The sequence below is a fragment of the Aminobacter sp. LjRoot7 genome (assembly GCF_964252895.1).
Lineage (GTDB): Bacteria > Pseudomonadota > Alphaproteobacteria > Rhizobiales > Rhizobiaceae > Aminobacter > Aminobacter aminovorans_B.
Window position 1 is genome coordinate 776,567 of record NZ_CAXUPX020000001.1, and the last position, 54,361, is coordinate 830,927.

55 protein-coding genes and 1 tRNA gene (1 of these 56 only partly in view) are annotated in these 54,361 nt (G+C 63.4%); 29 read left to right on the plus strand and 27 right to left on the minus strand.

What is annotated here, in order from left to right:
- The first annotated feature begins 75 nt into the window (after nucleotides 1–75).
- From ACSQ3E_RS03790 to ACSQ3E_RS03800, 3 genes are all read left to right on the plus strand, one after another.
- Nucleotides 76–2,265, plus strand: coding sequence for an anthranilate synthase (locus tag ACSQ3E_RS03790; protein WP_436121667.1), 2,190 nt, complete (start codon nucleotides 76–78; stop codon nucleotides 2,263–2,265).
- A 68-nt stretch (nucleotides 2,266–2,333) separates the two neighbouring features.
- Entirely contained in the window at nucleotides 2,334–3,290 is a 957-nt protein-coding gene (locus ACSQ3E_RS03795) for a cation diffusion facilitator family transporter (protein WP_436121668.1), read from the plus strand.
- Between the two features lie 123 nt (nucleotides 3,291–3,413).
- Nucleotides 3,414–3,719 carry a putative quinol monooxygenase gene (locus ACSQ3E_RS03800; protein ID WP_436121669.1) on the plus strand — a complete coding sequence of 102 codons (306 nt, stop codon included), beginning with the start codon at nucleotides 3,414–3,416 and terminating at the stop codon, nucleotides 3,717–3,719.
- 12 nt (nucleotides 3,720–3,731) lie between these two features.
- Here ACSQ3E_RS03800 and ACSQ3E_RS03805 read toward each other — a convergent pair whose 3' ends face one another.
- From ACSQ3E_RS03805 to ACSQ3E_RS03815, 3 genes are all read right to left on the minus strand, one after another.
- Nucleotides 3,732–4,937: a ZIP family metal transporter gene (locus ACSQ3E_RS03805; RefSeq protein ID WP_436121670.1), complete on the minus strand. Its 1,206-nt coding sequence runs from the start codon at nucleotides 4,935–4,937 to the stop codon at nucleotides 3,732–3,734.
- Nucleotides 4,934–6,085 (minus strand): multicopper oxidase domain-containing protein, encoded by a 1,152-nt coding sequence (locus ACSQ3E_RS03810; RefSeq protein ID WP_436121671.1) that lies wholly within the window; start codon nucleotides 6,083–6,085, stop codon nucleotides 4,934–4,936. The genes ACSQ3E_RS03805 and ACSQ3E_RS03810 overlap by 4 nt, the downstream gene beginning before the upstream one ends.
- A 591-nt stretch (nucleotides 6,086–6,676) precedes the next feature.
- On the minus strand, nucleotides 6,677–7,663 hold the full coding sequence (locus tag ACSQ3E_RS03815; protein WP_436121672.1) for a Bug family tripartite tricarboxylate transporter substrate binding protein: 987 nt from the start codon (nucleotides 7,661–7,663) through the stop codon (nucleotides 6,677–6,679).
- A 192-nt stretch (nucleotides 7,664–7,855) separates the two neighbouring features.
- Between ACSQ3E_RS03815 and ACSQ3E_RS03820 the strand changes: the two genes are divergently transcribed.
- The 6 genes from ACSQ3E_RS03820 to ACSQ3E_RS03845 all read left to right on the plus strand — a co-directional run bounded on the left by ACSQ3E_RS03820 (nucleotide 7,856) and on the right by ACSQ3E_RS03845 (nucleotide 14,979).
- The gene (locus ACSQ3E_RS03820) at nucleotides 7,856–8,938 is read left to right on the plus strand and encodes an AbrB family transcriptional regulator (protein ID WP_436121673.1); all 1,083 of its coding nucleotides are present in this window, start codon (nucleotides 7,856–7,858) and stop codon (nucleotides 8,936–8,938) included.
- A gap of 84 nt (nucleotides 8,939–9,022) precedes the next feature.
- Nucleotides 9,023–9,325, plus strand: a complete 303-nt coding sequence (locus ACSQ3E_RS03825; protein WP_310321816.1) for a DUF6958 family protein — start codon at nucleotides 9,023–9,025, stop codon at nucleotides 9,323–9,325.
- A 390-nt stretch (nucleotides 9,326–9,715) separates the two neighbouring features.
- Entirely contained in the window at nucleotides 9,716–11,383 is a 1,668-nt protein-coding gene (gene leuA / locus ACSQ3E_RS03830; RefSeq protein WP_436121970.1) for a 2-isopropylmalate synthase, read from the plus strand.
- A gap of 136 nt (nucleotides 11,384–11,519) precedes the next feature.
- A complete protein-coding gene (locus ACSQ3E_RS03835; RefSeq protein WP_436121674.1) occupies nucleotides 11,520–13,289 on the plus strand; it encodes a tetratricopeptide repeat protein in 1,770 nt (589 codons plus the stop codon).
- Between the two features lie 131 nt (nucleotides 13,290–13,420).
- Entirely contained in the window at nucleotides 13,421–14,221 is an 801-nt protein-coding gene (locus tag ACSQ3E_RS03840) for an alpha/beta fold hydrolase (protein ID WP_436121675.1), read from the plus strand.
- A gap of 155 nt (nucleotides 14,222–14,376) precedes the next feature.
- On the plus strand, nucleotides 14,377–14,979 hold the full coding sequence (locus ACSQ3E_RS03845; RefSeq protein ID WP_436121676.1) for a hypothetical protein: 603 nt from the start codon (nucleotides 14,377–14,379) through the stop codon (nucleotides 14,977–14,979).
- Here the strand turns inward: ACSQ3E_RS03845 and ACSQ3E_RS03850 are convergent.
- Entirely contained in the window at nucleotides 14,969–15,904 is a 936-nt protein-coding gene (locus ACSQ3E_RS03850) for a metallophosphoesterase family protein (protein WP_436121677.1), read from the minus strand. The genes ACSQ3E_RS03845 and ACSQ3E_RS03850 overlap by 11 nt on opposite strands.
- 53 nt (nucleotides 15,905–15,957) lie before the next feature.
- On the opposite strand from ACSQ3E_RS03850, the gene ACSQ3E_RS03855 reads away from it, so the two are divergent.
- On the plus strand, nucleotides 15,958–16,452 hold the full coding sequence (locus ACSQ3E_RS03855; protein ID WP_436121678.1) for an NUDIX domain-containing protein: 495 nt from the start codon (nucleotides 15,958–15,960) through the stop codon (nucleotides 16,450–16,452).
- A 222-nt stretch (nucleotides 16,453–16,674) separates the two neighbouring features.
- Here ACSQ3E_RS03855 and ACSQ3E_RS03860 read toward each other — a convergent pair whose 3' ends face one another.
- A complete protein-coding gene (locus ACSQ3E_RS03860) occupies nucleotides 16,675–17,664 on the minus strand; it encodes a glutathione S-transferase family protein (protein WP_436121679.1) in 990 nt (329 codons plus the stop codon).
- A 273-nt stretch (nucleotides 17,665–17,937) separates the two neighbouring features.
- Between ACSQ3E_RS03860 and ACSQ3E_RS03865 the strand changes: the two genes are divergently transcribed.
- From ACSQ3E_RS03865 to ACSQ3E_RS03885, 5 genes are all read left to right on the plus strand, one after another.
- A complete protein-coding gene (locus ACSQ3E_RS03865) occupies nucleotides 17,938–18,474 on the plus strand; it encodes a GNAT family N-acetyltransferase (RefSeq protein ID WP_436121680.1) in 537 nt (178 codons plus the stop codon).
- A 66-nt stretch (nucleotides 18,475–18,540) separates the two neighbouring features.
- A complete protein-coding gene (locus ACSQ3E_RS03870) occupies nucleotides 18,541–19,302 on the plus strand; it encodes a 3-hydroxyacyl-CoA dehydrogenase (RefSeq protein WP_310321833.1) in 762 nt (253 codons plus the stop codon).
- 146 nt (nucleotides 19,303–19,448) lie between these two features.
- Nucleotides 19,449–20,213, plus strand: a complete 765-nt coding sequence (locus tag ACSQ3E_RS03875) for a HugZ family protein (RefSeq protein WP_436121681.1) — start codon at nucleotides 19,449–19,451, stop codon at nucleotides 20,211–20,213.
- Between the two features lie 129 nt (nucleotides 20,214–20,342).
- Nucleotides 20,343–20,639, plus strand: coding sequence for an ArsR/SmtB family transcription factor (locus tag ACSQ3E_RS03880; RefSeq protein WP_115731069.1), 297 nt, complete (start codon nucleotides 20,343–20,345; stop codon nucleotides 20,637–20,639).
- Nucleotides 20,640–20,701: 62 nt separating this feature from the next.
- Nucleotides 20,702–21,505 (plus strand): TrmH family RNA methyltransferase, encoded by an 804-nt coding sequence (locus ACSQ3E_RS03885; protein WP_436121682.1) that lies wholly within the window; start codon nucleotides 20,702–20,704, stop codon nucleotides 21,503–21,505.
- 2 nt (nucleotides 21,506–21,507) lie between these two features.
- On the opposite strand, the gene ACSQ3E_RS03890 is transcribed toward ACSQ3E_RS03885, so the two are convergent.
- On the minus strand, nucleotides 21,508–22,656 hold the full coding sequence (locus ACSQ3E_RS03890) for a hypothetical protein (protein ID WP_310321840.1): 1,149 nt from the start codon (nucleotides 22,654–22,656) through the stop codon (nucleotides 21,508–21,510).
- Between the two features lie 105 nt (nucleotides 22,657–22,761).
- Nucleotides 22,762–23,343 (minus strand): DUF1134 domain-containing protein, encoded by a 582-nt coding sequence (locus tag ACSQ3E_RS03895; protein ID WP_067959164.1) that lies wholly within the window; start codon nucleotides 23,341–23,343, stop codon nucleotides 22,762–22,764.
- A 343-nt stretch (nucleotides 23,344–23,686) separates the two neighbouring features.
- Between ACSQ3E_RS03895 and chpT the strand changes: the two genes are divergently transcribed.
- Together chpT and ACSQ3E_RS03905 are read left to right on the plus strand one after the other, a co-directional pair.
- Complete coding sequence (gene chpT / locus ACSQ3E_RS03900) at nucleotides 23,687–24,316, plus strand: histidine phosphotransferase ChpT (protein ID WP_067966240.1); 630 nt, start codon at nucleotides 23,687–23,689, stop codon at nucleotides 24,314–24,316.
- Nucleotides 24,317–24,530: 214 nt separating this feature from the next.
- Complete coding sequence (locus tag ACSQ3E_RS03905) at nucleotides 24,531–24,899, plus strand: response regulator (RefSeq protein ID WP_310321845.1); 369 nt, start codon at nucleotides 24,531–24,533, stop codon at nucleotides 24,897–24,899.
- Nucleotides 24,900–25,020: 121 nt separating this feature from the next.
- Here the strand turns inward: ACSQ3E_RS03905 and ctrA are convergent, their stop codons facing one another.
- Both ctrA and ACSQ3E_RS03915 read right to left on the minus strand, forming a co-directional pair.
- A complete protein-coding gene (gene ctrA / locus ACSQ3E_RS03910) occupies nucleotides 25,021–25,716 on the minus strand; it encodes a response regulator transcription factor CtrA (RefSeq protein WP_067959158.1) in 696 nt (231 codons plus the stop codon).
- Entirely contained in the window at nucleotides 25,717–25,881 is a 165-nt protein-coding gene (locus tag ACSQ3E_RS03915) for a hypothetical protein (protein WP_210289177.1), read from the minus strand.
- 286 nt (nucleotides 25,882–26,167) lie between these two features.
- On the opposite strand from ACSQ3E_RS03915, the gene ACSQ3E_RS03920 reads away from it, so the two are divergent.
- Nucleotides 26,168–26,545 (plus strand): flagellar export protein FliJ, encoded by a 378-nt coding sequence (locus ACSQ3E_RS03920; RefSeq protein ID WP_263006355.1) that lies wholly within the window; start codon nucleotides 26,168–26,170, stop codon nucleotides 26,543–26,545.
- 87 nt (nucleotides 26,546–26,632) lie between these two features.
- Here ACSQ3E_RS03920 and ACSQ3E_RS03925 read toward each other — a convergent pair whose 3' ends face one another.
- Complete coding sequence (locus ACSQ3E_RS03925; protein WP_436121683.1) at nucleotides 26,633–27,043, minus strand: winged helix-turn-helix transcriptional regulator; 411 nt, start codon at nucleotides 27,041–27,043, stop codon at nucleotides 26,633–26,635.
- Between the two features lie 96 nt (nucleotides 27,044–27,139).
- Between ACSQ3E_RS03925 and ACSQ3E_RS03930 the strand changes: the two genes are divergently transcribed.
- Nucleotides 27,140–28,066, plus strand: coding sequence for an NADP-dependent oxidoreductase (locus tag ACSQ3E_RS03930; protein WP_436121684.1), 927 nt, complete (start codon nucleotides 27,140–27,142; stop codon nucleotides 28,064–28,066).
- Nucleotides 28,067–28,157: 91 nt separating this feature from the next.
- Complete coding sequence (locus ACSQ3E_RS03935; RefSeq protein WP_436121685.1) at nucleotides 28,158–28,625, plus strand: paraquat-inducible protein A; 468 nt, start codon at nucleotides 28,158–28,160, stop codon at nucleotides 28,623–28,625.
- Nucleotides 28,626–28,737: 112 nt separating this feature from the next.
- On the opposite strand, the gene sciP is transcribed toward ACSQ3E_RS03935, so the two are convergent.
- Nucleotides 28,738–29,013, minus strand: coding sequence for a CtrA inhibitor SciP (sciP, locus tag ACSQ3E_RS03940; RefSeq protein ID WP_013529904.1), 276 nt, complete (start codon nucleotides 29,011–29,013; stop codon nucleotides 28,738–28,740).
- Nucleotides 29,014–29,281: 268 nt separating this feature from the next.
- Between sciP and mnmA the strand changes: the two genes are divergently transcribed.
- The 3 genes from mnmA (at nucleotide 29,282) to ACSQ3E_RS03955 (ending at nucleotide 31,253) form a co-directional block, all read left to right on the plus strand.
- Nucleotides 29,282–30,472: a tRNA 2-thiouridine(34) synthase MnmA gene (gene mnmA / locus ACSQ3E_RS03945; protein WP_436121686.1), complete on the plus strand. Its 1,191-nt coding sequence runs from the start codon at nucleotides 29,282–29,284 to the stop codon at nucleotides 30,470–30,472.
- A 158-nt stretch (nucleotides 30,473–30,630) separates the two neighbouring features.
- Entirely contained in the window at nucleotides 30,631–30,849 is a 219-nt protein-coding gene (locus ACSQ3E_RS03950; RefSeq protein WP_436121687.1) for a hypothetical protein, read from the plus strand.
- A 29-nt stretch (nucleotides 30,850–30,878) separates the two neighbouring features.
- Complete coding sequence (locus ACSQ3E_RS03955) at nucleotides 30,879–31,253, plus strand: YkvA family protein (RefSeq protein ID WP_436121971.1); 375 nt, start codon at nucleotides 30,879–30,881, stop codon at nucleotides 31,251–31,253.
- A 98-nt stretch (nucleotides 31,254–31,351) separates the two neighbouring features.
- Here ACSQ3E_RS03955 and ACSQ3E_RS03960 read toward each other — a convergent pair whose 3' ends face one another.
- Nucleotides 31,352–32,305, minus strand: a complete 954-nt coding sequence (locus tag ACSQ3E_RS03960; RefSeq protein WP_436121688.1) for a Gfo/Idh/MocA family protein — start codon at nucleotides 32,303–32,305, stop codon at nucleotides 31,352–31,354.
- Nucleotides 32,306–32,590: 285 nt separating this feature from the next.
- Between ACSQ3E_RS03960 and ACSQ3E_RS03965 the strand changes: the two genes are divergently transcribed.
- Nucleotides 32,591–32,667: transfer RNA gene (locus tag ACSQ3E_RS03965), tRNA-Met, on the plus strand.
- Between the two features lie 44 nt (nucleotides 32,668–32,711).
- Here the strand turns inward: ACSQ3E_RS03965 and ACSQ3E_RS03970 are convergent.
- The 4 genes from ACSQ3E_RS03970 to ACSQ3E_RS03985 all read right to left on the minus strand — a co-directional run bounded on the left by ACSQ3E_RS03970 (nucleotide 32,712) and on the right by ACSQ3E_RS03985 (nucleotide 39,750).
- Entirely contained in the window at nucleotides 32,712–33,638 is a 927-nt protein-coding gene (locus ACSQ3E_RS03970) for a LysR family transcriptional regulator (RefSeq protein WP_436121689.1), read from the minus strand.
- Between the two features lie 283 nt (nucleotides 33,639–33,921).
- Nucleotides 33,922–35,541 (minus strand): pilus assembly protein, encoded by a 1,620-nt coding sequence (locus ACSQ3E_RS03975; RefSeq protein ID WP_436121690.1) that lies wholly within the window; start codon nucleotides 35,539–35,541, stop codon nucleotides 33,922–33,924.
- A 100-nt stretch (nucleotides 35,542–35,641) separates the two neighbouring features.
- Nucleotides 35,642–37,312 carry a peptidoglycan D,D-transpeptidase FtsI family protein gene (locus tag ACSQ3E_RS03980; RefSeq protein ID WP_436121691.1) on the minus strand — a complete coding sequence of 557 codons (1,671 nt, stop codon included), beginning with the start codon at nucleotides 37,310–37,312 and terminating at the stop codon, nucleotides 35,642–35,644.
- Nucleotides 37,312–39,750 carry a penicillin-binding protein 1A gene (locus ACSQ3E_RS03985; protein WP_436121692.1) on the minus strand — a complete coding sequence of 813 codons (2,439 nt, stop codon included), beginning with the start codon at nucleotides 39,748–39,750 and terminating at the stop codon, nucleotides 37,312–37,314. The genes ACSQ3E_RS03980 and ACSQ3E_RS03985 overlap by 1 nt, the downstream gene beginning before the upstream one ends.
- 210 nt (nucleotides 39,751–39,960) lie before the next feature.
- Here ACSQ3E_RS03985 and ACSQ3E_RS03990 point away from each other — a divergent pair, with 210 nt between their 5' ends.
- The gene (locus ACSQ3E_RS03990) at nucleotides 39,961–40,842 is read left to right on the plus strand and encodes a LysR family transcriptional regulator (RefSeq protein ID WP_436121693.1); all 882 of its coding nucleotides are present in this window, start codon (nucleotides 39,961–39,963) and stop codon (nucleotides 40,840–40,842) included.
- A 98-nt stretch (nucleotides 40,843–40,940) separates the two neighbouring features.
- On the opposite strand, the gene ACSQ3E_RS03995 is transcribed toward ACSQ3E_RS03990, so the two are convergent.
- From ACSQ3E_RS03995 to phnF, 10 genes are all read right to left on the minus strand, one after another.
- Nucleotides 40,941–42,020: an NAD/NADP octopine/nopaline dehydrogenase family protein gene (locus tag ACSQ3E_RS03995; protein ID WP_436121694.1), complete on the minus strand. Its 1,080-nt coding sequence runs from the start codon at nucleotides 42,018–42,020 to the stop codon at nucleotides 40,941–40,943.
- A gap of 68 nt (nucleotides 42,021–42,088) precedes the next feature.
- On the minus strand, nucleotides 42,089–42,703 hold the full coding sequence (locus ACSQ3E_RS04000; RefSeq protein WP_436121695.1) for a helix-turn-helix domain-containing protein: 615 nt from the start codon (nucleotides 42,701–42,703) through the stop codon (nucleotides 42,089–42,091).
- A 30-nt stretch (nucleotides 42,704–42,733) separates the two neighbouring features.
- Nucleotides 42,734–43,309 carry a peroxidase-related enzyme gene (locus tag ACSQ3E_RS04005; protein WP_436121696.1) on the minus strand — a complete coding sequence of 192 codons (576 nt, stop codon included), beginning with the start codon at nucleotides 43,307–43,309 and terminating at the stop codon, nucleotides 42,734–42,736.
- Nucleotides 43,306–43,806, minus strand: a complete 501-nt coding sequence (locus ACSQ3E_RS04010; RefSeq protein WP_436121697.1) for a CMD domain-containing protein — start codon at nucleotides 43,804–43,806, stop codon at nucleotides 43,306–43,308. Before ACSQ3E_RS04010 ends, ACSQ3E_RS04005 begins: the two co-directional genes overlap by 4 nt.
- A gap of 9 nt (nucleotides 43,807–43,815) precedes the next feature.
- Nucleotides 43,816–45,315: an NAD(P)-binding domain-containing protein gene (locus tag ACSQ3E_RS04015; protein ID WP_436121698.1), complete on the minus strand. Its 1,500-nt coding sequence runs from the start codon at nucleotides 45,313–45,315 to the stop codon at nucleotides 43,816–43,818.
- 97 nt (nucleotides 45,316–45,412) lie between these two features.
- Nucleotides 45,413–46,498 carry an ABC transporter ATP-binding protein gene (locus ACSQ3E_RS04020; protein ID WP_310322002.1) on the minus strand — a complete coding sequence of 362 codons (1,086 nt, stop codon included), beginning with the start codon at nucleotides 46,496–46,498 and terminating at the stop codon, nucleotides 45,413–45,415.
- The gene (locus ACSQ3E_RS04025) at nucleotides 46,498–47,292 is read right to left on the minus strand and encodes an ABC transporter permease (RefSeq protein ID WP_310322005.1); all 795 of its coding nucleotides are present in this window, start codon (nucleotides 47,290–47,292) and stop codon (nucleotides 46,498–46,500) included. Before ACSQ3E_RS04025 ends, ACSQ3E_RS04020 begins: the two co-directional genes overlap by 1 nt.
- Nucleotides 47,292–48,281 (minus strand): ABC transporter permease, encoded by a 990-nt coding sequence (locus ACSQ3E_RS04030; protein ID WP_436121699.1) that lies wholly within the window; start codon nucleotides 48,279–48,281, stop codon nucleotides 47,292–47,294. Before ACSQ3E_RS04030 ends, ACSQ3E_RS04025 begins: the two co-directional genes overlap by 1 nt.
- A 156-nt stretch (nucleotides 48,282–48,437) precedes the next feature.
- Nucleotides 48,438–49,547: an extracellular solute-binding protein gene (locus tag ACSQ3E_RS04035; protein ID WP_436121700.1), complete on the minus strand. Its 1,110-nt coding sequence runs from the start codon at nucleotides 49,545–49,547 to the stop codon at nucleotides 48,438–48,440.
- A gap of 419 nt (nucleotides 49,548–49,966) precedes the next feature.
- Nucleotides 49,967–50,749: a phosphonate metabolism transcriptional regulator PhnF gene (phnF, locus tag ACSQ3E_RS04040; protein WP_436121701.1), complete on the minus strand. Its 783-nt coding sequence runs from the start codon at nucleotides 50,747–50,749 to the stop codon at nucleotides 49,967–49,969.
- Nucleotides 50,750–50,839: 90 nt separating this feature from the next.
- On the opposite strand from phnF, the gene phnG reads away from it, so the two are divergent.
- Genes phnG through ACSQ3E_RS04055 form a run of 3 tightly spaced genes read left to right on the plus strand, consistent with a single transcriptional unit; the run spans nucleotide 50,840 to nucleotide 53,020 of the window.
- Nucleotides 50,840–51,304 carry a phosphonate C-P lyase system protein PhnG gene (gene phnG, locus ACSQ3E_RS04045; RefSeq protein ID WP_436121702.1) on the plus strand — a complete coding sequence of 155 codons (465 nt, stop codon included), beginning with the start codon at nucleotides 50,840–50,842 and terminating at the stop codon, nucleotides 51,302–51,304.
- Nucleotides 51,304–51,909 (plus strand): phosphonate C-P lyase system protein PhnH, encoded by a 606-nt coding sequence (phnH, locus tag ACSQ3E_RS04050; RefSeq protein ID WP_436121703.1) that lies wholly within the window; start codon nucleotides 51,304–51,306, stop codon nucleotides 51,907–51,909. The genes phnG and phnH overlap by 1 nt, the downstream gene beginning before the upstream one ends.
- A 1-nt stretch (nucleotide 51,910) precedes the next feature.
- A complete protein-coding gene (locus ACSQ3E_RS04055; RefSeq protein WP_436121704.1) occupies nucleotides 51,911–53,020 on the plus strand; it encodes a carbon-phosphorus lyase complex subunit PhnI in 1,110 nt (369 codons plus the stop codon).
- A gap of 23 nt (nucleotides 53,021–53,043) precedes the next feature.
- Here the strand turns inward: ACSQ3E_RS04055 and ACSQ3E_RS04060 are convergent, their stop codons facing one another.
- The gene (locus tag ACSQ3E_RS04060; protein WP_436121705.1) at nucleotides 53,044–53,475 is read right to left on the minus strand and encodes a type II toxin-antitoxin system HicB family antitoxin; all 432 of its coding nucleotides are present in this window, start codon (nucleotides 53,473–53,475) and stop codon (nucleotides 53,044–53,046) included.
- Nucleotides 53,476–53,782: 307 nt separating this feature from the next.
- On the opposite strand from ACSQ3E_RS04060, the gene ACSQ3E_RS04065 reads away from it, so the two are divergent.
- On the plus strand, nucleotides 53,783–54,361 hold the 5' portion of the coding sequence (locus ACSQ3E_RS04065; RefSeq protein WP_436121706.1) for an alpha-D-ribose 1-methylphosphonate 5-phosphate C-P-lyase PhnJ. It continues 303 nt past the right edge of the window; the window shows 579 of its 882 coding nt (coding positions 1–579); the start codon lies at nucleotides 53,783–53,785; the stop codon falls past the right edge of the window.

Here is a 54,361-nt window from a genome sequence, read left to right on the forward strand (position 1 = left end):
CGGGATTTCCGGGCGGCCATTTGCTTTTTTCGAACCAGGCTCCGGACGCTCCCACTGCAAGAGATGGAGACGGGAATGACGTTGGAATTGCTTGAAAACGGCGCCGAGCGCTACGTGACGTCAGGCGGGGTGTCGATCACCCGGCAGCGCCACGAAACCGCCTATCACGGCGCGATCGAGACCTATCTCGACGGGCTCAACAGCCGGCGCGGCGCGGTGTTTTCCTCCAACTACGAATATCCCGGCCGCTACACGCGATGGGACACCGCCATCATCGACCCGCCGGTCGTGATCTCGGCGCGCGGACGCTCGATGAAGATCGAAGCGCTGAACGGCCGCGGCGAGGTGCTGTTGCCGGTCATCCGCGCAGTGCTCGCGCCACTCGAAGAGCTGACGATCACAGAGACGACCAAGCGCCTGATCGCACTCGAAATCGCAAGACCCGGCCGCGTCTTCACCGAGGAGGAGCGTTCGCGCGTGCCTTCGGTGTTCACCGTGCTGCGAGCCGTCACCGCCTTGTTCAAGTCGGACGAAGACAGCAATCTCGGCCTCTACGGCGCCTTCGGCTACGACCTCGCCTTCCAGTTCGACCCGGTCGAGCACAAGCTCGAGCGCAAGCAGAGCCAGCGCGACCTGGTGCTGTTCCTGCCCGACGAGATCCTGGTCGTCGACCACTATTCGGCCAAGGCCTGGCACGACCGCTACGACTATTCCGGCGCAGGCTTTTCGACCGATGGCATCGCCCGCGACAGCGTCGAGGAGCCGTTCAGGCCTTCCGACCGCATTCCGCCGCGCGCCGACCACGAACCAGGCGAATATGCCCAATTGGTGCGCCGGGCGATGGACAGCTTCAAGCGCGGCGACCTGTTCGAGGTCGTGCCCGGCCAGATGTTCTACGAGCGCTGCGAGACGGCACCTTCGGAGATTTCGCGCCGGCTGAAGGCGATCAACCCCTCGCCCTATTCGTTCTTCATCAATCTCGGCGAAGGCGAGTACCTGATCGGCGCGTCGCCGGAGATGTTCGTGCGCGTCAACGGCCGCCGCGTCGAGACCTGCCCTATCTCCGGCACCATCAAGCGCGGCGACGACGCCATCTCGGACAGTGAGCAGATCCTGAAGCTGCTCAACTCGAAGAAGGACGAGTCCGAGCTCACCATGTGCTCCGACGTCGACCGCAACGACAAATCCCGCGTCTGCGAACCGGGCACTGTGCGCGTCATCGGCCGCCGCCAGATCGAGATGTATTCGCGGCTGATCCACACCGTCGACCACATCGAGGGCCGCCTGCGCGAGGGCATGGACGCCTTTGACGCCTTCCTCAGCCACGCCTGGGCGGTGACGGTCACCGGTGCGCCCAAGCTCTGGGCAATGCGTTTCATCGAGCAGAACGAGAAGAGCCCTCGCGCCTGGTATGGCGGGGCGATCGGCATGGTCCATTTCAACGGTGACCTGAACACCGGCATGACGTTGCGCACCATCCGCATCCAGGACGGCATCGGCGAGGTGCGCGCGGGCGCCACCCTGCTCTACGATTCCGTTCCCGAGGAAGAAGAAGCCGAAACCGAACTGAAGGCCTCAGCCATGCTTTCCGCCATCCGCGACGCCAAGACCGGCAACGCTCCCGGCACCGAGCGCGCCACCGCGCGCGTCGGCGAGGGGGTCAAGATCCTGCTCGTTGACCACGAGGACTCCTTCGTCCACACGCTGGCCAACTACTTCCGCCAGACCGGCGCCGACGTCTCCACCGTGCGTTCGCCGGTGCCGGAAGAGATCTTCGACCGGATCAAGCCCGATCTCGTGGTGCTGTCGCCCGGCCCCGGCACGCCGAAGGATTTCGACACGGCGGCGACGATCAAGAAATCCAGGGACCGCGACCTGCCGATCTTCGGCGTTTGCCTCGGCCTGCAGGCGCTGGCCGAGGCCTATGGCGGCGAATTGCGCCAGCTGGCGGTGCCGATGCACGGCAAGCCGTCGCGCATCCGCATCTCCAAGCCAGGCATCGTCTTTTCCGGCCTGCCAAAGGAAGTGACAGTCGGCCGCTACCACTCGATCTTCGCCGATCCGGTGCGCTTGCCGAGCGATTTCGTCGTCACGGCGGAGACCGAGGACGGTGTGATCATGGCGTTTGAGCACAAGAAAGAACCAATAGCGGCGGTGCAATTCCATCCCGAATCGATCATGACGCTCGGCCACGACGCCGGCATGCGCATGATCGAGAACGTGGTTGCCCACATGCCGCGCAAGGCCAAGGACAAGGCGGCCTAGCCAACATCGACAACCCTCCCTCTCGCGGCCGCCTGGCCGCGGGCGGCACCAGTCATCAAAGCGAGATCATGGTCCAGACCGAAACGCAGGGATCGTCAGCTAGCGGCAGCCAGCCGACATCGGCCAAGAAGCGCGTCGCGAGACTGGCCTTCTGGTCGATCATCATCGGCGCCGCCGTGATGGGACTGAAATTCGTCGCCTGGTGGCTGACGGGTTCGGTGGCACTTTATTCCGACGCGCTGGAATCGATCGTCAACGTCGTCGCCGCCATGGCCGCCTTCTGGGCGATCAAGGTCAGCCACAAGCCGGCCGACCTCGACCACCAGCACGGCCACCACAAGGCCGAGTATTTCTCGGCGGTGCTCGAAGGCGTGCTGATCATCGTCGCGGCACTGCTGATCCTGTTCGAGGTCTGGCGCAGCTGGGGCGTGCCGATGAATGCCGACGAGCCATGGCTCGGCCTCGGCATCAACGGCGTTGCCGCCGTCATCAACGCCTTCTGGGCCACCATGCTGATCCGCGTCGGCCGCGCCGAACGCTCGCCCGCCATGGTCGCCGACGGTCACCACATCATGACAGACGTGGTGACGTCGGCCGGCGTGCTGGTCGGCCTCGTCGGCGCCATCGCCACCGGCTGGACGATCCTCGACCCGGTGCTCGCCGTCATCGTTGCGCTCAACATCCTTTGGCAGGGCTGGCACGTCATGAGTTCGTCGATGAACGGCCTGATGGACCGTGCCGTCGAGCTCGAAGAGCACATGCGCATCCGCGACATCATCTCGGCCAACTCCAAGGGCGCGATCGAGGTGCACGACCTCAAGACCCGCATCGCAGGCCGCGCCACCTTCATCGAGTTCCATCTTGTCGTCGACGCCGACATGAGCGTCGGCGAAAGCCACGTCATCTGCGACCGCATCGAGGATGCGCTGAAGGAGGAAATTCCCTCCGTGCGGGTTATCATCCATGTCGAGCCCGATGACGAAGCCAAGCTGCCCAAGGGCACGGTGGCGGTTCCTTTCGCCTGAACCGGCGGTCAGCCTTCGCGTTTGTCAGGATAATGTCGGCATCGGTGCCGAAACAGAGGGCTGCCTCTGGACATCCGCCGTCGCCGCAAGCTCTATCCAGCCAGCGGACGAGGAGATGCGAACATGTTCGGTCTGATAGGCAAGATGCGCGCGCAAGCCGGCAAACGCGATGAACTGCTGGCCATTCTTCTCGGCAGCTCCAGCGCCATGCCGGGATGCCTGAGCTATGTCATCGCCAAGGATCCCGCCGACGTCGACGCGATCTGGATCACCGAAGTCTGGGACAACCGCGACAGCCACAAGGCTTCGTTGCAGCTGCCCGAGGTCCAGGCAGCGATCAAGCAGGCGATGCCGATCATCGCCGGCTTCGACACCAGCATCGAGACCGAGCCGGTCGGCGGCTTCGGTCTGGACGCAGCCGGACGCTAGACCCTTACCAGGCTAGATCTTCACCAGCATCGCGGTGAGGTACATGAAGCCAGCACCGGCAGCGAGACCGGACATGACGGCCGGGCTGAACAGGCGATTGCCGTCGGGACCTTCGCGGCGGCGCATCATGGCGGTGACCTCGACGATGACCTGAAGGATGGCACCGGCTCCGATGGCAAGCGCCAGCGCCGACCATTGCGGCGCGAACGCCAGGCTGCCGATCCACAGGCCCAGCACCGCCGGCCCGCCGGCCAGCAGCGTCAACCAGGCAAAGGTCCACAGTGCGATGCGTTCGCGCAGGATGGGGGCTGCAATGCCGATGCCCTCGGTGACGTTGTGCAAGGTGAAGCCGATCACCAGGAAGGTGCCCAGCCCTGCCGCGCCTGCCGCGAAGGCAGCGCCGATCGCCAGACCCTCGCCGAAATTGTGCAGGCCGATGCCGATAGCGATATAGGTGGCGAGCGCCAGGCCCTTTGGCGCGCCGTTGCGCCGGCCGATGCCCATCAGGATCAGGAAGCTCGCAGCGGCCGCCAGCACCACCATGGCGTTGCCCTGGAACACCGCCGCCGATTCCGCCGCAAGCTCGAAGGCGTCGCCGATGGCATCGACCATCAGGAAGGCGAGCAGGCCGACGGTCACGGCAAGCAGGAAGTTCATGCCGTTGCGGCCGACGCCGCGCAAGGCGGGGTAGAACATCAGGCCGATCGCCACCGGCACGATGCCTACGAAGATGCCGAGGATCGCCTGCGACAGCAGGCTGGAGCTGGTGGCGACCGGTGTCGCCACCGCGACCGGGATGTCGTGGGCGAAGGTGGCGCCGGTGTTGGTCACCAGGTTGATGGCGTGAGCCTCGCCGAGAACCCAAGGGAACGGCACCTGGATCCAGGCGGAAGCACCTCGCGCCAACGGTCCCGGCGGATCCTGGGTGAACTGCCAGTAGGCGTCGTCGACCTGGACTTGGGCGATGGTCATCGGCTCGGAGCCGCCGGCGCGCACCAGCACGCGAATGCCGTCGCTGCCGAGGATGACGCGCTCGAAGGCGATGTCCTCAACCGGCGGCGTGCCGTTGTTGAAGCGCGCCAGCGGATTTGTCGACACAAGGACCGCAATCGCCACAGCGAAGGCGAGCAACGGCAGGATGATCCACCACAGCGCGCGGCGTGGCGCTGTGGTTCCGGGCAGTTCGGCTTCGGTCTCGGAGATCGGAGCGTCCCTCATGCCACGTCCTCCACGACGTCGAACATGCCGACCCAGCCCAGCTCGGTGAACTCCGACTGGTGCGGGTGGAACATGTAGAGGCCGGACTCATGCTCGGCGAAGGTGAATTCGATGATGCCGCGCTGCGCCTGGCACTGGGTGATCAGGTCGACGGTCTTCAGCGTCGGTGTCAGTGTCGTGCCCTGGTCGAAATAGTCGAAGAAATTGGCATGCAGGTGAAACGAGTTGATCGGGTCGAACTCGACGACGTTGATCAGGTAGATCCGCACCGGCCTGTTCTTGGCGATCCGGATCGGCGTGTTCATGTAGGTGTGGGCTATGGTATTGACGGCATAGAACTCGTTTTCGCCGTCAAAATTGGTGTCGAAGGCATTCATCACCATGACGAATTCCTGCCACTCAGCGTTCTCGGGCGAACCGTAGAGCCGCGAGCGGGCGACGTCGGCCTGCTCGGGATGACGCGCCGGATCGGGATCGATAACGAAGGCGCCATACATGCCCTTGTGGATGTGCCGCTTCAGCGGCAGCGCGTGGCAATGATAGAGATGGCAGCCGAAGGGCTTGGCGTCGAACTCGTAGGTGAATTCCTCGCCGGGATTGATCAGGCCTGCGCCCGGCACGCCGTCCATGCGCGCGGCGTGGATGCCGTGGAAATGCATCGAATGCGGGTGCGAACCGTAGTTTTTGAACACGATGCGCAAGCGCTCGCCTTCGGTGGCGCGCAAGGCCGGGCCGGGCACGCGGCCATTGTAGGTCCAGGCCGGAAACATCACCCCCGGCGCGATCTCGATTTCCTTGTCCTCGGCAACGACCTCGAAGGTCCGGAGCGTGCGCCCGTCAGGAAGGACAGATGTTACGCCGACATCCCAGTCGGTCAGCATCTTGGCCGGGTCGAAGCCGTTGCGCGCACTGTCGACCTCGCCGACGGTGACCATCGCGCCATGCGCACCGCTGTGGCCTGCTGCCTGGGCCGGATAGGCATCGGTGCCCGCGGGCGGCTGGGTGGCCCCTGCCGCATGACCTTCATGTGAGGCCTGCCCTACCGCTGCCGTGACGCCTGCAGCAGTCGCCCCTGCGGTGCAGATACCGCCGGCCAAAACCAGCCTGCGGCTGAGCCGCTCCCCAAACAATGTCGGCACTTCAACCATCCTGAGTCATTTTGCAAATGCGAATGATTTGCATCATGCTCCCGCAATTGACACCGCACAAGCTGAATCTGATTGGCAGCCGAAAGGCCTAAGTGGGCGTGGCGACTCAACAATCCGGCAAAGACGTCGGCGTGACGTCAAGGATATAGCGAGCGATAGCCGAGGCCTTGAGGCGTTGCCTGGCCGGGAAGACTTGATGCGCAGGGGATTGCGGTCGCGCGGGTACGTTCGAGATGCCCGCTGTCACGCGGCAGCGCGGTGAATCAGGATCGCAGAAATTTCGCGCAAACCGCTGAGCGGTTTGTCTATTCGAGGGCAGCGCATCCACGTCGAAGCGATGGCCGCAGTCGGTCGCACCCAGTTCTCGTGCTGACGACGCTGATCCAAGATTGGTGCCATCTCTGGTGTTGGAAACTGCGCAAATTGGCAGGGCGCTGAATATGCAGCCGTGCACCCCATCACCGCCTGCCCTCACCGCAAGATAGAGGACGGGCTGGCCTCAAGCGATCCTCTCGATGGCGTGCCACGGAAGGCATTTGCAAGAACAGTCGGGCGGCGCATCGCGGAGCACGGCGCGCCGCCCGTGCAATGTCAGTCGATCTGGATCTTGGCGTCCTTGACGACAGGCCCCCATTTGGCCAGCTCGGCCTTGACGTGGGCGGCCAGTTCGTCCGGCGTCGAGCCGACGATCTTGGCACTGAAGCCGTTCATCTTCTCGATGACGGCAGGGTCGGTCATCGCCTTGTTGGCCGAGGCATTCAGGCGGTCGACGACCTCCTTTGGCGTGCCGGCGGGCGCAAACAGCGCATTCCAGGTGTAGGTCTCGTAACCCGGCACGCCCGACTCGGCGATCGTCGGCACGTCGGGGAAGGACGGCGCCCGTTCGGCTGTGGTGACGCCCAGCGCCCTCAGCGTACCGCCCTTGATGTGCGAAGACGAGGACGGCAAATTGTCGAACATGATCGGCACCTGGTTGCCGACGACGTCGTTCAGTGCCGGGCCGGCGCCCTTGTAGGGAATATGCTGGATGCTGACGCCGGCCATTGCCTTGAACAGCTCGCCCGACAGATGCAGCGGCGTACCGTTGCCCGACGAGGCATAGGCGTATTTGTCAGGCTCGGCCTTCAGCAGCGCGATCAGTTCCTGCACGTTCTTGACCGGCAACTGCGGGTTGACGACGAGCACGTTGGGCACGACGACAAGCAGCGAAACCGGGGTGAAATCCTTCTCTGGATCATAAGGCTTGGTCTTGAGGATGAGCGGGTTGAGCGCATGCGTGGCAACCGTGCCCATCAGGATGGTGTAGCCGTCCGGTTCGGCGCGCGCGACGCGGTCGGCGCCGATGTTGCCGCCGGCACCGGCAACGTTCTCGACGATGACCTGCTGGCCGAGATCGTCCGACATCTTCTGCGCGATGATGCGGGCAACGACATCAGTCGAGCCGCCGGCGGCAAAGGGCACCACCAACGTCACCGTCCGGTCGGGGAATTGCTGGGCGACTGCCTGCGGCGCCAGCGCCAAAAGCGAAGCAGCCGAAAGCCCAAGCGCCAATGTCATGCGGCGGGTGAATTTCATCATCAGTACGCACCTCCCGTTTGGCGGCGGCACCTCGTTGCCCACCGCGTGGAGCGGCGAGCGTATGAACTTTACCTACGCTGTCAATGCGACGTTGGAGGTATGGTGACGTTCTGGGGGCCGAAGTGCGTACTGGCTGCAACTAGCGGACAACACGGGCTGACACATCCGCCCGAATGGGTCTAAGACGGCGGCATGAAGCCTGACCCGCAGCCTGCCGCCCCCCTTACCGACAAGAAGCCTTTGGTGCAGTGGGCCCTGCTGCTGATCTGTTCGGTTCTGTTGGCCGGACTGTTCGAGCTGGTGCATCTGCCCGCGGCCCTGCTTGTCGGACCGATGCTGGTTGCCATCGTGCTTGGGAGCAACGGCGCCACGGTACGGGTGCCCAAGCCGCTGTTCGTTTCGGCGCAGGCGCTGATCGGTTGCCTCGTCGCCAGTTCGATTTCGACCGGCATCTTCACAACCTTCGCCGCCGAATGGCCGCTGTTTCTGAGTGCGGCCATCGCCACCGTCGCTGCGAGCAGTTTCCTCGGCTGGTTCATCTCGCGGCTCAAGGTGCTGCCCGGCACCACTGCCGTGTGGGGTTCGGCACCGGGGGCCGCGACCGCCATGGTGCTGATGGCGGACGCCTTCGGCGCCGACGCGCGGCTCGTCGCGTTCATGCAGTATCTGCGCGTCATCATGGTCTCGATCGCCGCAGCGGTCATCGCCCGGCTCTGGGTCGACACGTCGGGTGTCGAAGCGCCAGGGATCGAGTGGTTTCCATCGATCGTCTGGCCGGCCTTTGGCGCCATGATCGGCGTTGCCATTGTCGGCGGTACGATCGGCTATCTGCTGCGCATCCCCTCGCCCTATTTCGTCGGCGCGATGCTTGTCGGTGCCATCGTCCATCTCGGCTTCGGCGTCGAATTGCAACTGCCGGAATGGCTGCTGGCCGTCGGCTATACGCTGATCGGCTGGTCGATCGGGCTCAATTTCACCCGACCCATCCTGCGCCATGCGGCGCGTGCTTTGCCGCAGGTGGTGGGGTCCATCGCCGCCCTGATGGCCTTTTGCGGCGCGCTGGCCTTTGGCCTGCACCTCATCCTCGGCGTCGATCCGCTGACCGCCTATCTGGCGACCAGCCCCGGCGGCATGGATTCCATCGCCATCATCGCCGCCGCCTCCAAGGACGTCGATCTGTCCTTCGTGCTGACGCTGCAGATGCTGCGCTTCCTGATCGTGCTGCTGTTTGGCCCGGCACTGGCGCGGCTGGTGGCGCGCGCGATCAAGGACTGAGTGCCCAGGAAAAGACCGCGCCCATGTAGGATCGCGCCTTCTGCATTCGTCCTCTGATCGTCAGACGAGGAAAGGAGAGCAGACATGGCATCTCATACATCCACGAAGATCGACATCGAGAACGTCAACCATCCGGGCCTGGCCAAACCTGCCGATGCCGCCATGTACCAAGCGATGAAGCAGGCAATCCTTGAGATCCTGCCCGCGAAATCGCCGGGACTGACCGTCGCCGAGATGCAGGAAGGCGTGCGTAATCATCTGCCCGAGCAGCTCTATCCCGGCGGCGCCAAGGCAGGCTGGTGGACCAAGGCGGTGCAACTCGACCTCGAGGCGAAGGGCATCATCGCGCGCGAAAAGGTCAGCCCGCTGCGCCTTCACAAGACCTGACCCGGAAACTGCCGCGGCAGAAAGGCCCGGCACAACAGCGGCGCATCGTGCCGGGCGGGCTTGCGTGCCCCAGGCGCCTCCTGTATGAGAGCGCCATGTCGTCGCGCAAGATCAACGAAATCTCCCGTCCGGCCGCTTTTGCGGGCGAGACGCTGCGCGCCCTTTCCTCGGCTCTCCTTCTTCTCGGCCTTATCGGCGATCGCCGGGCTCGTTAAGGGAGCGTCCGGCGGTCGAATTTGCCGCCGAGGCATGTGCTCCTTTGCTCTTCACAACAGAACCGAATTTCTGATTTAAGACCGCTGAAGCATGCGCGCTTACTCGTGCATGGCGGCCAAGAGAACGAGACCGACAATGAGCAAGACCATCCCCGCTTCCGGCCGAAGCGCCGGCATGCCGAGCGCCGCAGTCAAGTACCAGGCCTACCACAAGATCGACCTGCCCGACCGGACCTGGCCGTCCAGGACCATCGACAAGGCGCCGATCTGGTGCTCGGTCGACCTGCGCGACGGCAACCAGTCGCTCGTCGATCCGATGGGCCACGACCGCAAGGCGCGCATGTTCCAGCTCTTGCTCGACATGGGTTTCAAGGAAATCGAGATCGGCTTTCCCTCGGCGTCGCAGACCGACTTCGATTTTGCCCGCTGGTGCATCGAGGAAGGCAATGTCGCCGACGACGTGTCGCTGCAGGTTCTCGTCCAGTGCCGGCCGGAGCTGATCACCCGCACCTTCGAGTCGCTCAACGGCGCGCACAAGCCGATCGTCCATTTCTACAACTCGACCAGTGAGTTGCAGCGCCGCGTGGTGTTCGCCAAGGATGTCCAGGGCATCAAGCAGATCGCCACCGACGCAGCCAAGATGATCACCGACATGGCGGCCAAGGCCGGCGGCGGCTATCGCTTCCAGTATTCGCCCGAGAGCTTCACCGGCACCGAACTCGAAGTCGCGCTCGAGATCTGCAACGCGGTTGCCGAGATCGTCAAACCGACGCCCGACAACAAGCTGATCATCAACCTGCCCTCGACCGTCGAGATGGCTACGCCCAACATCTATGCCGACCAGATCGAGTGGATGTGCCGCAACCTCGACAATCGCGAAAACCTGATCATCTCGCTGCACCCGCACAACGATCGCGGCACCGGCATCGCCGCAACCGAGCTCGGCCTGATGGCAGGTGCCGACCGTGTCGAAGGCACGCTGTTCGGCAATGGCGAGCGTACCGGCAACGTCGACGTGGTCACGCTGGCGCTCAACATGTTCACGCAAGGCGTCGACCCGATGCTCGACTGCTCGGATATCGAGCGGATCAAGCAGGTCTACGAATATTCGAACCAGATGGTCATTCCGGAGCGCCACCCTTATGTCGGCGAACTGGTCTACACAGCCTTCTCCGGCTCGCACCAGGATGCCATCAACAAGGGCATGAAGGCGATCAAAGTCGCCAACAAGCCGTTGTGGGAAGTGCCCTACCTGCCGATCGACCCGCAGGACGTCGGCCGCAGCTACGAGGCGATCATCCGCATCAACTCGCAGTCCGGCAAGGGCGGCATCGCCTATGTGCTGCAGGCCGACTACGGCCTCAACCTGCCGCGTTCGCTGCAGGTTGAGTTCAGCCAGGACATCCAGCAGATCACCGACAGCGAAGGTAAGGAAGTGTCGCCGAAGCGCATCCATGAGCGCTTCCTCGAACGCTACGTCGACCAGCCGGGCGCACGCATCAAGTTCGTCGATCACCAGACCTTTCCCGACACCGAGGTGAAGGGCCGCCGGGTTGTCGAGGCGACCATCCTCGACAATGGCAAGGAGATCGTCATCAAGGGTACCGGCAACGGCCCGATCGACGGCTTCGTCGACGCGCTTTCCCGCCATATCGGCATCGATCTGTCGGTGCTCGACTATTCCGAGCATTCGATCCAGCGCGGATCGAATGCCTCGGCCATCTGCTACATGGAAGTCGAGCATCCCTCCGGCCGCCTCTTCGGCGCTGGCATCAACACCAATATCGTCGCCGCTTCACTTGAGGCTGTGGTTTCCGCAGCCAACCGGATAGTGTCGAAGTAAGTTAAACTGCAGTCCGCAGATGCCTCGCCCGTGGATAACGGGTGGGGCATTTGTGCATCGTTGCTGAGCGCGCTTGTACACTGACGCCAGCCGACTATGATCAGACCGTTCGTACCGGTTGGAAAAGGGTCGACACTTGGTTGCCTCCACGCCTGCTGCCCCCGCAGTGCGCGAAGCGCTTGAGCGGCTTGTTGCCAGCGAGACCTTTGGCCGGTCCGACCGGGCACGCAAGCTGCTGCGCTATATTGTCGAACGCGAACTCGCCGGCGAGGCCGAGCGGCTGAAGGGTTTTGCGATCGCGGTCGACGTTTTCGGCAAGGACGCCGAGTTCGATTCGGCGACCGATGCCGTTGTCCGCGTCCAGGCCGGGCGGCTGCGCGAACTTCTGGCGCATTATTATGCCGCCGAAGGCAGCAACGATCCGATCCGCATTGGCATCCCCCGCGGAAGCTACGTTCCGACCTATGAGACGCTGGCCGAGCTTCCGCCGGCATCCCCTCGCCCTGCCGAAGCCCAGCAAAACGGCACGGTAGCTGTGCTGGCACGGACCGAAACTGGCCTCGCCGAGAACGAGCCGCATCACGGCGACGAGGCTCCGGCCGATCCGGCTTACTCCGGCACCAGCGTCAAACGCCAGCTTCGCTACTTCTGGGCAGCGATGGCGCTGGTCATCGTCATGCTCGGCATCCTGGTCTTCCGCAACATCGGCGGCCCCATCGGATTCGAGGTTGCCGGGCTAGGCAGCTCGCGCGGCTCCGCAGCGAGCATCAACGACACCGTCGACCAGTTGCCAGCCGTGCACATCCATTCGAGCTCCGAGGGCGGACAGACGGCACGCGTGGCGACGGTGCTGCGCACGGCGCTGTCGGGCTTCGACACCATCGATCTCATCGCCCGCGAACGGTCCGACACAGTCCGGCGTGCCGACGCCACCGACTTCGACTTCACCGTCGAGACCGGCCCGAGCGCCGGATCGGTGCTGGTCGAGCTGCAGCACATGGCCACAGGGCGAATCCTTCTGTCGCGCGTGCTCTCTCCGCAGGAAATCAGCCCCGAGGTCATCGACGACCGCATCGCCGACATCGTCTCGTCGGCCATCCCGGCTTCGGGCATGATCTACAGCTTCATTGAGCAGAACGGGCTGCAGCGTGGACTGACCGCCTGCCTGCTGCTCAGCGGCGCCTACTACATGGATCAGAACGCCACCAAGCACCGCGCCGCCTATCAATGCATGGAGGACCTCTCCAAGCGCAGCGCCAAGTCGCCCGTCGTCTACGCAGAACTGGCCTCACTGCAGCTAGAAGCCGTTACTGACAACTATCCCTACCCCACCAATGCAACGACTGAGGGTGCTTATGCACTGGCTCACAGTGCCGTGCAGATGGGCTCGACCAGCCCTTACGCGCATCGCGCCTTCGGCTACCTCCAGTCGCGTGCCGGCGACCGCACCGAGGCCATCAGGTGGATACGCAAGGCCTATGAGCTCAACACCTACGACCTGACCATGGCGGCATCCTACGGCTATGCACTCATTCTCGGCGGCAGCTACAGCGACGGCGTGCCGATCATGAAGCGCGCCGTCGAAAGCGCCAGCGCGCATCCTGGCTGGTGGGACTATGGCCTGTTCCTGGGCGAGTTCATGCTCGGCAACCGCTATGCAGCGGCCCGCGCCGCCAGCGCGCTGGCGACCAACAAGAAGCCGCATTACGTGGCGGCCCGCCTGATCGCGGCAAACTTCGTCGGCGACACCAAGCAGGCTTCCGAACTGTCAAAGGAGATCGCGACGCGCTACCCGGCTTTCGCCAACGACCCCGCAGCTACCTTCACCAAGGGCAAGTACCCGGCAGAACTGACGAAGGCGCTGACAAAGGCACTGCGCGCCGCCGGCCTCGGCCACCAGACCTGAGCCTCACTGGCTTTTCAGGTGTATTTCTTGCATAACTAAATTTGCGCCCTTGGGACTCATACATTGTTTTACATTTTACAACTTTGAATTTACAACTTTTCGTGAATTTCTATCCGGCCATTTGAGCAAAAATGAATTACCCTATCCATGCCGCCCTGCGGGGAAGCGGCAAGAATGTAGTGGTCCTACTGCACGGGTTCGGCGGAATTGGCGGTGTCTGGGAAGACGTTGTCGGTCACCTGGACGGGGCATTCACCACGATCGCATATGATTTGCCGGGGCATGGTCTTTCGCTCGACTATCCCAAAGCTGGTTCGGCCAAGGTGGCGGCGACTGCCGTGCTGGCCGATCTCGCGGCGCGTGGCATTGGCCGCGCCCATTTCGTCGGCCATTCGATGGGTGGGGCGGTGGCGACACTTGCCGCGCTGTTCGACCCGGAACGTGTCGCCTCGCTGACGTTGCTGGCGCCGGGCGGCTACGGCCCCGAGATCAATGGCCCGCTGCTCAGGCGCTATGCGGCAGCCAGCTGCGCCGAAGAGATCCGCGCCTGCCTCGTCAAAATGTCGAGCCCCGACAGCACCGTGCCCGAGGCGGCTGTCCGCGACCTCGCCGAGATGCGCAGCCGCCCTGGCCAGACGGAAAAACTGATCGCCTTTGCCGCGGCGATGACCGCCGACGACAAGCAAGGCGTCATCCCGCGCGAAAGCCTGGCGACGCTGACGATGCCGGTGATGGTGGTGTGGGGCACCGACGATGCCGTGCTGCCTTACAGCCATGCCGACGCCCTGCCCGCGGGCTTCCTGATCCATCATGTGCTGGAAGTCGGCCACATGCTGCCGGAGGAGACGCCGGCGCTCGTTGCCGACATCGTCAGCCGCATGACCCGCCGGCGCCAGCGCCGCCAACCGGCACCTGCCGCCTGCGACAACTGATGAATCATGTGATGCGCAACAGCCTCTAAGCAGCTGTGAGGAAAACCTTTTTCGGCCCCTCGCCGAGCACCGAAAATGAGTTCACGAAGGTTACAATTCCGCCGCGATCGTGACTATGTTAACGATTGCTTAAACATGATCCGGGGCACAAGGCGATGAGCGACGACAGGGTGACCGCACTGAAACAGGCGCACCCGCTGGCAGACGCCATCCGCGACGTCAAGAACGCCAATGCCGACCGCACCGACGTGGTCGTCGATCTGCGCGATGCGCACCGCATGCGGCTCGAGCTGCTCGCCGCCGAGCTAGAGCCTGTTTTCGCCGACGTGCCCAAGGACATCGACAATTTCGATTTCGCGATCTCTTCGGGCCTGCAGCCGCGGCTTTGGATCGACGCGGTCAGCCATGTCGGCCTCGGCCGCGACCGCCGCACCTTCCGCTTCGTCCGCGACACCCGTATCGGCCGTGTCGTGCTGGCCGAATCCACCGACGCCAAGCGCATCGCCGACCAGGTGACGCGCTACATCGCCGAGCGCATCGTCGAACGCCAGCAGATGATGGAAGGCGGCGCGGAACCAGCACTTACGGGCTTTGCCAGGGAACCCGTGGCGGACGCCGCGCCGCCGCTGCGGCACAGCCCTGCCCTGCCGGGCATCATGGCGGGCTTTGGCCTGCTGGTTGCCGGTGCTGTCATCGGCATCGGTGTCATGGCGGTGCTTTACTGGCTGCGTCTCGCAGCCATTGGCGTCATTCCCTGACCAGGGCCGCCGAGCGCGGCACTGCTGCGCTCAGGTCGAAGGTTCCGATCTCCGCCGATGGCATCGCCGGTCCCGACAGGCCGCGACGGGTCAGCTTCACGTTCCACCCCCCCGGCGCGCCGGAGATGTCGAGCAGGTTGAACTGTGCCGCCGGCTTGTGGCTTCCCGGCGCCTGGCCGGCGGCGGCGGCGCCCACCACCGGCACGGCCCCGTCGCGCCCGTCGATCCAGTGCAGCGTCGGCAGGTGCGAATGGCCGTGCAGCACAAGCTCTGCGCCATGTCGCTTGACCAGCTTCTGGAACTTGCCGATACCGAACAGGCGCTTGTGTTGGCCGACGGCGCCGCGCACCGGCGGATGGTGGATCATGATCGCCCGGAAAAGACCGCGCTTGCCGGTCTCCTCGAGTATGCTGCCCAGCCGCTCGGCCTGGCCTTCGCGAAAGAAGCCGCTGGCCATGAAAGGAGCTGTCGCGCGCGCCGTCGACACGCCAATCAGCGCAACGTTGCCGCGCACCCGCAGATAGGGAAAGCTCGTCGAACTGATCGCGCCATGCACGCCGTCGCCTTGCATCCATGGCGCCCAGACGTGGCAGGCCTTGTCGAAGGCACCGGGCACATAGGCATCGTGGTTGCCCGGCACGACCGAGACATCGGCTGGTGCGCCCAGCGTTTCGAGCCACAGCCGCGCCAGCGCGATCTCGCCATCGAGCGCCAAGTTGACCAGGTCTCCGGTGACAGCCAGATGATCGGGCGCCTGCGCCTTGAGGTCGGCAACGATCGCATCGACGATGCCGTCATGGTGATGCCGGCGGCGGTTCCGCTGCCAGTTGACGTAGCCAACCATGCGCTTGGAGGCGAGGTCGCGATAGGTTACATCCGGAAGTGGACCAAGATGGACGTCGGAAATATGCGCAAGCCTGAACATTGTTTCCTTTTAGGTCACGCGTCCCAAGCTTTCCACCCATGGCGGCATGCCCGATGAGCAGTGCCTCCAATCCGTTTCGTCAAAAACCCTGGGCGCGGCTGCGCGGCAGCCTGTTCCATCTCTATTTCCTGCTACGGCGGCCGATGACGCTCGGCGTGCGTGGATTGGTCCATGATACCGCCGCCAACTCCATCTTCCTGATCCGCCACACCTACGTGCCCGGCTGGCAGCTGCCGGGCGGCGGCGTCGAGACCGGCGAGACCTTTGTCGAGTCGCTCGCACGCGAACTGGAAGAGGAAGGCAACATCACACTTGCCGCGCCACCGATCCTCAAGTCGATCCACCTCAACAAGCAAGCGACGAAGCGGGATCATGTCGGCTTCTATCTGATCGAAGCCTTCCGGCAGGACACGCCGAAGCTGCCCGACCACGAGATCGCCGAGGCCGGCTTCTTCCCGCTCGACGCACTGCCCGAGGGCACGACGCCAGCGACACGGCGAAGGATCGCCGAGGTGTTCGAGGGGAAAGAGGCGTCGCCGTACTGGTGAGGGGCGCCGGAAGCGCTCCACGTCGCCCCCCTCTTGCCTGCCGGTCATCTCCCCCTCAAAGGGGGGGCTCGTCGCCGGCAGTGCCCAATCTGAGAGGTAGCAAGCCACAAACAGCTACGCTGGTGGTTGGCCGCGGCGTCGATGACGACGTGATCTCCCCCCTTGTGGGGGAGATGGCCGGCAGGCCAGAGGGGGGCGCGAAGAAACGCAATCGCAGGCGACTTACGCCGCCTTCAGCAACTTCCCCCTGTTGTGCGGAGCGTCGAGCTCCATCTCCGGTCCCATCGGCACAATCCCGGTCGGGTTGATGCCGGTGTGGCTGCCGTAATAGTGCGCCTTGATGTGCAGCATGTTCACCGTCTCGGCGACACCCGGCACCTGGTAGAGTTCGCGCAGGTAGTTCGACAGGTTCGGGTAATCGGCGATCCGGCGCAGATTGGTCTTGAAGTGACCGACATAGACCGGGTCGAAGCGCACCAGCGTGGTGAACAGCCGCCAGTCGGCCTCGGTCAGCGTGTTGCCGACGAGATAGCGTTGGCGCGACAGCCTGTCTTCCAGTGTGTCGAGCGCCGCGAACAATTCGTTGAAGGCTTCCTCATAGGCGCCCTGGGTGGTGGCGAAGCCGGCGCGGTAGACGCCGTTGTTGATCGACGGATAGACGAGATCGTTGACCGCATCGATCTCGCCGCGCAGCGCTTCCGCGTAGAAGTCGACCGAGGCGTCGCCCCATTCGTCGAAGGCCGAGTTCAGCATGCGGATGATCTCGGACGATTCGTTGGAGACGATGGTCTTTTCCTTTTTGTCCCAGAGAACCGGCACGGTAACGCGGCCGGAATAGGTCGGATCGGCCATGGTGTAGATCTGGTGCAGGAAATCGAGGCCGTAGAGCGTGTCGCCGGTGGCGCCGTCGTCGCGGCGGAAGGTCCAGCCGCTCTCGCCCATGTAGTGATGGACGACGGAAACCGAGATGATGTCCTCGAGCTTCTTAAGCGCGCGGAAAATCAGTGTCCGGTGCGCCCAGGGACAGGCGAGCGAGACATAGAGATGATAACGCCCCGGCTCTGCCTTGAAGCCGCGCGTACGGCCTTCTGCCGGCTTGCCGTCGACAGTGACGAAATCGCGCCATTGCGAATGCGAGCGCACGAATTTGCCGCCTGTCGACTTGGTGTCGTACCAGCGGTCCTGCCATTTGCCTTCAACCAGCAATCCCATGATGAAATCCTTTCGTTTGCCACGATGTAGGACCTCAGAGACCGCAGCCGAAGGGCAACTCGCTGAACGGATTGTCAACGCCGGACGCACATCGGCCAAATGCACGATGGACGGACGCTGAAAATGATGGTAGCGGGCATTTCGATGTCAAATTGCTTTGCAAATATCCGGGTTGACCGACGACGAATGAGCGCACGCGCTTGAAGCGCTGACTTGCGACTGCTGCGGCATGCCCCGCGGCTCCTCATCCTGCGGTACCGGATTGCAAAGAACATGACCCTCACCGACGTCACCTACATGCCGGAAGCTCCGGCGCACGATATCGAAATCGACGAAATCAACGCTGAGGCCTTTGGCCCGGGCCGGTTCACGCGCGCGGCCTACAAGATCCGCGAAGGCGGTCCGCACGACCGTTCGCTGTCCTTCGTCGCCATGCATGGTGGCCAGGTCATCGCCTCGGTCAGGATGACGCCGATCGCCGCCGGTGCCGGCCGGGCGCAGATGCTGGGTCCGCTCGCTGTGCGCCCCGACTTCAAGAACATGGGCATCGGCCGCAAGCTGGTCGCCATGGCGCTCGCAGCGGCGGAGAAGTCGAGCGAACCCGCCGTCATCCTCGTCGGCGACGAGCCCTATTACGGCCCGCTCGGCTTTGTGCGCATCCCGCGCGGCCAGATCGAGATGCCGCGGCCGGTCGACCTCAACCGTCTCTTGGCGCACGAGATTGTGCCGGGAGCGGTTGCCGAATTGACGGGCGAGGTCTGCCACGCCAACCTGGCCAAGACACCGCAACGCACGACCGAGCCGGCCTAGCCGCCGATGACTTGCCCGTGCCGCCCATCTTGCTAATTCAGTAACAGCAGAAGAGGACAGGCTGACATGAATCCGAACGGGCAGATTGCAGTGGTCACCGGCGCCGGCTCCGGCCTTGGCGAAGCCACCGCGCGCGCACTCGCAGCCAAGGGCGCCAAGGTCGCGATCTTCGACCTCAGCCTCGAACGTGCCGAGAAGGTCGCTGCCGACATTGGCGGCGTCGCCGTGCGTTGCGATGTCAGCAACGAAGAAAGCGCTGTCGCGGCATTTGCCGAAGTGGAAGCCAAGCTTGGCACGGCCCGTATCCTGGTCAACTGCGCCGGCATCGCGGTCGGCGTGAAGACCGTCGGCAAGGACGGCCCGCACCCGCTCAGCGTCTTCCGCCAGGTGATCGAGGTCAACCTGATCGGCTCCTTCAACATGATCCGGCTGTTTGCCGATGCGGCCGCCAAGCTCGAGCCGCTGGCCGGCGGCGAGCGCGGTGTCATCATCAATACCGCTTCGGTCGCCGCCTATGACGGCCAGATCGGCCAGGCCGCCTACTCCGCCTCCAAGGGCGGCGTCGTCGGCATGACCCTGCCGATCGCCCGTGATCTGTCCCGTTCGGGCATTCGCGTCGCCACCATTGCCCCAGGCATCTTCAAGACGCCGATGATGGCGGCGATGCCGCAGGAAGTGCAGGATTCGCTGGGTGCCGCGGTACCGTTCCCGCCACGCCTCGGCGAACCGTCCGAATATGGCGCGCTGGCTTTGCACATCGTCGAGAACCAGATGATCAACGGCGAGACCATCCGCCTCGACGGCGCCATCCGCATGGCGCCGAAGTAAGCGCCAACCACCACAAGATCGGCTATCCTGCAGCCCCGGCAGCGCGAGCTTCCGGGGCTGTTTTGCTTGTGGCAAAACGACACCCTTGCCAAAGCCCTGCTACATTAGATAAGTAGATTGAATTAGTCATATTTGATGGTGAAGCAGTGGAAGAGCGCAAGAAGGACGTCTTTCTGGAGACCACCGCGGAAGCAACCGCGCTCGCGCGTTCGCTGATGCGCAAGGCCCGCCACGGCGCGCTCGCCGTCATCGAGCCGGAAACCGGCTCGCCGCTCGCCAGCCGGGTCGGCACGGCAACCGATGTCGACGGCACGCCGTTGATCCTGATCTCGGGGCTTTCCGCCCACACCAAGGGCATCGTCGCCAATCCCGTCTGCTCGCTTCTGGTCGGCGAGGTCGGCAAGGGCGACCCCCTCGCTCATCCACGCATCACGCTTTTCTGCCGAGCGCGCAAGCTGGAACGCGGCACGCCGGAATACGCCCGCGCCGAGCGCCGCTACGTCAACCGCAATCCCAAGGCCAAGCTCTATATCGGGCTCACCGACTTCACCGTCTTCCGGCTGGAGCTTGAGCGCGCCAATCTCAATGGCGGATTCGGCAAGGCCTATCTCTTGAGCCGCGACGACCTGCTGCTCGCCGGCCCCGCCGTGGAAGCGATCGCAGGGGCCGAGCAGTCGGCGCTCGACCACATGAATTCGGATCACACCGAAGCAACGGCGATCTATGCCACCCATTTCGGTCGTCTCGACGACAAGGGCTGGGTGCTCAGCGGCTTCGATCCCGAAGGCATGGACCTGGCCGCTGGCGACGAGACCGGACGCGTGCTTTTCCCTACGTTACTTGCCGAGGCCGCCGATCTCAGGCGAAGCCTTGTCGAAATGGCAAAAGAAGGTCGCGCAGCAAAGTCTTGATTTTTTGAGCGAAAGCTGATTTGTCATATATTAGCCAGATTGGTCAGTGATTCCATTGATGATCTGGTTGGAAATTCGGTGTTGTTGCCCCCATGACACCGAAAAGGACTACGGATACACGGGGTACCCATGAAACAGAAAAAACTGTCGGCCAACGCGGAAGCTGCTGCGTCCTTGCTCACCCTTATGGGCAATGAAAAGCGGTTGATGATCATGAGCCACCTTCTCGACACCGAGATGTCGGTGGGCGCGATCGCCGAAAAGGTGTCACTGAGCCAGTCGGCGCTGTCGCAGCACCTGGCGCGCCTGCGCAACGAAGAACTGGTCGAAACACGTCGCGACCGGCAGATGATCTACTACACCTGCAAGTCCGAAGCCGTGCGCAAGCTGCTCGGCACGCTGGAAGGCATCTTCGAGGACGCCTGATCTCAGGCGGACAAAGCCTTTCCAGGCTCCCATAGCGGACTGCTCTCCGCTATGAAGCAACCATGAACATCATCCGTATCGACGACCCGGCTGACCCGCGCGTCGCCCCCTATCTCGACATCCGCGAGCGCGATCTGGTCGGCCGCGAAGGGCGTTTCATCGCCGAGGGCAAGGTCGTTCTCAACGTGCTGTTTGCGGCGCGGCGTTTCGAAGCGGAGTCGGTGCTGGTTCTCGAAAACCGCCTCGCCGGCATGAGCGAGACGCTGGGAATCGCCCCTGAAGCCATGCCGGTCTATGTCGCCTCGGGCGCTGTCATGGACGCCATTGCCGGCTTCCACATGCACCGCGGCATCCTGGCCATCGGCCGCAAGGGTGCGCCGGCCTCGGTCGACGATGTACTTGCCGCCCTGCCCGAACGCGCGCTGGTGGCAATACCGGTCGGTATCTCCAATCACGACAATATCGGCTCGATCTTCCGCAACGCGGCGGCCTTTGGCGCCGATTCGGTGCTGCTCGACCAGACCTGCTGCGACCCACTCTACCGCAAGGCGATCAGGGTGTCGGTCGGCGCGGCACTCAAGGTTCCTTTCGCCGTTGGCGGTAAGGCCGGCGAGCTTGCCGACGCCCTCACCCGCTATGGCTTCGAGCAACTGGCACTGTCGCCTGCAGGCAAGGCCGACATCAGGGACATCAAGCGCCCCGCCCGCCTGGCGCTCTATCTCGGCACCGAAGGCGAAGGATTGCCCGAACCGCTGCTGAAAAGGCTGACAACGGCAAGGATCCGGATGGCGCCGGGTTTCGACAGCCTGAATGTCGCGGCCGCCTCGGCGATCGCGCTGCATCACTTCACCGACGCGTCGGATTAGCCCTATTCGGCGGGCACAGGCTTCTGCAGCGCCCGTACGCGGTCGGCAAGGCTGATCACGGCCGGTGCGTCGCCATTGACCGGCGCGCGGGCTTCGCCGGAACCGGCGAGCGCCTTGGCGATCGGCGAGTCGTCGCCTTCGAGCCGCGCCGTGAGCGCCACGACCTCGGCCGCCAGTTCGTGCATCTGCTCGCGCAGCTGGGAATCCTCGCTGGGCGACGACTTGCTGCGCCCTGCCTTGGACAATTCGCCCTTCAGCCGCTTGTTCTCGCGCGTCAGCGTGGTCAGCCGCCCTTCCAGGCGCTCCCGCTCCATCGCCTGGGCCGTGCCGTTGACCGCTGACGCTTCCGGCGCGTCCTGCGGGACCTTCAGCTGCTCGCGCACCCGGGCAAGTTCGCTTTCACGCAACCGGCCGAGCTCGGCCTCGCGCCGCTCCAGCTTGTCGTCGCGGTCGCTCAGTGATGACACCATCTGCTGCAATTTCCTGTCGAGCTCGCCGGCGCGCTTGGTTTCGGCCTTGAGCGCCTCGCGCACCGCCTTGTTGTCCGCTTCGAGCTCGGCCAGGCGAAGGTCGCTGCTCTTGTGCTGGTTGCGCAGCGTCGACATGTCGTCCGACAGCTTGCCGATCTGGCTTTCGCGGCTCACCAGTTCGATCTTGTGGTTGCTCGAAGACAGGCTGGCCTCGTCATAAAGCCTGCCGATCTCCTCGATCTCCTGCGCCCGTTTCTCCAGCATGCTTTCGGCCTCGACGAGCTGGGCGGCAAGCGCCTTGATCTGCTCGTCGCGTTTGGCGATTTCCTCGCTCAGGCTGCCGCGCGTGGCTTCAAGCTCGCTGACGGTGCGATCCTTGTGGGCATGGTCGGTGGCGTGCGCCTTTTGCGCCTCGCGGCTGCGGCTGAGTTCGACAGCCTGCGTCAAAAGCTTTTCCTGCGCCGACTTGAGTTGCACCTCGACCTTGCGCAGCGCCATGGCGTGCTCGGCCCGCAGGCTGTCCTTGTCGGCGCGGATTTCGTCGAGGGTCATCGGAAGCTTGGCTTCGACCCGCTGGCGCGTGACCGAAACGGCACGCCGCCAGACCGACGGCGCAATCAAAAGCACCACGAAGCCGGCGGTCAGGAAGCCAAGAACGAAAAACAGGATCGACTGGACCAAGGCACTTTACCCGTTACGGACAGGCGCGAGTTTGCCATGTTCCCATGGCAGGAATCCAGCACCGCCGCAACAAAATGGCGCCCAATCGACCCGTTCTTCACACAATCAGAACGGATTCCAGGTTGGCTGCTGGGTCAACTTCAGGTAGCCGAGATTGACGCCCAGTCGCGCGCCGACACCGGTACGCACGGGCACAAGCAGGATATTGCCGCGCTTGAGGACGTTGAAGCCGACGCCGGCGACAACATAGGCCGAGCCTGCAACGCCGCCATAACGATCATAGAGATTGTTCACGTCGTCCAGGTTGTAGACCAGGATCATCGTGCGCGAGCCCTGCCCGCCGAAATCCCAGCCAAGCGAAGGCCCCTGCCAGAACACCTTATGGTCACCGGCATTCTTGGTGTAGAGCGTGCCCTCGCCATAGGTCAGGCCGCCGACAAAGGCACCCGATCCCTCTTCGCCGAGCACATAGCCGTTCGGCAGGCCATAGGACGCGAAAACCTTCTCGACCACACTGGCAAGACCGCCAGACGTCGAGCCAAAGAAACGATGGCCGGAATCAAGGATCTCCTGCGAGGTATATTGCTGCGCGCGAGACGCAGATGTCGAAAATGCCAGAACGCCGACAAGGACGAACATCGCGGCAACGAGCCGGGCAAACGTCCGGCCATAGAATCGGGAAATCATGCTTCCAAATCTCCGTCAGGGAGCACACTTTCTCGACGCCCCGGACCCGCTGCTACTCTTGCTGGCGGCTGGCTGGTCCAACTTCGGCAAACTATGCCGTAATCCTTTTTCAACCATTAAACTGGCCTACGAAGATGGCGGATCGAAGGCACAAACGGCTGTTAAAAAGCCCGGAATTGCGCAGAAAAGCCACCATTTCGCGCAAGCGTTACCGGCAGTTTCTTGCCGCATGATGCGGCGCTGTGTAACCAAGAGTACTGTAAGGCCAGCCCTGATTCGTACTGCCGGGTTCCATGGCCGCCAGATCGTGGTTCAAGCCATTTTTACCCGAGGGATGCCGTTCATGGCCGAGTTGTTGACGCTTTCCGCCCCTGACCTCGCAGCGCTGCTGTGCAGCCGTGTCTGCCATGACATCATCTCGCCGGTCGGCGCCATCAACAATGGCCTCGAACTGCTCGATGAGGGCGGCGCCGACGAAGATGCGATGCGCCTCATCCGCACCAGCGCCCGCAACGCCTCGGCGCGGCTGCAGTTCGCCCGCATCGCCTTCGGTGCCGCCGGTTCGGCTGGCATGCTGATCGACACCGGCGACGCGGAATCGGTTGCGACCGCCTTCCTCAAGAACGAGAAGCCGGAACTGACCTGGAGTGGCGGTCGCGCGCTGCTGCCGAAGAACAAGGTCAAGCTCCTGCTCAACCTGCTACTCGTTGCGCACGCGGCGATCCCGCGCGGCGGCAAGCTGAGCGTGACGCTGGAAGCCGTCGAAACCGCGCCAAAATTCATCCTGTCGGCCAGCGGTCCGATGCTGCGCGTGCCGCCGAAGTTCCTCGAACTGCATTCCGGCCACAAGCCCGACGAGCCGATCGACGCCCATTCGGTACAGCCCTACTACACGCTGCTGCTGGCACGTGAAGCCGGCATGACAATCTCGATCCACGCCACGCCGGAAGAGATACTGCTCACCGCCGAGTAATCGGCACAGCGGTTCTGTATTATCAAAGCATCGATGTCGTTGCCGCGTAGCAACGGCCTCAAGGTGGCGTGCGCGCGCCAGGACAAGACCGTTCGCCCGGAAATTTCCAAGAATTTTACCATTCGGGTTTTCGGCTTCTTTACGCAAACCCGGCTAAGGTCATGTTGCATCCGGCGCGACTGACGCGTTCGGTTCCCGCAAAAAGGACCGGGATATGAAGCGCTGCCTGTTCGTCGATGATTCGAGCGTCATCCGCAAAGTCGCCAAACGCATCCTCAACAGCCCGGAAATGGTCGTCGTCGAGGCGGCAACCGGTGCCGAGGGGCTGGATATGTGCGCCTACGACATGCCCGACATCATCGTCGTCGATGGCGGGCTCGAGGACATGGGCACCACCGACTTCATCCGCCGCGTCCGCGCGATTGACGGCCGCGTCAAACCACAGATCGCGATCTGCCTGACCGAGGTCGACATCGGCGCCATCATGCGCGCCAAGCGCGCCGGCGCGCAGGGTTACCTTTTGAAGCCTTTCACCAGGCCGCAGCTGCTCGACCGCTTCCGCGCCTTCGACGTCGCTGCCTGATTCGGCACTGCTGAACCGCCCCCGACCGACAGTTTTGCGGCCGCGCCCAGCGCGTACCGATGCGCAAAACAAAGAAAACCCGGCACGAAGGCCGGGTTTTGACTGAAGTCATCAGAAGAAATCAGGCGATTTCGCGAAGCTCTTCCGGCTCGCGCAGCACATAGCCGCGACCCCAGACAGTTTCGATGAAGTTCTGGCCGCCGGACGCCGCATCGAGCTTCTTGCGCAGTTTGCAGATGAAGACGTCGATGATCTTCAGTTCCGGCTCGTCCATGCCACCATAGAGATGGTTGAGGAACATTTCCTTGGTCAGCGTGGTGCCCTTGCGCAGCGAGAGCAGCTCCAGCATCTGGTATTCCTTGCCGGTCAGGTGCACGCGCTGGCCACCGACCTCGACCGTCTTGGCGTCGAGATTGACGATCAGGTCGCCGGTGATGATGACCGACTGGGCGTGGCCCTTCGAACGGCGGACGATGGCGTGAATGCGCGCCACCAGCTCGTCCTTGTGGAACGGCTTGGTCATGTAGTCGTCAGCGCCGAAGCCCAGGCCGCGCACCTTGTCCTCGATGCCGGCCATGCCGGAAAGGATCAGGATCGGCGTCTTGACCTTGGACAGGCGCAGAGTGCGCAGAACCTCGTAACCCGACATGTCGGGCAGGTTCAGGTCGAGAAGGATGATGTCGTAATCATAAAGCTTGCCGAGATCGACGCCTTCTTCGCCGAGATCGGTCGTGTAGACGTTGAAGCTTTCCGATTTGAGCATCAGTTCGATGCTCTGTGCGGTTGCACTGTCGTCTTCTATCAGCAGAACGCGCATTCAAATCCCCTTTTCTGCTGCCGGAACGTCTTCTCGGTCTAATCCATACCGGCCCAGTGCTACTGAATCGGAGGCTGCCATCGAATGGTTAACAAAACCTAATTTCGTATGGAAGACCATATCAGAAATTTTAACCGGCGCATACACCCTCTTGAATCCAATCATGAATCACACGGTCAACATCTTAACGCGCTGCATTAACAAGGTTGCCTAAGCGACTCCGGACAAGTCCCGATCACATTCACGGCGAAAACCAGAATCTTTACCGGGCTTTAAGTCTCGATGGGTATGATTAACGATGCCCGTAAACGAATGGTTACCGACGGACAAAAACTTTAAAAGTTTGTTTTCCATAGTCGGGAGTTCAGAACCGGTTCCGGCGCGGCACGGTCCCTTTGGGCCGAAGTAGGCGAGTAGAAGTGCGTTTTTCGGTGTTCGGGAGTATCGGGTCATGAAGTCACGTGAGAACCTGGTCAGGCTCAAGCAGTTTCAGGTGAACGAGAAGCGCCGCCAGCTGATGCAGCTTGATTCGATGATTGCCGAGTTCGACCGCATGGCCAGCGAACTCGAACTGCAGATCGTCGCCGAGGAAAAGAAGGCGGGGATCACCGATCTCAATCATTTCGCCTATCCGACCTTCGCCAAGGCCGCGCGGCAACGACGTGACAACCTGAAAAACTCCCAGCATGACCTGGCGCAACAGCGCGCCGCTGCCGAATCCTTACTTGCCGAAGCTGAAGCGGAGCTGTCCAAGGCGGAGGCGCTGGAATCGCGTGACCGCATCACCCGCGACGCCGACGGCACAGGCCGCAGCGCGATGATCGGCTAAGAAATCAATTTTTTCAGTAGTTTATCGCCGCTCCCGCGGCGACACGCCATTTGGCGCCCGAGCCGTCAGCTCGGCCCGACGCACAAACTAGGCCCTGAATTCGGTCGGCTCACCTTCCCCAGCCAATGACTGGGCACGCGAATCACGAATTTCGGGCGCATGGCGCTCCGCCCAGACCCTGATCTGGTTCAGCAAGTCGGACAGGTTGCGGCCGAGTTCGGTCAGCTCATACTCGACGCGCGGCGGAATGACCGGGAAGATCTCGCGCCGCACCAGCCCGTCACGCTCCAGGATGCGCAGCGTCTGCGTCAGCATCTTGGGCGTGATGCCCTCGACCTTGCGCTGCAGCTCGCCATAACGCCGCCTGCCCGGCTTCAAAGCCCCGACGACCAGATAGACCCACTTGCTCGCCAGCATCTCGAGCACGGTGTGCGACATGCATTCGCGCCGGAAGGCGTCATAGCCGAAAGGGGTGTCAGGGGCGCAATCACTATCCATGGGGTACCTATATATCATTGAGGTACATTCTAGACAACTGAATGATACTATCCAAATGATAGTGGCACATGCATCCATCCCAAGGAGAACATTCCCATGCGTGCCATTACCCAGAACACCGTTGGCGGACCTGAAGTGCTCGAAATCGCCGAGCAGCCGGCACCGCAGCCAAAGCCCGGTGAAGTGCTAATCCGCATCAAGGCCGCAGGCGTCAATCCGGTCGATGCCGCCGTGCGCGGCGGCTTCTATCCGCTGCTCGGCGAGCCACCCTTCGTGCTCGGTTGGGATCTGTCAGGCACCGTCGAGGCGGTAGGCGCGGGCGCCAACGGCTTTGCGCCCGGCGACGAGGTTTTCGGCATGCCGCACTTCCCGGCACAGGCCGGCACCTATGCCGAACTGGCGGCGGCTCCGGCAAGCGAGGTCGTGCACAAGCCCGATGCCCTCGGCCATGAAGCGGCCGCAGCCCTCCCCCTCGCCGGCCTGACGGCCTGGCAAGGCCTGGTGACCGCGGGCAAGCTGAAGTCGGGCGACCGTGTACTTGTCCAGGCGGCTGCCGGCGGCGTCGGCCATCTCGCCGTGCAGATCGCCAAGGCGCGCGGCGCTTATGTCATCGCCACGGCGAGCCCCGGCAAGGTCGATTTCGTCCGTTCTCTCGGCGCCGACGAGGTGATCGACTACACCTCGGACGATTTCGTCGGCAAGGCCGGCCCGGTCGACCTCGTCTTCGAGGCGCTCGGCGGCGATCATCCCGAGAAATCGCTGAAGGCGCTAAAGGATGGCGGCACGCTCGTCGTCCTGCTCGGCCTCAGCGACAAGGCTGCGGCGGAGGCCGCGGCACGCGGTATCAGGGTCGAGCGCATCTCGGTACGGCCGGATGGCGAAGGCCTGAAAGAACTGGCGAAGCTGACGGAAGCCGGCAAGCTCAAGGTCCATGTCGCCAGGAGCTTCCCGCTCGACCAGGCGGGTGCCGCACACGCCTTCCTGGCGACCAAACCCAAGGGCAAGGTCGTGCTGGCGGTGTGAGAGCTACGCCTGAAACCTTTCACTAAAGGAGCCGGGCAGCGCGGACGCTGCCCGGCTTCTCTGCTGTTCAGCCTTTCGCTATAGCTTGCCGATGCGCTCGCTCTTGCCCCTGATCCTGTTTGCGGCTTCTGTCGGCTTCGCGCTCGGCATCGTGCTGCCTTTGATCCATGTCGATCGGCTGTATTTCTTCTCCGACGAACCTTCGCTGATCGGCATGATCGCGGCACTCTGGCGCGGCGGCGACTGGCCGCTGGCGATTGTCGTCGCTTTGTTCTCTGTGGTCTTTCCCGCGATGAAGCTCGGCCTGCTCCACAATGCGGCCTACGCGCAGGCCGGCAACGCAGCCTCCATTCCAAGCTGGTTTCGCGCGCTGTCCAACTGGTCGATGCTCGATGTCATACTCGTTGCGCTGGTGATCTTTGCCGCCAAGACGTCAGGCCTCGCCACGGCCTTCACCAAACCCGGCCTGTGGTTTTTCGCAGCGTCCGTTGTGCTGACGGCGACTGCCTCGGCCGTCATCAAGCGCAAGCCGCAAGACAGCGAGCAGACTGCCCACTGAGGCAAGGCGTTTCAGGCATTGACTAGGGGCAAAAACCGGAAAGTCGGTCCCAAAAACAAAAAGGGTGCGGCAAGCCGCACCCTTTCTTGTTGGTTGGCCGCAACGGCCGGTGTCAGTGGCGGTATTGCTGGATGCGCGTGGTGCGCAGGCCGGCAAGGCCGTATTCGTCAATGGAAGCCTGCCAGGACAGAAACTCCTCGGTCGTCAACTTGTAGCGTTGGCACGCTTCGTCGAGACTGAGCAGCCCTCCCCTGACCGCAGCGACCACTTCCGCCTTGCGGCGGATAACCCACCGGCGCGTGTTGGTCGGGGGCAGATCGGCAATCGTAAGCGGGCTGCCGTCCGGCCCGATAACATATTTGACACGCGGTCTAACCAGATCGGTCATCGTACTCTCTACTAAAAACTCAAAGACCCAATCACCTGTCACACTAGCGCCACAGCTTTAAAAATTGCCTAAGCGTGTACTAAGAGCTAAGTAACGAACGTGAACAGAACGTTAGACTCTCAATCCGCAATTTAACCACCTGCCCAAGTGGCTGGTTTCCCGCCGAAAAAGGTGGGCCAGCGCGCTTCGGGTGGCACTGCGATGAGGCTTGACCTATATTGCAGCCATTGGCATGCAGCCGACCTATAGACAGCGGAACGCAATCCCGATGAACAGCCTGGACCTGCCCGGACGCCCCGAAGACACCCGCGTGGTTGTTGCCATGTCGGGCGGTGTCGATTCTTCAGTCGTGGCTGGCCTGCTGAAACAGGAAGGCTATGACGTCGTCGGCGTCACCCTGCAGCTTTACGACCATGGCGCCGCGACCCACCGCGCCGGCTCCTGCTGTGCCGGCCAAGACATCGCCGACGCCCGCCGCGTCTCCGAGACGCTCGGCATTCCGCATTATGTGCTCGACTATGAAGAGCGCTTCCGCAAGGCCGTGATCGACCCGTTCGCCGAGAGCTATGTCGCTGGCGAGACGCCAATTCCGTGCGTGTCCTGCAACCAGACTGTCAAGTTCGCCGACCTGCTCGCCACCGCGCGCGAACTGGGCGCCGATGCGCTCGCCACCGGCCACTACATCCGCTCCAAGCAGAACGGCGCCCACCGCGCGCTGTACCGCCCGGTCGACGCCGACCGCGACCAGAGCTATTTCCTCTTCGCCACCACCCAGGAGCAGATCGACTATCTGCGCTTTCCCTTGGGCGGCATGTCCAAGCCCGACGTTCGCGCCGCTGCCGAGCGCATGGGCCTGACCGTTGCCGCCAAGCAGGACAGCCAGGACATCTGCTTCGTGCCCCAGGGCAAGTATTCCGACATCATCGCCAAGCTCAGGCCCTCGGCCGCCAATCCCGGCGACATCGTCCATATCGACGGTCGCGTGCTTGGCCGCCATGAAGGCATCCTGCGCTACACCATCGGCCAGCGTCGCGGCATCGGCATCGCCTCGGGCGAGCCGCTCTACGTCGTGCATATCGACGCCGAGCGTGCTCGCGTCGTCGTTGGCCCGCGCGAGGCGCTGGAGACGCACAAGATCTTCCTGCGCGGCATGAACTGGCTTGGCGATGGCGCCTTGTCTGCGGTGCCGGCTGGCGGCCTCGAACTTTATGCCAAGGTGCGCTCGTCGCGGCCGCCACGCCCTGTCGTGCTGCATCACAAGGACGGCGCCACCTGGGTCGAACTCGTCGACGGCGAGTCGGGCATAGCACCGGGCCAGGCCTGCGTGCTCTATTCCGACGAGGGCAACGAGGCGCGCGTCTTCGGCGGCGGCTTCATCGAGCGTTCCGAGCGCCATGCCGACGCCGAAGCGATGCTGTCGCGGCTTACCGCCAGGCCGGGCCCAATCGCAGCGGAGTAAGCCAGAGCTCGATGAGGCTCACCTCGATAAGGCAGTGGGGCATTTGGCTCACCAGCAACGTAATCGCAGCATGTTTCGCGTTCCTAAGCCGAGATGTTGCTTGGCTCCCTAAGCTAGCCGTCATCGGCATCATCACGGGTGCATCGATCGCAGGAAGGATGCTGGGCGACGTGCCCGCCCTGATCTTAAGTTTCGCCGGCATCAGCGGCGCGATCGCCACAATGCATAAGCTTACGCCTCCAAGCCAGATGAGCGAATTTCGTACTCGCGCCGGCGGATCAGTGATCCAATCGTATGTCACCGCCTATTTTGAATGCATCGCTGTGATCGCTCTGCTCGCCACGTTGTTTGCTGTTTGGCAGGCGGCCGCGGAATGACTATTCAGTCTGGCAACGAGCCCGGAGGCATGCTGGAAGCGGCCAAGTGCTGGGCACGGCTCCTGAAGTGCGATGTCGTGGCACTTTATCTCGCCGCGCGCAGCCCGCTGACGCCGTGGATTGCCCGCGTGGCAGCTGCCTGCGTCGCGGCCTACGCGCTCAGCCCCATCGATCTCATCCCCGATTTCGTGCCCGTGCTCGGCTATCTCGACGATCTGCTGATCGTGCCCCTGGGCATCTGGCTGGTGATCCGCATGATCCCGGCCGAACTGATGACCCGCTTCCGTGCCGAGGCAGCCGAAATCACCGCCAGGCCGCGCAGCATGGCGGGCCTCGCCTTCATCATGGCGGTGTGGCTGGCCGTCCTGGCCTTGGCCGGATGGTGGGTGCTGCGAAGGGAGTAAGGGAGTAAGGGAGTAAGGGAGTAAGGGGCGGAGCAGGCGTCGCCAACGGCGCGCAACTCCTTGTTCCCCTATTCCCCTACTCACTCACCCCCATATCCTCAGTCGTGCGTAACCGTGCCGGCGGTGAGGATGCGCAGCACACCGAGCGCTTCTTCGGCACCCGTACGCGGCTCTTCGCGCGTCTGGATACAGTGGATAAAATGCTCGAGCTCGCGCGTCAGGGGCATGGCGTTTTCGAGCTCGATATAGGTCGGCTCGTTCATCGTCGACGTCCACTGCCCCTCGTCCTGCCAAACGGCATGACGATAAAGCGCAAGCTTGCGCTCCTGCGGCTCGACGTCGTCGAACACCGCCATGCCCTTGGTGCCGACGACGGTCAGCCGGCGCTCGCGATAGGGGTTGAGCCGCGAGGCAAACAGGTGCCCGCGCAGGCCATTGGGGAAGCGCATGTGCAGGTGGGCGAAATCGCTGAGGTGATTGAGCACGGCAGCGCCCTCGCCGCGCACCTCGATCGGTGCGGTGCCGGTGATCGCCAAGATCATCGACAGGTCGTGCGGCGCCAAATCCCACAGAGCGTCGTTCTCGGCGTGGAATTTTCCCAGCCCGAGACGGTGCGAATGGATGTAGCCGACATCGCCAAGCTCGCCCTTGTCGACAAGTGCCTTGAGCCCTTCGAAAGCCGGATGGAAGCGCAGCACATGGCCGGTCATGAAGACGCGCTTGTTATCGCGCGCGGCCTTCACGGCGCGCTCGGCATCCGGCACGGTCAGCGCGATCGGCTTTTCGACCAGCACGTCCTTGCCGGCTTCGACGGCACGCACGGCAAAGTCGGCGTGAAACTGCGGCGGCAAGGCCATGACGATCGCATCGACATCGGCGCGAGCGAACAGTTCGTCGGGCGTCAGCGCGATGCAGCCATGTTCGCCGGCAAAACGCTCGGCGCGCGCCGAATCGACATCGGAGACGGCATGGAGGGCGCCAAGCGACTTCAGGGTGCGGATGTGGTTGCCGCCCCAATAGCCGCATCCAAGGACTGCAATACGCGGGTTCATTAGGCTCTTTCCAAGGAGAATTATGCCGGCAGACATAGTCCCGGCACCTCGCCAACTCAACCCCGCGCGCTGCGCCATAAGCGCCCGGCGCGTGCGCGAAGGCTGCGAAATGGCGCTTTCCGCGGGCTGCCCAAAGGTCAGCCGATGCGTCAGACATTTATCCTGAAACGCCCGATCTCACTGCTTGACAGGTTCGCCATCGAGACATTATATCCGCCCAACCTTGGCGAACGCATCGACGCCTGCCTCTCACAGAGACAGTGATTTCGAGCCTTCTCCAACCCTGGCGGGATAGCTCAGTTGGTTAGAGCACGGGAATCATAATCCTGGGGTCGGTGGTTCGAATCCACTTCCCGCTACCACTTCTCCTCACTTCAAGACATGCAGCCGGCGAAGCAGAACTCTGCTAGCCCGACATCTGCTGGATGATCCACTGCCTGAAGGCGATCACGCCTGAGCTGCGCCTTTGCGCCGGCGACGTCACCAGATGGTACTGCAGATCCGACGGGATGATCTCGTCGAAGCATTTGACCAGCCGCCCCGCGGCGAGGTCGTCGGCGACCAGCGAGGACCGCACCAGCGCCAGCCCGGAATCCTGCCGGCACGCGGCAATCATGTCGGAAAAGGTCGGAAAACTCGGCCCGGCCTGGAAATCAAAAGGGGCGTCCGAGCCATCGACTGCAGGCAGCTTCTCCTTGCGGTCGTAGATCTGCCCATACCAGCGCTCCCAATCGAGCACCGTGTACCTAGCGCCTTCATAGCGCAGCAAGGGTGCCGCGCGCAGCGCCTGCCGGCTGGGCAAGGCCCGCGCAACGGCCGGCGACGAGACGGCGAACTCGTAGTCGTTGGTGAGGCGGTAGGCGTCGGTGCCCGGCAGCGTCCCCGCCAGCCAGATGGCAACGCCGATCTTGTCGATGTCGAAACGGGCGCGCCGGTATTCGATGGTCACGCTGACGTCGATCTCGGGATGTGTCGCACAGAAGCCGCCGAGCCGCGGCTGCAGCCACTGGCTGGCAAACTCCGGCGTCGTCGAGATGCTGAGCTGCTCGCTCCTGAGGCCCGGGCGGGCATTGTCCAGCACGACCTCCAGCGCCGACAGGGCTTCGACGATCTCAGGTATCGCCTTCTCGGCCAGGACAGTCAGCTCGACGCCTTTCCTGCTGCGCACGAACAGCGGCGTGCCGAGCCAAGCTTCGAGCTGCGCGATCTGGTGGCTGACCGCCGTCTGGGTCAGCCCGAGTTCTTCGCCCGCGCGGGTAAAGCTGCGCGTTCGTGCCACCGCCGCCATGGCACGGAGGGTCTGCAGTGGCGGAAGCCGGGAACCAGACTGCATGAAAATCCTTCATGCCATGAGTGATGTCACTTCATTGTATCTGACGTGAAGTGTCATGCAACTCATAGCAGATGACGAAACAGCTACCGTTCACTTCCATGAAGAAAATCTCTGATGCAATCAGTCGTGCGTTACGACGCCTCCGCCGCCATGGTCGCCCGCCTTCGCCGCCGAGCTACCTCCAGCGCGACATCGGCCAACCGCCAAGCCCTGATCGGCCGCGCCATTGGTCGGACTTTCTCTGACGCCTGAAAGCCTAGCTCGATCGTGTAATCGGGTGGCCTCAGTGCGTGATCAGCAGCGGCGAGATCGAGTTGGCGATGGTCTGGAATGCCGCCTTCAGCTCAGCGACATTCTTGGTCGGGAAGTAGTAGCTCGGACCGGTCGCGCATTTGCTGTAGAGATCGCGATTGGCCTGGGTGTCGGCACCAAGGACGACGGTGTAGACGATGACGTCCTGATCCTTCAGCATGGTACACACGGTCTGGGTCGCGTCGTTGACCTTGCTGAGCGCACCGGTACGAGTGCTCGAGCCCATGCGCCCCGTATCGAGGTAGCTGTAAGCGCCATAGTCCGACTTGTTGATGGCTTCCGAAGATGCACCGAAGACGTTGTTTTCGCCGTCGGTGAAGACGACGACGACCTTTGAGGTGTCAGGCGCCTTGAAGGCGTCGCCCTCGGTGAACGGAGCGCCCGGCGACAGGATACGATAGCCCCAGGCGAGGCCCTCGGAGACGTTGGTTCCCGAGCCGTACCAGAAATTCATGTTGTCGAGCTCGCCCTTGGTCTTCTTGACCGGGTCGCCGCCAATCTTGGCGAGATCCTCGGTCAACGGGACGACCGGTGTTGCGCAGCCATAGTTCGGGCCGGTGGTGTCGTTGGGCGTTTCCTTCAACCTGGCATTGGCACGTGCCGTCGGGTCGGAATACTTTTTCAACGATTTCTGCTTCTGGGCATCGGTGCTGCCCACAAGATCGTCCAGATAGCTGTTGTTGTAGCTGGTGCCACTATTCGGGGATTTAGCCGGCACCCCAGGTTCATCTGGCGCGAAGTAAGGCACGAACAGCGTGTCTGGCTTGGTGATGTCGGGCGCGTCGTCCTTGAGTGCATAGATGTCGCGACGCGCTTCGACGCAGCCTTTCCAGTCCCCGGTGGGTCCAGTTTTCCAGTTGCTCTTCAGATCCTTGAAGAGCTTCCAATGGCCAATGCGGCGAGTTTCGCCCCTTATCGTGATGGTGTCGAAGTTCTTGCCGTTCCATGACTTGTCGTCCAAAGGCACGTCGTCCCTGATGTCGATCCAGGATTGCTCAAAGCCCTCAGCGCTCTTGATGTTCACGGCGGTGACGAACGGCACCAGCGCTGCTCGGATCTGGCGCTCTGGTCGGTCGGCCTTGACCTTCTGCAAGGTCTTGATGATCTCCTTGGAACCTTCGATCAGGGCCGCCATATTGGCCGAACCCATCGAACCGGTGTTGTCGAGCACCAGCGCAACCTCGAGTTTGGAGTTCGATTCGAAGGCATTGGCGTTGGCAGCGACTTTCGCGCTCTGGCCGAAGATAAAGGCGAAGTTCAGTGCGACGTCGGCGTCGGCGGTGGCAGTGGTCTTGATTTCGTTGACGGTCTGCTCGACGACGAGCTTGGCCTTGGCGTTGACCAGTGCCGGCTTGTTGGCGACGTTGGTGGCGAAGAAGGCGTTGAAGGTGTCCTGGCGCGTGCCGGCCTGGTCGCTCAGCCGCGATGCCGCAAGCACCGCCGAATCGAGCGCGTTCTGCAGGTCCGATCTGGCTTTCATCAGATTGGCGACGTCGAGCGCAAAGCCGACGGCGGCCAGCAGCACAGGCAGCATGATCGCGAACATCATCGCGAAATTGCCGCTTCTCGATTGCCAGAAGCGTTTGAGCACCACAGCCTCCCGAAAATTTCCGAAGAGGCTATTTGCATGCAAACAATTAAATTGAGTTTAGCACAAGGGGTACAACCACGGGATGATCCCGATCAGAGCTTCAAAGCTCCCCGGCTGCATCAATATCCGCGCCCTCGCGATAGGCGACGCCGGTTCCGGCAAAACGGGGCTCCAGGCCGAGCATCGGCAGGACGCGCCGGAGGATGGCGCCACCAAGGGGCACGGCATTCCAGCCGGACGTCCTGAAGCCGTGCGTCTCCGGCAGGCCCTTGGGTTCGTCCAGGATCGTCAGCAGAAGGTATCGCGGCTTGTCTGCCGGAACCACGGCCATGAATGACGTCATCACCAGGTCCTCGACGTAGCGGCCGTTGACGACCTTCTCCGCCGTGCCGGTCTTGCCGCCGACGAGATAACCCGCGACGGCTCCGTTCCTCGCCGAGCCGGCCTCCGCGTTGTAGCGCAGGAGGTAACGCATGGCGTCCGCCGTGGCAGGCGAGACGAGCCCCGAGCCGACGACGCGGTTAGACACCGGAGCACCCTTGATGAAGGTCGGCGTGATCAGGCGGCCACCATTGACCAGCGCTGCAATGCCCATGCTTGCCTGCAGCGGCGTCACAGCGATGCCATGACCGAACGAGACGGTCGCCGTCGTCACGTCGCCCCAGCTTCGCGGCAGGATCGGCGCCGCACTCTCCGGCAGTTCAGTGCGCAGTCGCGACATCAAACCAAAACGCGTCAGAAAGGCCCGCTGCGCTTCACCGCCCAAGGTCATCGCGATCTTGGCCGTCGATATGTTGGAGGAGTAGATGAAGACCTCCGGGATTGTCAGCATGCGATACTTGCCGCGATAGTCGTGGATCATCTGCCGTCCGAACTGCAGCGGCTTGCGCGCATCGATGACGGATGTCAGCGTGAACTGGCCGGAATCGAGCGCCATCGCAGTCGTCAGTGCCTTGAAGGTCGAACCCATTTCGAAGGCGCCGGCGCTGATGCGGTTGAGTCGCTCGGGCTTCAGCGCATCGATGGGCACGTTGGGGTCGAAATCAGGAAACGAGGCCAGCGCCAGCACCTCGCCATTATCGACGTCGAGCAGCAGGCCGGCGCCAGCCTTGGCCTTGAAGCGCGCCATCGCTTTCACGGTTTCGTCGGCAAGGGCATGCTGGATGCGGACATCGATCGTCAGCGCCACCGGCTGCAGCTGTCTGGCATCGCCGGTCATGCCGGCGAGATTGAGCTCCTGCAGGCCCTGGCTATCGATCCACTTCTCGATCCCCGAGATGCCTGTATTGTCGAGATCGACAGCGCCGAGCACATGAGCGGCCAGTGGGCCGTTGGGGTAGATGCGACGTTTCTCCGGGCGGAGCCCGACGGCCGGAAGCCCGGCGTTCCACAGCGCCTGTTTCTGCAACGGCGTGACCTGGCGCTTGAGCCAGGCGAATGCGGCATCGCTCTTCAGCCGCTGATACAACTGGCGAGCGTCAAGGTCCGGAAAGATGGCGACCAGTTTTTCGACCGTCTCATCGACATCGGGCACATAGCGCGGCTCGGCATAGACGGATGCGCTCGGCAGGTCCGTTGCCAACAGCACGCCATTGCGGTCCAGGATCTGCGGCCTGGCATTGGCCACCTCCCTGAAGGCGTATGCCGGACGTTCGCTGCCAGTCAGGCCAAGCTGCACCAGCCTTGCGCCGATGGCGGTGAACAACAGGGCAAACACTGCCATGACAAGCCGGATCCGGACCCCGGCATTTCTCGCGCCATGCCTCTTCATCAGTAAAGCCCGCCGGTGCTGTTGAGGAGTTTGTCGCGCAGCGCGGGCGAGATGCCACCAACGGCCGGGATCGTCGACGTGACGATGTCAGACGCTTCGAACCCGTCGATGACCGGGCAGTCCGCGACGCAGGGCGAGGTGCCTGGCTTGAAGGCCTCCCGGATCGAGCCCGGACTGCCAGCGGCGACACGCCTTCCCGTGCGGCGGTCGACGCTTTCGAACGTCACCCCCTCGGGCACCGGAAACTCAGCGACCGGCTTTCCCTTGAGCGCGACCTTCATGAAGTCGATGAAGACAGGGGCAGCCAGCCCGCCGCCGGATTCGCCATGCCCCATCGGCTTCGGCGTGTCGTAGCCAAGGAACACGCCGGTCACCAAATTGGGGGTGAAGCCGACGAACCAGACGTCCTTTTCGTCATTGGTGGTGCCGGTCTTGCCGGCGACCGGAACGCCAAGCGCTGATACGCTTGTGGCCGTGCCGCGCTCTACGACCCCGCGCATCATGGAGGTGACCTGATAGGCGGTCATCGGATCGAGCACATATTCGCGATCGTCCCGCAGCACGGGTTCCGGCTGATCCTGCCACTCCGTGGCATTGCAACCGTCGCAGTCCCGGCCGTCGTGGCGGAAGATGGTCTTCCCGTGACGGTCCTGGACTCGGTCGATCATCGACGGCTGCACTGATTTTCCGCCATTGGCGATGACGGCATAGGCCGAAACCAGGCGCATCAGCGTGGTCTCGCCAGCGCCCAACGACATAGGCAGATAGGGTTTGAGTTTGTCGTAGATGCCGAAGCTCTGGCCGTATTGCGCCACCACATCCATGCCGACATGCCGCGCGAGGCGCACCGTCATCAGGTTGCGGCTGCGTTCGAGGCCGGTGCGCAGGGTCGAGGGACCGCTGAAGCGCCCGTCATAATTCTTCGGCTTCCAGATCCGCCCGGCACCGTCGGGAAGCGCTATCGGCTGGTCCATCACCAGTGCGGCCGGCGTGTAGCCGATGTCGAGGGCCGCGGCATAGACGAAAGGCTTGAATGCCGATCCCGGCTGGCGATAGGCCTGCGTCGCGCGGTTGAACTCCGACTGGGCAAAGGAGAAGCCGCCGACGCTCGCCAGCACCCGACCGGTATGCGGATCCATGGAGACAAGCGCGCCCTGCACTTCCGGCACCTGCCGCAGCACGTAGCCGTCACCCTGCTTTTCGACATAAACGACGTCGCCGGCCGCAAGCACGCCTGCCTGTGCCTTGCCCGCCTTTGGGCGCCTCAGTGCCCAGCGCATTGACTTGCTGCTGATGCTTGCGATCTCGCGCGTCTGCCGACTGCCGGCCTCCTGGCGAAGGCCGATCTTGATGCCCTCGTCGGCCGCGCTAAGCACCACCGCCAGGCGCCATTCCGGCACGTCGGCCAGTGGCGCAATGTCATCAAGCGCCTGCTGCCAGTCGCCGTCCATCACGATGCGCGTCACCGGGCCACGGAAGCCCCTGCTCTGGTCATAGTCGACGAGCCCGCGGCGCAGCGCCCTGACGGCCGCCGCCTGCAGCTTGGGATCAAGCGTCGTGCGCACCGCGAAGCCGGCGGTGTAGAGCGCAGCATCGCCATATTGCTCGGCGATCTGCCTGCGCACCGCCTCGGTGAAGTAGTTGGCGTCGGCCACGAGCAGGTTCGACGGGCGCTTCTTCGTGCCAAGTGGCAAGGCCACCGCCGCGCGCGCCTCGCCTTGATCGAGAAAACCGTTGCGCAACATCTGGCCGATCACCCAGTTGCGTCGCTCGATTGCCCGCTCGACATTGAGATAGGGATTGTAGTTGTTCGGCCCCTTGGGCAGCGCGGCAAGATAGGCAGCTTCGGCAACCGAGAGTTCGCCGACCGGCTTGTCGAAATAGGTCAACGCCGCTTCGGCGATGCCATAGGCGCCGAGCCCGAAATAGACGTCATTGAAGTAGAGCTCGAGGATTTCGTCCTTGGAAAAGGCGCGCTCGATACGGACGGACAGCACCGCCTCGCGGATCTTGCGCTCCAGCGTGCGGTCCGAGGACAGCAAAAGGTTCTTGGCGATCTGCTGGGTGATCGTCGATCCGCCGATCATGCGCTGACCAGAGCCGAAGTTGGCCATATTGGCCCAAACGGCGTTGGCGAGCCCGGACAGGTCGATGCCCGAATGGCTGTAGAAGCCCTTGTCTTCCGCCGACAGGAATGCCTGCCGGACACGATCGGGCACGGCGGCGATCGGCAGGAAAAGCCGCCGCTCGCGCGCATATTCGGCAAGCAGCGCGCCATCATAGGCATAGACCCGGGTCATCACCGCCGGCTCCCAATCCGCCAGTTCGCGGTAGTCGGGCAGGTCCCTGGTGATGTCGGCGACGAGCAATGCCACGCCACATGCGGCCGCAAGGCCAGTCAGGACGAGGAACGAAAACAGATGGCTGATGAACTTCATGGTGATGCGGGCAGCTTGTCAGTTGGAAGCAGGCCCCAGGAAAAATGGGCGAACGACCACAGCTCGCAGGTTCCACCCAGGCCCGCGAACAGGTCATAACCTGCAGGTTTGTTCGATGTCGGTAGCAAACTGGCAAAATCCGGTGGCCTCGACAAACGCTCAATATTTTGGTTACCCATGAGAAAAATATGGGCATAGGACCAAGATCACGTGGAAACGTCGCAACTGCCACTGAACGCGCTTCGGGCCTTCGAGGCTTCGGCGCGCCATTGCAGCTTCACCCGGGCTGGCATGGAACTGTTCGTGTCGCAGACGGCGGTCAGCCATCACGTGAAGTCGCTCGAGGACCTGCTCGGGGTGAAGCTGTTCCGTCGTCTGCCGAGGGGCCTTGCGCTCACCGACGAGGGTGCGGCGCTGGCGCCTGTGCTGACCGACGCCTTCCGGCGCGTCACTGCGACGATGAGCCGGTTCGAGGAAGGCCACTTCCATGAAGTGGTGACTGTCGGCGTGGTCGCGACCTTCGCCGTCGGCTGGCTGATGGAGCGGCTGCCGGCCTTCCACGAGGCCCACCCCTATCTCGACCTCAGGATCATGACCAACAACAACCGCGTCGACCTCGCCGGCGACGGCCTCGATCTGGCGATCCGCTTCGGCGACGGCTCATGGCGCGGCACGGAGGCGATGCACCTGATCGCCTCGCCATTGTCGCCAGTATGCTCACCGATGATGGCAGCGCGGCTGACGCAGCCGGCGGACCTCGCGCGTGTGGAACTCCTGCGCTCCTATCGCGCCGACGAATGGATGCGCTGGTTCGAGGCGGCAGGGGCGCAAGCGCCGGTGCTGCGCGGCATGATGTTCGATTCGTCGTTGGCGCTTGCCGAGGCAGCGGCCCGCGGCGTCGGCGTGGCACTGGTGCCGATCAACATGTTCGAGCGCAATCTCGACGACGGCCGCCTCGTCCAACCGTTCGAGACGACTGTCACAACCGGCGACTACTGGCTCACGCGGCTGAAATCCCATCCGGTGACGCCTGGAATGCAGGCATTCGAGAACTGGCTGCTGCAGCAGTTCGGCGCGCCGAGCGAGGCTTGAGCATCGGCCGGCGGCGGCAATGGCCAGCTGCGCGCCGGAGGAGAAAGAAAGGCGGCGCGGCGGCCCGCCAGGAGCGCCGCGCCTGCGGTACCCAGACCTTAAGCTACCGCATATCCGTCGCGGCACAGGCCGTTGAGCGTTTCCAGCGACATGGCATCGAGGTCGAGCGCCGTCAGCAGGTCGTTCTCGGCGGTGAAGTCGCGGCCGTACATGGCCGAGAAGATGCGCACGCCGGCTTCATGCAGCACGGCGGGGTAGCCGGCGAGACGGCCGATCTTGGCGGTCATGACCAGGCCGAACGGCACATCCTCGGTGACATAGCGGCTGTCGGCCGTGGTCGGGCCCTGCCCGCCGTTGCCGGCGTCGTGCATCTCCTGGTTCATCTGCGAGATCGAGCTCATCGGCACGTGGAACGACAGATGGAAGTGCTGGAAGATGTTGCGCACTTCGAGGCCGAGCTTGGTGGCAATGGCGATGCGCTCCTCGTCGAGCTGCTCGAGCAGGCGGCCGACATTCGGCGTCACGTTCTGGCCCTGGCTCCAGGTCTCGCCGCGCTCCATGCGCGTCATGTTGCCAAGCGCGATGCCCATGTGGTTCTGCGGGTTGAGGTTGGACAGCGCGATCGCCATCAGGCTGCCGCGGTCGACGAAACGGTCGCCGAACAGCGCCTGGCAGACGGCGAGGCCATCGGCGCTGCGCGATGCCGGAACGGTCGACAGATCGACCTTCTTGCGCACGGTGTTGACGTTGACCAGCGTCGGGCTGAGCTGGCGGCCGGAAACCACTGTGGTGCCCCAGCCGACAACAGGGGCGACGACGCCGCGCGCAGCAAGCAGGCGCGACAGGTAGAGCGCGCCAAAGGAAGCATGCGAGCTGATGATGACGGTCTGGTCGGCCCTGATGTAAGGCGCGATGGCGTCGAGCACGGCCTTGTGGCCATAGGCCGGCAGGGCGATCACGATCGCCTCGGCACCGGCGACGAGCGCTTCGGCGCTTGCGGCGGCAGCCGGATGGAAGGTGCCTTCGACGGCACCCTGGGCGACCAGGGCTTCGCCCTTGGCCAGCGCCTTGGTGCGCTCGCCCGACGGCGACCACAACGTCGCGTGGTGTCCCTGCTGTTCGAGGAACACGGCCGTTCCGAAAGCGATCGAACCCGCGCCGACAATACCTACCTGCATTCCAACATTCCTTTTCAATATCATTTCAGGCCCGGTGGCCGGCAAAGGCCGGTGCCGCCGGGGTCGTTTCATTTCGGGCGTATCAACGCCCGCGTTGTGCTGCTGCCGACCTCGCCCGATGCCACCACCAGGAAAGCCCGCGCTCCGACGGAACTGGCGCTGGTCAGCGAATGCGGTACATCGCCGGCGTAACGCGCCGTCTCACCAGCACGCACGATCATCTCATTGCCCGCGCTGCGCACGACGACCTCACCTTCGGTGCAGTGCAGGTGCTCGATGGTTCCCGCGCCATGCGGATCGCTGATCAGCTTACCCTGCGGCTCGAAGCTCAGCATGTACCATTCGATCAGCGGCACCATGCCGGCGGGCGACAGGATCTGCAGCGTGCAGCTGCCATCAGCGCTGCGGATGGTCGGCGTCAAATTCTCCGGCTGCAGGTCGATGCGGTCACCGCGCTCCTCGCTGGCGCCGCGGATCAGGCTGTTGAGATCGATGTTGAGCGCGCGGGTGAGATGCCACAGCGTGCCATAGGTCGGGTTGGCGTTGCCGCGCTCGATCTCGGACAGCATCGAGCGCGACACGCCCGACTTCGTCGCGAGATCGGCAAGCGTCAGGTTCTGCTGCTTCCGGTACGCCTGCAGGCGAGGCCCGATTTCCGGCGGATTGACCGAATGTATGTTCATTCCGATTCTCCATTCCGACGCCACGGGCAACTATTCGGCGAGCGGCTCTCCAAGCGTGTGCATCAGCCGGTTGGCCCAGCCGAACAGCGACGACGACAGGATCAGGTCGAGGATTTCATCCTTGCCGAGACCGGCGTCGACAAGCGCCTGCATGTCCGAGACATCGGCATCGGAGGGGCATTTCGACAGCTTGATCGAGAAGTCGAGGATCGCCTTCAGCCGCGGTGAAATCTCGGCATCGACGCCGTCGGCGAAGATCGCCGCAATGACGGTCTCGTCCTTGGTCAGCTGGTTGTAGCGGCTGGCATGCACCGCCGCGCAGTAGATGCAGCGGTTGACGATCGAGGCGCCCACGGCGCCGATCTCGCGCTCGGCGCGCGACAGGCCTCCCTTGTTGTACATCACCCCGTTGAACAGCGGCGAGCGGTGCGTCAGCGTCTCGACGTCATGGGCAAGCACCAGCACATAGTCCGACACCTTGGTGTTGGACGGCGTGATCTTCAGCGCCTCGAGCTGCGCCGGGCTAGCCTCTGCGAGATCGAGCGGCTTGACGTAAGGCTTCCACTCGGGGATCGCAGTGGTGAATCCGTGAACGACCTTGCTCATGCCAATCCCCGCATCAGCCGCAGCCCGGCGGCAACCCTGATCTGATAGCTGACGAAGGCAACGAGCTCGGACAGCCGCACGATGTCGGCATCATCGAGCCCGGCCTCGCGCAGCAATTCGATGTCGCGGCGCGTCGCATCCTTGGGCGCATGCGCCACGAGATCGACATGGCGGATCAAGGCCTTGAGCCTGATGTCGCTTCCGCCGTCGAACCAGATGTCGGCAATGCGCGCGGTGTCGCCGGTGGCACCTGAGCTGTCGAGCAGGGCTTCGAAATGCGCCTCGAAATCCCCGGCGTCGTTGATCTTGGCGATGCGGCAGGCAAGTGCCGCGCGCTCGGCATGCGTGAGGCCGCCCGGCTCGGCAGGCGTGAGCGCTGCATCATGCGTCTGCTGGGTCAGTGCCATGATGTCGGCGCGGCCGGCGACAACCGCCGCCAGTTCGCTGCCCGGCTCGATGCCGACGATCGCGGCGATTACGTCCTTGGTGTCAGTCATGCCGTCCTCCTATGCCTGCTTGCGGGCGGCTGCCGGCGCTTCGTCCGGCAAGGGCGATGCCGTCCACTCGTCGCCGCGCAGTTCGGGCGTGTCGTAGTCGAGCAGCCGCTGCCAGTACTGGCCGAAATTCTCGGTGTAGAGCTTGGCGGCGATCTCACGCGCCAGCCACGCCGCACCTTCACTGATGCCGGGGATGTCGCCGCTCATCTTGCCGAGGCTGGCGGCGGCACCCGAGTTGAAGCTGTGGATGTTGGCGAGCCAGGGCGCCTGCCCCGGCTCGCGCTCGAGGAAGGTGAAGTCGTTGGCAAGGTAGGGATAGTTGCCGAGCTCACTGTTTTCCTGGCCTTCCGGCGGCGTGAAGCGGTCCTGCCACAACAGGATCTTGTCGGCGTAGCCGTCGAGTTCCTTACGCGCCAGCGGATCGACACCGAAGCCGGTGCCGAGGATCAGGAAGTCGCAGCGGACCGCCTTGCCTTGCAATGTCGAGATGACGATTTCGTCGCCATCGAGCCCGGCCCTTTCGACAGCCGCATCGAAGTGGAACCAGGCGTTCGGATGGCGGCTGACGCGCATCGTCGAGCCGCGTGGCGCCGGCGTCTGGGTGCGCAGCGAATAGTTCATGATCTGCCAGCGCCTGGCATCGCCGAGCTGCGGGAAGGCTGAGGTGAAGCCGAACGAGCCGATGCCCATCAGCTTATTGATGCAGGGCATCTCTTTGCGGCGGATGAGGTGGCGAACTTCGGCCGCCCCTGCCTCGAGCGCCTCGGCGGCATTGTCGACGGCCGACGCTCCGACGCCGACCACGACTACCCGCTTGCCGCGCAAAGCAACGAAGTCGATGGCGTCGGAGGAATGCGCCCAGTATTTCCGCGGCAAGCCGTCGACGAAACCAGGAATGCTGGGATGGCCCATACCGTCGCGACCGGTGGCCATCACCACCTTGCGGGTCAGCACCGACTTCTCGCGCACGCCTTCGCCCGAAAGCGTCAGCCGCATCAGCTCGCCTTCCGGCACGATGGTCTTGACCTCGACGCCGTTCTCGACCGGCAGGTCGAGCACCTTGCGGTACCAGCGCAGGTATTCCATCCACATCGGCCGCGCGATCTTGTCGAGTTCCGCCCAGGTTTCGTTGCCGAACTGCGCGACATACCAGGCGCGGAAGGTCAGCGATGCCATGCCATAGGCCGGGCCGGTCAGCTGCTTGGGCGAGCGCAACGTCTCCATGCGCGCATAGGTCAGCCAGGGACCTTCGAAGCCCACCGGGCTACGGTCGAAGATGCGGATGTTCTGGATACCGGCGCCGATCAGCGCAAAGCTGGCAACAAGGCCGCACATGCCGCCGCCGATGACGACGACGTCGTGGACCTTTTCCGCACCCTCGGCCGTGGTCGGCACCACCCAGTTCGACGGCGGATAGCACAGGCAGGCCAGCTCATCGCGAACGCGCCGTTCGAGCTCGGCGAGACCGGAGGCAGCCGCTTGCAGCGGCGCTTGTACGTCAAACGCCATGGGTCGCCCCCGATGTCCGGTCGAAATCGTCATGTCGCATGTCCTGCCCTGCCTGCTGTCGGCCCGCATCGGTTCCCGGCGCGGGCCCTTTGTCGTCTCAGTTGTGCGCGTGGCGGTCGGGGATGACCGTCGTGGTCTCGGGCTTCCAGCCGACCCAGATATCCTCGCCATTGAGCTGGCTGACGTCGGCGGGGTGGACCAGCGCATTGAGCATGGTGCCGTCGCCGACCTCGACCGAAAGCGAGGTGTGGTTGCCCTTGAACACGCGCTGGCGGATCTTGCCCTTGATGCGGTTGCCGCTTTCCGGCTCAGCCGCCGAGCAGTGGATCGCCTCTGGACGCAGCACGACATAGAGGTGGTCACCGGCCTTGGGCGCGAGCCCACCCTGTGCCGCCTTGATGGTGACGCCGTTCCAGCTCAGCGCGGCCTGGTCGCCTTCGGTGCCGACGACGGTGCTGCGCAACAGGTTGGTCTCGCCGATGAAGTTGGCGACGAACACCGAGCCGGGGCGGCCATAAAGCGTGTTCGGATCACCCATCTGCTCGATACGGCCCTTGTTCATGACAACGATGGTGTCGGACATGGTCAGCGCCTCTTCCTGGTCGTGGGTCACGAACATGAAGGTCTTGCCGGTCTTTTCCTGGATCGACTTGAGCTCGATCTGCATCTGCTGACGCAGCTTTGCGTCGAGCGCCGACAGCGGCTCGTCGAGCAGCAGCACTTCCGGATCCGGTGCCAGTGCACGCATCAGCGCGACGCGCTGGCGCTGGCCGCCTGACAGCTCCGACGGCAACCGCTTGGCATAGTCCTGGAGCTGGACGAGTTCGAGCAGCTCCGAGACACGGCGGTGGATGAACTGGTTGTCGTGTCCCTTGAGCTCAAGGCCGAAGGCGATGTTCTTGGCGACGCTCATATGCGGGAACAGCGCGTAGTCCTGGAACACGATGTTGACGTTGCGCTTATTGGGGGGAACGCGCGTCACGTCCTTGCCGCCAAGCAGGATGCGGCCGGAGTTCGGCGTCTCGAAGCCGCCGAGCATGCGCAGCGAGGTCGACTTGCCGCAGCCGGAGGGCCCGAGCAGCGTGACGAACTTGCCGGCCTCGATGCTGAGGTTCAGGTTCTCGACGGCAACATGTTTGCCGTAGCTCTTGGTGACATTGTCGAACTGGACGACGGGTTCCATCAGCGGGTCCTCGCGCGGCGGGTCATGTATTCGGCGTAAAGTCCGACGGCGGCGGTAACCACCAGGACGAGTGTCGCCATTGCGTTGATTTCGGGAGACATGCCGCCCTGCACCTTGGCGAAGATCAGCATGGGAAGTGTCGGGCGATAACCGCCCAGGAAGAAGGTGCGGACGAAGTCGTCGATCGACAAGAGCACGCAGAAGATCATGCCGCCGACAAGCGCCGGTCCGAGATAGGGCAACGTCACCCGGAAGAAGGCAACGATGCTGTCGGCACCAAGGTCACGAGCGGCATCGACGAGATTACCCGGCATCGAGCGCAGACGGGTCAGCGCCATCACCACCACGAAGGGCACGGCATGCACCGTGTGGCCGAGGATGATGGCCGCTGTTCCGGTCGGCATGTCGATCGTCGAGATGAAGATGCGCAGCGAAATCGCCGAGATCATGCCAGGCACCACAGCCGGAAGGCAGGCGAGCGCGAAGATGATGACCTGGCCCTTGATGCCTTCGGCGACGATCAGCATGGCGATCCAGGTGCCGAGCGTCGTTGCGGCAAGCGTCGAAGCGGCGGCGATCATCACCGAATACAGGCAGGCTTCCAGGAACTGCTTGTCCTGCATCACCTTAGCGTACCAGTCGAGCGTCCACTCGCCGATCGGGAAGGCGACGAAGTTGGCGTCCTTGAAGCTCATTGCCATCATCAGCGTGAGCGGCAGGAGCAGGTACAGCAGGAAGGCCCAGTAGATTGCCGTCAGCGACGTGCGCGGAGCGTCCGCAAACATGTTGCGCATCAGAATGCACTCCTTTTCTTGCCGCCGACGAGGCGCATGAAGATGCCTGCGGTGATCAAAGCGGTGACCAGCATGATCAGCGCGAAGGCAGCACCGACGGGCCACTTGTCGCTGGCGCCATGGAAGAAGCCGCTGATGGTTTCAGGGAACAGTACGGTGTTGGGGCCACCGAGCAGCATCGGGGTTGCGAAGACGCCGATGCAGGTCAAAAACACCAGCGAGCAGCCCGACACGATGCCGTCCTTGGAGAGCGGCAGGATGATCCGGCGGAAGCGGGTGAACGGACCAGCACCTAGGTCGGCAGCCGCATCGAGATACTGTCCCGGGATCTTCTCGATCGCCGAGTAGAGTGGCAACAGCATGTAGAGGCAGATCAGGTAGACAAGGCCGAAGCCGAGCGAGAACGAGGTGTAAAGCATCGGGATCGGCCGGTCGATCAAGCCGATCTCGCGCAGCAGCACGTTGACCGCGCCACGGTTGGCCAAAAGCATGATCACCGAGAATGTGCGGATCAGCTCGCCGGCCCAGAACGGCACCAAGAGCAGCAGCAGCGCCTTGGAGCGGCCCTCCGGCTTGACGACCTTGGCGACGTAGTAAGCCACCGGATAGACGACAACCAGCGTCACCGCTGTCGCTGCAGTCGCGAAGATGAAGCTCTTGATCAGCGGCGTGAAGTAGAGCGATTCCCTGAAGAAGATCGCGTAGTTGTCCAGGGTGAACCGCGATTCCACACCCGGCAGCACCGGGTAGTGCGACATCAGGCTTATCTTCAGCATCTGATAGATCGGCCCGACATGCAGCATGATCAGCCAGATTAGCGGCACCCCGGCCAGAAGAATGATGCGGCCGATCCGGGATTCCACCGCGGCCCCCAGCGTGTGCCGGTAGAGCGCGGAATTGACCACCTTGGCGATGCCGGTGGAATATCTGGGCACCGACGCATCGCTGCGCCCCGCCGCGTAGCCGGCTGTCGTGTTGCTACTCACCATCAAACAATCTCGGTTGGCGCAGCCCAACTTGTTCCGCCTGGCAATGCCGGCAGGTCAGTCAGCGCGTGTTGTGTGTTTGGACAGGCCGGCAGCCTGTCCCGGAGATCGTCGCAGCGCTCCGGGACAGGCGATGGGCCATGCGAGGCTTTCGCCTCGTCAGGCCGCTTTGACCTCTGCGGTCGCGCGGTCGATCATCTCGTTCTTCATGTCGCGATTGACCGACGAGAAGAAGACGATGCGCTCGAGCTCTTCCTGCGGCAGCGTCGAGGCGAGCTTTTCGCGGTCGTTGAGCATGTCGGCGACGCCATTGATCGTCGAGCTGTAGCCCGACTGGCGGGTCATCGCGGCACCCACTTCCGGGCTTGCCAGCACGGCGTCGAGCAGCTTGTAGGCGTTCTCGGCGTTCGGCGCGTTGTTGACGACGTTGAGCGTGTAGCAGAAGCCGAACGTGCCTTCCTTCGGCACCGACAGCTGGATCGGGTGACCGTCCATGATCAGCTTGGCGGCCGGGCCCGACCACGAATGGCCGAGATAGATGTCCTCGTTGATGAACATCTGCTGCACTTCTGAGCCGGCGTCATAGTACTTGCGCACCATGTCCTTGTGCTTGATCAGGAAGTCGCGCGCTTCGTTGGTCGCCTTCTGCGCCACTTCGGCCTTGTCGACATAGCTGACGAAGTCGCCGTCATGGCCGAGATACTGCATGACGATGGTCATGAAATCGCTGACGATGTAGGAGGTCTGGCCCTTGTACTGCGGGTCGAACATGATCTCCCAGCTCGGCGCTTCCTTGACATAGTCGACGTTGCGGGCGAGGCCCTCATAGCCGGCGAGGATCGGCAGGCCCCAGAGATTGTTGTCGACGCGCGCCCAGGCAGCGTTCTGGTAGGCCGGGTTGAGGTTCTTCCAGTTCGGGATCTTGCCGGTGTCGAGCGGCTGCAGAAGCTTCGAGGCGATGAACTGCGAATAGCGGTGGCCGGCGACCGTGACGATGTCGGTCGAAGGATTGGCGCCTTCGGCGGTGAGCAGATTGTACTGCTTGCCCTGGTCGTCGGTCAGCCGGATGTTGACCTGAATTCCGCTGTCCTTCTGGAACTTGTCGAGGAATTCCTGCGGCAGGAACTTGTCGTAGGTGGTGATGTTCAGCACGCCATTCGCGGCCCAGCCAGGGGTCGGGCGGATGACGGCGGGCATGGCAAGGGCTGCGGCGCCACCACCAAGCATCTTCAGCGCGGTACGGCGGTTCGGTACCAGAATATTGTTCATTATGTTCCCCATTTGGATAATATCAATCGTTAGCCCGGCTTTCGCCGCGCAATAAAACCCGCCCTCACGCAGCCGAAAAGACTGCGCGACCGACAAGCCGGCGAAGAGGTATTCTCAGCGGTGTTTTACAGACTACTAATGAACTGGCGCAAAGTCCTCCACCAAGCCAGTCCTGAATTCCGACATTCCGTCCGCAAATTCCACTAAACTGGAATTTTTCTCTAAACCGGACAAATGTCAAGCATTGTTAGAAAGAATCTTGTTTGCCACCAACATATGCAGACAGCAGGCCCCGCATAGGCTTGCACTGGCAAGCCAACTAAGCACGGGCGCGGAAATCGAATCCGATTGTCAGCGATCTACGATACGCTAGGATGAACCACCATGCGCCTTGGCAGCGGCGGTGAATCGCCGGAAGCTCAGGCCTCCGTCGAAACGCTTAGCTCGACCCTGTCCGCGACAAAGCGGGTTTCGGCGTACTGGACCGGCACGCCTGCGGTGTCGACGTTGATCGCCCTGGCGACGAGCACGATGGCACCGGCGGACAGCTTGAGGTCGGCAAGGTCGGCGGCATCGGCGTGGCGCGCCGAAACCAGCGTCGACTTGCGGAAATAATCCTCGATTCCAAAATGCTGGAAACCGAGCGTGATCGATCCGGTTTCGGCGTAGATCCTGGCGAAGCCGGGAAACCGCTCAGCGTCGAACCAGCTCGTTGCCCGTGACACTGGCCGGCCGTCGGCCTCGCTCAGCGTTTCCAGCCGGAGCACCGGCGCATCCGGCGCAAGTCCCAGGGCCTCGGCGACACGGTTGCCGGCTGGCTCGACCGCATCGGCGAGCAGGATGCTGCGACGCTCACGCGTCTGCTCGCGCAGGCCGGTGGAAAACCGCGTCCGCGCCGAGATCGGATAGGACAGCTTCTGGCGGCTCTCGACGAAGGTGCCCCGGCCCTGCTCGGCTCGCAGCACGCCTTCCTGGACGAGTGCGGCAATGGCGCTGCGCAGCGTGTGCCTGTTCACGCCGAAGCGTTCGGACAGGACCATTTCGGGCGGCAGCTTGCCGTCGGCGCCCAGCGCTCCCGCCGAGATCGCCTGCCGGATCTGGTCGGCGATCTGGCGCCATAGCGCCACCCCGCTCTTGCGCGTCACCGCCTGTTTTTGCGCCTGCCCGATCAAATCCGCCGCCCCTGCCTTGCCACCTGTCATGCGCCCGTCACGGAGCGTCGTTACAAGCCCATTGTATGTTGTTCGATTGTATAGAACAATAGACAAATATGAAGTGGAGCGGCGAACGAGATGGACCGACGGCAGGAAAGAGAACTGGAAGCAGCACGCAAGGCGGCCATGGCAGCGCTTTCGCTGGCACCAGTGGATGAGTTGAAGCGGCTGTGCGCCGAGGCGGGCATTTCAGGCGAAGCCGAGATGCTGCGCGGCCCGGAGACCGGTCTGGTGTCGGTGCGCGGACGCATCGGCGGCGGCGGCGCGCCTTTCAACTTTGGCGAAGCGACGGTGACCCGCGCCACGGTGCGCTTGGCGTCCGGCGAGATTGGCCATTCCTACGCGCTCGGCCGCGACAAGGAGAAGGCCCGCCTTTCGGCCATCACGGATGCACTTTGGCAGAACGCCGACCGGCGCGCCGACATCGAACAGAAGATCATCGCGCCGTTGCGTGCCGCACAAGCCGAAGCCGATGCGACCAGCCGCGCCGAGACGGCTGCGACCAAGGTCGACTTCTTCACCATGGTGCGCGGAGAGGACTGATGGACCAGATGGATGTGATCGACGGCGGCTTTGCCGCCCCAGTTTTCAACGCCCAGACGGTTTTCCGTGCCGTCATGGACGCCATGGCGCGTCCGGGGACAGTCCAGCAGGTAGCTGGCCTGGCTCAGCCGCCCGCACCGCTGGCGGCAACCGCGGGAGCGGTGGCGGTGACCTTGTGCGACCACGACAGCCCGCTCTGGCTCGATGTCGGACTTCAGGTTTCGGCGGCAAAGTCCTGGCTCGCTTTCCACACTGGCGCGCCGCAGGCCGCCACACCGGCCGACGCGCATTTCGCGCTTGTCGCCAACCCGGCCAGCCTGATCTCGCTCGAGAACTTCGCGCAAGGAACACAGGAATATCCCGATCGCTCGACGACACTGATCCTGCAGGTCGAAAGCCTGACTGATGGAACGCCGCTGCATCTCGAAGGCCCCGGCATCGAGACGACTGACACCATCGCGCCGACGCCCCTGCCGCGTCACTTCGTTGAACAGTGGAAGCAGAATGGCGCCCGCTTCCCGCGCGGCGTCGATGTGATCCTGGCAGCGCCCGGAGCGGTTGCCTGCCTGCCCCGCACTGTCCGCATCAAGACGATGGAGGCCTGATATGTATGTGGCTGTCAAAGGCGGGGAAGCCGCCATCGCCAACGCTCATCGCCTGCTTGCCGACCGCCGCCGCGGCGACCGCTCGGTACCGTCGCTGCGCATCGACCAGATCGTCGAGCAGCTGGCGCTCGGCGTCGACCGCGTCATGTCGGAAGGCTCGCTCTACGACCGTGAGCTGGCAGCACTTGCCATCATGCAGTCGCGCGGCGACCTGATCGAGGCGATCTTCCTCGTCCGCGCCTATCGCACGACCTTGCCGCGCTTCGGCTACACCAGGCCGATCGACACCGCTGCCATGCAGGTCGAACGCCGGGTGTCGGCGACCTACAAGGACTTGCCCGGCGGCCAGCTGCTCGGCGCGACCTTCGACTACACCCACCGCCTGCTCGACCCGGAACTGGCAAACGACCCTGCCATTTCAGAGCCCGAGCAGCGCGAGGGCGACGGCCAGCGTATGGCGCGGGTGTCGGAGATCCTTGCCCATGAAGGGCTGATCGAGGCCGATGGCGAGCTGCCCGAGGATCATGCCACCGGCGACATCACCCGTGAGCCGCTCGAGTTTCCGATGGAGCGCGACATCCGACTCCAGGCGCTGTCGCGTGGCGACGAAGGCTTTCTCCTCGCCCTCGGCTATTCGACCCAGCGCGGTTATGGCCGCAGCCATCCCTTCGTCGGCGAGGTCCGCATCGGCGAGGTCGAGCTCGAGCTCGACGTTCCCGAACTGCCCTTCCCCGTCACGCTCGGCCGTATCCGCGTCACCGAGTGCCAGATGGTCAACCAGTTCAAGGGTTCGGCCAAGGCGCCGCCGCAGTTCACCCGCGGCTACGGGCTGGTCTTCGGCCAGTCCGAACGCAAGGCGATGGCGATGTCATTGTGCGACCGTGCATTACGCGCCGGCGAATTGGGCGAGGACATCACCGCGCCTGCCCAGGACGAGGAGTTCGTGATTTCGCACTCCGACAACGTCCAGGCGACCGGCTTCGTCGAGCACCTGAAGCTGCCGCACTATGTCGACTTCCAGGCCGAACTCGACCTCGTCCGCCGCATGCGCGGCGAGCACGAAAAGCGCAACCAGACCAGCGAAACCGAACAACGGGAGGCGGCGGAATGAGTCCCTCTCCTCTGGATGCCGCCTTACGCCGCGTCGCGCACCGAAATCACGATGTCCTTCCCCAGCAATGCAAGCGTCGCCTGCAGAATAGGCAGCTTGGTCGGATGATCAGGATCGAGAATGCGGCGGGCTTCCGTTTCGGCCTTGCCGAGACGGCGAGCAAGTTCCCGTTTAGACAGGCCCGACTGGCCGAAGGCTTCGACCACCGCCAACTTGAACGCCGTATCGGGCGCTACCGCGACAGGCACCAGTCCTTTGCCCGCAGCCGTCGGCATCGGCAATGGGCGTCCCATGGCTGCGATGCCTCGCAGGGCAAGGCCGAGCGCTTCAGCACCGGAAATGCGCGCCGCGGCAATCGTATCTCCACAAGTGATGGCCTCCGGAACATCCGGAAAGGTCACCAGGAAGCCGCCGTCTGGATCGGGCTCGATGCTTGCCGCAAAGACGTAGTCCATGTCGATCTCCACCGCTCAGTCAACACCGAGCTGCTTCTTGATTGTCCGAACCATCAGGGCCGACAGTTCGCCGGACTGGATGGTCGAGATTCGCTCTCCGAGGCGCACGCGATAGTGGGACCCCTTCCCTCTGTCGGTGAACACTTCGAACTGCAAATTCCGTTTCCTCGCGAGAGCACGAAGCTCTCGTATCAGAGCCTCACGCTTCATCTCCCCTATCCCCCCAGCAGGAAGAATGCGCACATTTTTGTGCGCGTTACAAGTCTTGCCGAAGGAGCGGCCGCGCAACCGAAAGAGAGTTTGCGTCATGTCTGACATCGCAACCTATAACTTCGCCTATCTCGACGAGCAGACCAAGCGGATGATCCGCCGGGCGATCCTCAAGGGCATCGCCATTCCCGGCTACCAGGTGCCGTTCGCGTCTCGCGAAATGCCGATGCCCTATGGCTGGGGCACCGGCGGCGTGCAGGTGACGGCCGCGATCATTGGCCCTGAAGACGTGCTCAAGGTCATCGACCAAGGTGCCGACGACACCACCAACGCGGTGTCGATCCGTGCCTTCTTCCAGAAGGTCGCCGACGTTGCCGTCACCACCGAGACGGCGAAGGCGACGATCATCCAGACCCGCCACCGCATCCCCGAGCATCCGCTGACCGAAGGCCAGACGCTGGTCTACCAGGTGCCGATCCCCGAACCGCTGCGCTTCCTCGAACCGCGCGAGACCGAGACGCGGAAGATGCATGCGCTCGAGGAATACGGGCTGATGCACGTCAAGCTCTACGAGGACATCGCCCGGCACGGCCGCATCGCCACGACTTATGCCTATCCGGTCAAGGTCGAGGGCCGCTATGTGATGGACCCCTCGCCGACGCCCAAGTTCGACAAT

What these genes read in the sequence shown, in the direction of transcription:
- leuA (WP_436121970.1), top strand. Translation starts at nt 9,716, where the DNA reads ATGCCGAGCGCCGCAGTCAAGTACCAGGCCTACCACAAGATCGACCTG.
- mnmA (WP_436121686.1), top strand. Translation starts at nt 29,282, where the DNA reads ATGAACAGCCTGGACCTGCCCGGACGCCCCGAAGACACCCGCGTGGTT.
- ACSQ3E_RS03810 (WP_436121671.1), bottom strand. Translation starts at nt 6,085, where the DNA reads ATGGTTGAAGTGCCGACATTGTTTGGGGAGCGGCTCAGCCGCAGGCTG.
- ACSQ3E_RS03800 (WP_436121669.1), top strand. Translation starts at nt 3,414, where the DNA reads ATGTTCGGTCTGATAGGCAAGATGCGCGCGCAAGCCGGCAAACGCGAT.
- ACSQ3E_RS03795 (WP_436121668.1), top strand. Translation starts at nt 2,334, where the DNA reads ATGGTCCAGACCGAAACGCAGGGATCGTCAGCTAGCGGCAGCCAGCCG.
- ACSQ3E_RS04035 (WP_436121700.1), bottom strand. Translation starts at nt 49,547, where the DNA reads ATGAACAATATTCTGGTACCGAACCGCCGTACCGCGCTGAAGATGCTT.
- ACSQ3E_RS03815 (WP_436121672.1), bottom strand. Translation starts at nt 7,663, where the DNA reads ATGATGAAATTCACCCGCCGCATGACATTGGCGCTTGGGCTTTCGGCT.
- ACSQ3E_RS03980 (WP_436121691.1), bottom strand. Translation starts at nt 37,312, where the DNA reads ATGAAGAGGCATGGCGCGAGAAATGCCGGGGTCCGGATCCGGCTTGTC.
- ACSQ3E_RS03885 (WP_436121682.1), top strand. Translation starts at nt 20,702, where the DNA reads ATGAACATCATCCGTATCGACGACCCGGCTGACCCGCGCGTCGCCCCC.
- ACSQ3E_RS04000 (WP_436121695.1), bottom strand. Translation starts at nt 42,703, where the DNA reads ATGAACATACATTCGGTCAATCCGCCGGAAATCGGGCCTCGCCTGCAG.
- ACSQ3E_RS04010 (WP_436121697.1), bottom strand. Translation starts at nt 43,806, where the DNA reads ATGACTGACACCAAGGACGTAATCGCCGCGATCGTCGGCATCGAGCCG.
- ACSQ3E_RS04020 (WP_310322002.1), bottom strand. Translation starts at nt 46,498, where the DNA reads ATGGAACCCGTCGTCCAGTTCGACAATGTCACCAAGAGCTACGGCAAA.
- phnF (WP_436121701.1), bottom strand. Translation starts at nt 50,749, where the DNA reads ATGACAGGTGGCAAGGCAGGGGCGGCGGATTTGATCGGGCAGGCGCAA.
- ACSQ3E_RS03855 (WP_436121678.1), top strand. Translation starts at nt 15,958, where the DNA reads ATGAGCAGTGCCTCCAATCCGTTTCGTCAAAAACCCTGGGCGCGGCTG.
- ACSQ3E_RS03790 (WP_436121667.1), top strand. Translation starts at nt 76, where the DNA reads ATGACGTTGGAATTGCTTGAAAACGGCGCCGAGCGCTACGTGACGTCA.
- ACSQ3E_RS03985 (WP_436121692.1), bottom strand. Translation starts at nt 39,750, where the DNA reads ATGAAGTTCATCAGCCATCTGTTTTCGTTCCTCGTCCTGACTGGCCTT.
- ACSQ3E_RS04015 (WP_436121698.1), bottom strand. Translation starts at nt 45,315, where the DNA reads ATGGCGTTTGACGTACAAGCGCCGCTGCAAGCGGCTGCCTCCGGTCTC.
- ACSQ3E_RS03850 (WP_436121677.1), bottom strand. Translation starts at nt 15,904, where the DNA reads ATGTTCAGGCTTGCGCATATTTCCGACGTCCATCTTGGTCCACTTCCG.
- phnH (WP_436121703.1), top strand. Translation starts at nt 51,304, where the DNA reads ATGGACCAGATGGATGTGATCGACGGCGGCTTTGCCGCCCCAGTTTTC.
- ACSQ3E_RS03960 (WP_436121688.1), bottom strand. Translation starts at nt 32,305, where the DNA reads ATGAACCCGCGTATTGCAGTCCTTGGATGCGGCTATTGGGGCGGCAAC.
- phnG (WP_436121702.1), top strand. Translation starts at nt 50,840, where the DNA reads ATGGACCGACGGCAGGAAAGAGAACTGGAAGCAGCACGCAAGGCGGCC.
- ACSQ3E_RS03995 (WP_436121694.1), bottom strand. Translation starts at nt 42,020, where the DNA reads ATGCAGGTAGGTATTGTCGGCGCGGGTTCGATCGCTTTCGGAACGGCC.
- ACSQ3E_RS03970 (WP_436121689.1), bottom strand. Translation starts at nt 33,638, where the DNA reads ATGCAGTCTGGTTCCCGGCTTCCGCCACTGCAGACCCTCCGTGCCATG.
- ACSQ3E_RS03920 (WP_263006355.1), top strand. Translation starts at nt 26,168, where the DNA reads ATGAAGTCACGTGAGAACCTGGTCAGGCTCAAGCAGTTTCAGGTGAAC.
- ACSQ3E_RS04025 (WP_310322005.1), bottom strand. Translation starts at nt 47,292, where the DNA reads ATGCGCAACATGTTTGCGGACGCTCCGCGCACGTCGCTGACGGCAATC.
- ctrA (WP_067959158.1), bottom strand. Translation starts at nt 25,716, where the DNA reads ATGCGCGTTCTGCTGATAGAAGACGACAGTGCAACCGCACAGAGCATC.
- ACSQ3E_RS03950 (WP_436121687.1), top strand. Translation starts at nt 30,631, where the DNA reads ATGCTGGGCGACGTGCCCGCCCTGATCTTAAGTTTCGCCGGCATCAGC.
- ACSQ3E_RS03905 (WP_310321845.1), top strand. Translation starts at nt 24,531, where the DNA reads ATGAAGCGCTGCCTGTTCGTCGATGATTCGAGCGTCATCCGCAAAGTC.
- ACSQ3E_RS03925 (WP_436121683.1), bottom strand. Translation starts at nt 27,043, where the DNA reads ATGGATAGTGATTGCGCCCCTGACACCCCTTTCGGCTATGACGCCTTC.
- sciP (WP_013529904.1), bottom strand. Translation starts at nt 29,013, where the DNA reads ATGACCGATCTGGTTAGACCGCGTGTCAAATATGTTATCGGGCCGGAC.
- ACSQ3E_RS03860 (WP_436121679.1), bottom strand. Translation starts at nt 17,664, where the DNA reads ATGGGATTGCTGGTTGAAGGCAAATGGCAGGACCGCTGGTACGACACC.
- ACSQ3E_RS03845 (WP_436121676.1), top strand. Translation starts at nt 14,377, where the DNA reads ATGAGCGACGACAGGGTGACCGCACTGAAACAGGCGCACCCGCTGGCA.
- ACSQ3E_RS04005 (WP_436121696.1), bottom strand. Translation starts at nt 43,309, where the DNA reads ATGAGCAAGGTCGTTCACGGATTCACCACTGCGATCCCCGAGTGGAAG.
- ACSQ3E_RS04055 (WP_436121704.1), top strand. Translation starts at nt 51,911, where the DNA reads ATGTATGTGGCTGTCAAAGGCGGGGAAGCCGCCATCGCCAACGCTCAT.
- ACSQ3E_RS03805 (WP_436121670.1), bottom strand. Translation starts at nt 4,937, where the DNA reads ATGAGGGACGCTCCGATCTCCGAGACCGAAGCCGAACTGCCCGGAACC.
- ACSQ3E_RS03825 (WP_310321816.1), top strand. Translation starts at nt 9,023, where the DNA reads ATGGCATCTCATACATCCACGAAGATCGACATCGAGAACGTCAACCAT.
- ACSQ3E_RS03935 (WP_436121685.1), top strand. Translation starts at nt 28,158, where the DNA reads ATGCGCTCGCTCTTGCCCCTGATCCTGTTTGCGGCTTCTGTCGGCTTC.
- ACSQ3E_RS04060 (WP_436121705.1), bottom strand. Translation starts at nt 53,475, where the DNA reads ATGGACTACGTCTTTGCGGCAAGCATCGAGCCCGATCCAGACGGCGGC.
- ACSQ3E_RS03895 (WP_067959164.1), bottom strand. Translation starts at nt 23,343, where the DNA reads ATGATTTCCCGATTCTATGGCCGGACGTTTGCCCGGCTCGTTGCCGCG.
- ACSQ3E_RS04030 (WP_436121699.1), bottom strand. Translation starts at nt 48,281, where the DNA reads ATGGTGAGTAGCAACACGACAGCCGGCTACGCGGCGGGGCGCAGCGAT.
- chpT (WP_067966240.1), top strand. Translation starts at nt 23,687, where the DNA reads ATGGCCGAGTTGTTGACGCTTTCCGCCCCTGACCTCGCAGCGCTGCTG.
- ACSQ3E_RS03865 (WP_436121680.1), top strand. Translation starts at nt 17,938, where the DNA reads ATGACCCTCACCGACGTCACCTACATGCCGGAAGCTCCGGCGCACGAT.
- ACSQ3E_RS03915 (WP_210289177.1), bottom strand. Translation starts at nt 25,881, where the DNA reads ATGATTGGATTCAAGAGGGTGTATGCGCCGGTTAAAATTTCTGATATG.
- ACSQ3E_RS03880 (WP_115731069.1), top strand. Translation starts at nt 20,343, where the DNA reads ATGAAACAGAAAAAACTGTCGGCCAACGCGGAAGCTGCTGCGTCCTTG.
- ACSQ3E_RS03840 (WP_436121675.1), top strand. Translation starts at nt 13,421, where the DNA reads ATGAATTACCCTATCCATGCCGCCCTGCGGGGAAGCGGCAAGAATGTA.
- ACSQ3E_RS03870 (WP_310321833.1), top strand. Translation starts at nt 18,541, where the DNA reads ATGAATCCGAACGGGCAGATTGCAGTGGTCACCGGCGCCGGCTCCGGC.
- ACSQ3E_RS03820 (WP_436121673.1), top strand. Translation starts at nt 7,856, where the DNA reads ATGAAGCCTGACCCGCAGCCTGCCGCCCCCCTTACCGACAAGAAGCCT.
- ACSQ3E_RS03930 (WP_436121684.1), top strand. Translation starts at nt 27,140, where the DNA reads ATGCGTGCCATTACCCAGAACACCGTTGGCGGACCTGAAGTGCTCGAA.
- ACSQ3E_RS03955 (WP_436121971.1), top strand. Translation starts at nt 30,879, where the DNA reads ATGCTGGAAGCGGCCAAGTGCTGGGCACGGCTCCTGAAGTGCGATGTC.